Source organism: Flavobacterium sp. N2038, assembly GCF_025947185.1.
GTDB lineage: Bacteria > Bacteroidota > Bacteroidia > Flavobacteriales > Flavobacteriaceae > Flavobacterium.
Window position 1 is genome coordinate 4267681 of sequence record NZ_CP110001.1, and the last position, 57671, is coordinate 4325351.

Below are 57671 nucleotides of genomic sequence, written 5' to 3' on the forward strand. Positions count from 1 at the left end.
AAATCGTTCCCTCATTAAAAATGATTTTTTCTTTTCCTGTTTTAAAATAAGAATTAAGCTGTGTGACTCTAAAACCGGCATCATTAAAGTTTAATTCGCCATTAACTTTTGGAGCCGAAGTATTTCCAGTAATTTTGAAATTTCCTGATAAAAAACCTTTCCCTTCGGTAATATTTCCCATACTAAAACCCTGAATACTTTTAATATTCAGTTTGTTGATAGCAACATCCAAATCAAAATTGCTTTCCTCTATTTTATATTCGCCAGTAAGCTTTACATCATTTCCTTCATCACTCAAAACTACATTAGCAAAAAGCGTATCAGCTGTTTTATTGTCTACTTTTATTTCTAAATCTCCAACTTTTTCTCCTTTAAAAGTAAAATCATCTATTTTTAAATCAGAAGTAAAAATCGGATTTGTCATTACATTTTCGACCAAAGCATTTCCGTTTACCAAACCTTGAATCAGCGATTGATCTTTGGAAATCATATTCATGATAGTCCCAATTTTGAAATTCACAAAATCAACTTGCAAAGGCGCATTACTTTGTGTTCCCTGAGACTGAATCTTCAATCCGTCGCCTTCATGATTCAAATAAAATTTATTGATATAAAGTTTCTTATCTCCAAATTCGATTGCATTTTCCGGATCAACATTCCATTTTTCATAATTCAAAACGAAGTTTTCCGCATCAATTTTAAAAATATTTTTAGAATCTTCAGCTTTAAATTCTCCTCCAACAAAATACTGCTGTTTGTCTTTTGCATCTTTTACCTCAAGTGCATAATCCAAGATATTATTTTCTACTTTACCTGATAAACTGGTAAATGGAATTTTGAGAGAACCGCTTTCGATCGTGGCTACAGAAACCAAATATTCTAAAGCGTTCTCTTTTGTTTCTATATTTATTTTCCCATCCGAAATTGTATTGCCATCGTAAACAATTCGCGGAATTGCCCCTTTTATTTCTAAAGAATCGACTACATTATTATATTTTCCGGCGATTTTAATTGGCTCCAAACCTGTAAGTTTCGGAATCAATTTAAATAAAATCGGGTCGTTATCAACCGTTAACGTAAAAGCCAATCTTTGTTCATCAGATTCTCCATTTACTTTCGGGTTTTTCAGATCAATATATTTTGAAAGTGATTTTTTGACTGCAGCAGCTAATGTTGTCAATTTATATTTTCCGTCAACTTCTGCTTTTAAAAACTGTGACGAAATTTTGATATTATTTCGGGTATTATCTGAAAAAGCAATTACATGCACCGAATCTAAAACAATTGGTTCTTTGTCCTGCAAAATCTGAATGTTTGAAAGAAACACTTTTCCGTTTAAAAAATCAGGATTGCTGTTGGCAATATCGGCATCAATATTCCCGCGAAGTTTCATTGGTCCGGCGTGAAGATTCAGTTTTTCTAAATCGGCTATATCCAGATTCAGCTTTAATTTTATTGCCGGATATTTCTCTTTTGTATTTCCGCTGGCAACCAAATCAAAATTCAAATTTGGATCTTTCATTCCAGATTTTACAGCAAAAGATCCATTTTCGATATTTCCTTTTAATGCTAAATCTTTATATGTATATTTATTAAAAACAGCTTTTTGAACCAGTCCATCCACTACTGCATTTGCCGTTTTTGGGTCTAAACCAATTCCTTTGACTTTCGCTTTAAGCGTAATTTTTCCGACAGAATCATTTTTGATTAATCTTCCTAAATTAAAATCCAATAAATAAACCGTTGCATCGTATTTCTCTCTTTTTTTAACACGCTGATCAAATAAAGCATCCACTTTTGCATTTCCGAAACTACTGTTCAACGCCAGATTTGTTTTAAAATTCTGAACTGTACCTTGAAAATTTCCCTGTAAACTTAATTGCGAAGGAATTTGAATATTCTTCGGAATTGTTCCAGCCGGCACAAACATATTAATGTCTTTTGCCGTGCTCGAAATCTTTTTAATATTTAAATCGTAATACGCTTTTTGCGCATCTGGCAATCCAGCAATTTTTCCCGAAAGAGAAACTTTTGTAGAACCAATTCCACTCATTTCAAATTTCGAAATAGTCAAATCTTTTACTTTTCCGCTTACACGGCTATCTACATACAAAATGGCATTCGGATTGCTTTTGAACGGATTGGTATTTTGAAGATCTGGAACAAACAAAAGAATGTCTTTGAAACCAATTTTAGATTGTTTTAAATTGGCATCGATAGCCAGATTTCCTAAATCTTTTTGGAGTGATTCAAGTGATTTATATTGCGCTCTAATTTTATCTTGAACAAGCGTTTGCGGTGTTTTTAAATACAGATTTTCCAGTGAAGCATTTTTTGGTCCGTAAAAGAAATCGGTTTTAAAAGCCTGAATCTCTAAACCGCTTTTTTCGTTTACTGTCACTCTTTTAATGCTTCCTGAAATGGTATCGTTTCCATAATACAATTTCTCCGCTTTAAAATTGAATTTACTCAGATCAAGATGCGCATAATCAATTCCTTTTGAGAGCGGTTTTGACTGCATATCATCAAATTTGAAAGCAATATTTTCCAGATTGGTTTCCTTCAATTTTACTTTCCAGCCTGCTTGTTTTATGGCTGTTGAATCTAAATCTGGAGTTTGAATTTGTTTGTCTTTTGCACCTAATCTTAAATTTCCGCTAAGATTTTTTAGTTCGAAAGTATCAAAATCCAAGAGCTGTTTATTCAAATCGATTTTATTTACTGCTAAATTCAGATTCCCTAAACGTATCCCCGAATTGAGTTTTGAATCCTTATTATCATATAAAATATCAATTTTTGAAAGACTTATTTTGCCCAGATTCAAATTGAAATCTTGTCGCTTCGAAATGGTATCGACGGTTTTCACCGAAACTTCCGCAATTTTTTCTACAATATCCTGATTCAGGACTACTTTTAAGCCATTCAAATTGATGTTTGGAATATTGAAATCCATTTTATCTAAATCAAATCTCTTAAATTTTGTATCAAAATGTGTCAGATTCACCCGAATATCATTTTTCGAAAAATCATCTTTAAAATTGAATTTAACCTGATCCAGATTTACTTTTACAACTGATATTTTGAAAGGTTTACTATCCGGGTCTTCTACTTTTGGCTCCTTGGATTCGAATGCTTTTATGATATAATCAAAATTGAATACACCATCTTTGTTTCGGGAAATATTGACTTTGGTATTTTCTAAAGAAATCGAATTAATTTCAAGTTCACTGCTGACCAGTTTAAAAAGATCAACATCAAGTTCTAATCTTTTACCTGCCAGCAAAATGTCTTTTTTTTGATCTTCAAAATAAAAACCTTCCAGCACTACGTCTTTTGGAAATTTTATAGCAATATAATCTAAAGAAACTTTGGTTTTAATTTTATCCTGAAGATAAGTTACCGCTTTGTCCTTTACAAAATTCTGAACCGAAGGAACCTGAATTAAAATGATGACAAGTAATAACAGCGTAACCACAGAAACCATGCACCAAAGCAGTACACGCAGTGTTTTTTTTAGAAAATGAACGGATTTTTTATTCATACGTCAAGAAAACACATTAGATTAAAATTGAACCTTTGGCAAAGCCAAAACATCGTTTTTACAAAATTGGAAAAATTAATACCCCAACAATTTACATAATTATGTGCAATTATTCTAAAATTCTGCGGTGAAATAGTTAAATTCTTACTTTTAGATTTTAAGTCATAAAGGTGCAAAAACACAAAGTTTTCTTATTCTATGCTGTTGAGAATCGCAATTGGTTAAAATAAATAATTATGATTGTGCTAATTAGAATTTAATATGTGGCAATTTTTCTCCCAAAAGACCAATTTTCTTCTGAAGCTTTTCTAAGAATTTTATATGTTGATCTGAATCTGGGTTAAAACTGCGATGACGAAGACTTTTCTGAATTTCATCAACTTCTTTCATAACAGAAAAACTATTTTCAGAAACGTAATTTTCGCTAAAAAGCTTCCAGATATAATCAATAGCAATTTGGTTGGGATGCAACATATCTTCATTATAAAAACGATAATCACGAAGTTCATCCATCATAATCTCATAGGAAGGGAAATAGTTGAAAGTCGAAAGTCGAAAGTCAAAAGTTTTATGCAAAGCTGTAAATAAATGGGATTTGCTTAGTTGATTTTCGACAAATCCGTCTTTTATGTGACGCACTGGCGAAACAGTAAAAATGAAGTTTATTTCTGGATTTATATGCTGAATTAAGTCAATTGTATTTTGAATACTCTCTTCAATAATTTCAACTGGTAACAATTCTTTTGAGAATTGTTTTTGTGGTACTTTATGACAATTGGCTACAATTTCTTCGCTTTCATTATTTCTGTAAATCCATGAAGTTCCAAGCGTGATAATAATATGTGTGGCTTCTTTAATTTGTTTATTAGTTTCTGTAATGGCTTTATTAAGTGTTTCCAGTAATTCTTGTCTGTCGGCATTACTTAAATCAGAATGAACCTCAAAACTATGCCAGCGTTCATTATGGAAGAAAACGTCTTTTTCCTGAAAGAAATTCTTTTCACAAACTCTTCGAAACAAATTCTCAATTGAAACCGGATTAAAAATAATTCCAAACGGATTGGTTTCATTTTGAAATTTAAAATAATCAAATTTCTCCGCCATATTCTCTGCAAAACAGGAACCAATAGAAAGTATCTTCGAATTATAATCGATTGGATTATTACTTTTTGAAATTGGAATTTGGGTTCTGAATTGCATGAAATTATTTTCTGTAAATTTCGGTTATTTTTTACAAACAAAAAAGCCAGCTGTATTAACAACTGGCTTTTAGTACCGAAAAAAATATTAGTATGTGTAAATTATATCATACTCAGATTCATCTGATTTTTTAGTTAGCGGGTATCCATTTTTATCATAAGTATAAATATAATTTTCTGAATAATTTGTGGTACCGCTATTATCTCTTACATGAGTAATTTTTTTTATAATATTATTTAATCCAAAATCATTTATTCCGAAATCTCCATTTGCCATATCGTGACCATTATATAAATTTCCATCAAACAATATTAAATTAAGTCCTACAATATTCTTTAGAGGATTATTTTTACTGTCGTAATTAAATTCACAATCATTCGTGTACGGTGCTTGACTAGAATATTCGGTGCTTATTTTGGCAAGATTACCGTTTTTAAACGTCAAAATTTGTTTCCCGTCTTCTGCAGTATCTGGTGCATCATGGCGAAATGTTTCATACGAAATAGTACCATCTGCATTATGAGAATAAACTTTCTTAACATAAAATTCATTAGTTGAACTACCATTTGGGAGCGTTAAAACAGCTTCTTTCAGTTTATCTTTACTATATAAATAATGAGTCGTACTGACTATTTCATTGTTTACAAATCCTTCAGTTTTAGTAATAAGATTTCCGTTGTAAGTAAAAACAGTTTTCATAATTTTATCATAAGCTAAACGTGATACGCTTACAATCTTATTACCACTATAAACAAAAGTATTTGTTTGTATTTCATTATTAACTTTTGACTGAAATGTTATTGTTTTTGGTAAAACTTGAGGAATTTCTGTTGGTTTCTTGATTTCGATATCGTTAGAACAGGAAGCAAACACAAAAAAGGAAGCTGTTAGGCAATAAAATAATTTCTTTTTCATAACAATTGTTTTAATGATTAAAAACAAAAAAAATCATTTACAACTAAAACAAAGACATGTAAAAGTTTATTTTATAATAGTTTAAGCTATTTAAACTTAAATTCTATCCATAAAAAAGAGACTATATCAGAGATCCAAATAAGGTATATGAATATTACAGTAACTTACAGGGGTGGCCTAAGGATGAAATAGATAATTTTATTATTAATAAAAGGAATTTGGAGTGTAGGACATCCATTCTATAGAAATGCATCATGTTATTTGCAATCAAATAGAAATATCGTAATTAAAGGAATGGGGCCAGATTTTTCTCTAGATGAAAGTATGGTCTGGACAAGCAATACGGCTGAATATCCCGGATCAACACTACAGTTACAAGATGATGGCAATCTCGCACTAATTTATAATGAAACCATTACATGGTCTTCTAAAAATGGCAAATCAAAAATAGCATTCTAGCTAATTTTTAATTATACAAAAAAACCAAATACCGAAGTATTTGGTTTTGATAATTAATATAAATATTTTGTAATATTTGTTATTTGTCCTCCTTCTCCTTTATAATAAGTCTCTAAATTTGGATAACCATTAGGATCGTACTCGTACTTTTTTATATCAAAATAAGTACCTGAATCAGCAGAAGAACGACTTAAACGGTTATTAAGAGATGATTTTTCATCATTTATCAATAAACTCATTCCTATAATATTTTTAAAAGGAGAATTCATATTATCATAAACATATCTAAGTCCATAAGAAGGGATATTAGTTTTTGTATTTACAACAACTTCTTTAATCCGATTTCCATTTTTTACTGTAAGTAAAGAAAAATAATCTTCTTCTGTTTCAATCTTTGTTAAATAGTCAGTACTAAATCTTTGTTCTTTAATTAATGTATCTGCTAAATAGGTGTAAACTGATCTTATATTAATTTTTTTAGGATATGTTGATGTAAAAATGTCAAGATATTTAATTGATGCTAGTTTCCCTTTTGTGTAAGCATAGGTTTCTTCATTAACTTTAACTTCTTTACCTTCTACAATGTTATAATAAGCTTTTCTATTAATCAAATTTTCCTCATAATAGTAGTAAACTTTATACTTTTTATAGGCTATGCTTTTAATTTTCATATCATCATAAGAAACTAAAGCAGTATCAGAACTAAATCCGGGGTAAATAGATATTATGGTTTTAGGTAGTGTAGAATCTTTTGGTTCTAAAGGCGGATTTTCATCACTTGAACAAGAACTCACTATTAAAGATAATACCGTAAACAGTAATAAAAGTTTTTTCATTTTTATCGATTAAGCTTTGAGATTCAAAAATACAAAACTCATTCTGAAAATCAATAAATTCTTACATTAATTAATATTTAAAATGTAAAATTAAGATGAGTAATTAATATGTCAAGCAAAATATCAGATACAAGTTTAAAATAAAAAATTACACTTTTAATAACAGAAATCAACTATACAAACTAAAACAATTCCTTACTTTTGTATCCTGCACTTTTCTAAAAATCTTATATGAAATTACTATATTCTTATATAATCAAACATAAAATGCTTTTGTTTTTTGCTTTGATTATGGCCTCTATAAACATTTGTTTCAGTTTGTCAGACTCTATTATTACGGGTAAATTAATGCAGGACTGTGGTGTTGGACTGCATAAATATGACGGAAATGCAGCCGGATTTATCAAATCGTTGTCTTTCTGGCTTGGTCTTTCACTTGGAGCGGCAATGATTTCCAGAATTACCAAAAACTTTCAGGATTATTTTACCAATATTGTAATTCAGAGAACGGGTGCCCAAATGTATACAGATGGTATTAAAAAATCGCTCGATTTGCCTTATGCTGAATTTGAAGATCAGCGAAGTGGTGAAACTTTAAGCAAACTAACCAAAGTACGATCTGATTCTGAAAAATTAATCACACTTTCTATTTCACTAATTTTCCAAACCATTATCGGATTCATCTTCGTGATTCTTTATGTGGCGAGAATTGATTTTCGGATTTCACTTATCTTTTTAATTACGGCGCCAATTATTGCTTTGGTAAGTTCTTATTTAGGTAAAAAAATTAAAGTGGTTTCTAAAAAAATTGTAAATCAAACGAATGCTTTGGCAGGCTCAACAACCGAAAGTTTGCGAAATATTGAACTTGTAAAAAGCCTTGGTTTAACCTATCAGGAAGAAAAGCGTCTGAACTTAAATACGTTTAAAATTTTACATCTTGAACTGGAAAAAGTTCGCTACATACGAAGTTTAAGTTTTATTCAGGGAACAACGGTTCACTTTTTAAGAACCTGCGTAGTTTTTACTTTATATTATTTCTTGTTTGGAGGAAAAATTATAGTAGGTGATTTATTGACGATGGTATTCTTTACTTTCTTCATTTTTGGCCCATTGCAGGAACTTGGAAACTTTATCATTACAGTAAATGAAACCAAAGTTTCAATGGAAAATTTCAGAGTACTTCTGAATGCTCCGAAAGAATTTCGTCCTAAAAATCCAAAACATGTTGGAGCAATTCAGTCTTTATTGTTTTCAAATGTGAGTTTCAAGCATAAAACGGCCAAATTTAAAGCTGTTGAGAACATCAATTTCGAAATCAAGCAAGGACAGACTGTTGCCTTTGTTGGTCCGTCTGGTTCAGGAAAAACTACTTTGGTAAAACTATTAGTTGGCTTGTATACCCCGGCCGAAGGTCAGGTTCTTTATAATGACATTGATTCGACCGAAATTGATTTACTGGATCTTAGAAAACAATTGGGTTTTGTAACTCAGGATGCTCAATTATTTTCGGGAACAATTCGTGAAAATCTGTTATTTGTAAAACCAAATGCAACCGATGAAGATATTTATGACGCTCTGAAAAGAGCCAGTTGCGAAAAACTCCTAAAACGAGCCGAAGATGGTTTAAACACAACAATTGGCGAAGGCGGAATTAAGGTTTCCGGTGGAGAGAAACAACGATTATCTATTGCGAGAGCAATTTTAAGAAATCCAAATTTATTGATTTTCGATGAGGCAACATCCGCTTTGGATTCTATTACCGAAGAAGAAATCAACGCTACAATCCGAAATATCTCAGATAAAAACCGAATCACAGTTTTAATCGCACACCGTTTATCAACTGTTATGCACGCTGACAGAATTTTTGTTTTAGAACAAGGTAAAATCATCGAGCAAGGTAAACACGAGGACTTAATCGTGGAGAAAGGACTATATTATGCTATGTGGCGCCAGCAGATTGGGGAGCGTAAGTAGATGCGCGTAAAGAATCTCGCAAAGACGCAGAGTCGCAAAGTTTTTTTTAAGCTTTGCGACTCTGCTTTTTTATTTAAGTTTTTTAAAGGCTTTATTAAAGATTTGAAACTACTCTTTTAATTCCAAATTTGATAATTGGCACGTTAAAGTTAATCAGTAAGCCTAACTTCATTTTTGTGATTTTAAGATACGTTAAAACTTGTTTTGCATGTATATCTGTCAATTGTTCAATGGATTTAATTTCTAGAATTACTTTATTCTCAACTATTAAATCTGCTCGAAATCCAATATCCAGATTTATTTGGTCCCAAATTACAGGTAACGTTTTTTGCCTTTCTACATTTAATCCTCTTTTAGTTAATTCATGAAACAAAATTGCTTCATAAACAGATTCTAATAATCCAGGACCTAATTTTACATGTATTTTATAACAAACATCAACCACAACAGCTGAAATTTCATTCTCACTCATTTTTACAAAATTAAAGTATAAACTTACAAAAATAAAATTTAAAAGCTTTGCACCTCTGCGACTTTGCTAGATTAAAACGTCTTCAAATTAACTTAAAAAAAAAAGTCGCAAAGCTTAAAAAAAACTTTGCGACTCTGCGTCTTTGCGAGATTAAAAAATTACTTCACGAAATCTACAGCCTTAGCCAAAGCCTCAGCAATTCCGTCAACGTTTTTACCTCCTGCAGTTGCGAAGAAAGGCTGTCCGCCTCCTCCACCTTGGATATATTTTCCTAATTCGCGAACAACTTGTCCAGCATTTAAGTTTTTCCCTGCTACAATTTCTTTAGAGATATAGCACGTTAACATTGGTTTTCCTTCGTGAGCTGTAGCAAAAACTACAAACAGATTATGATAAGCATTACCCAATTCGTAAGCTAAATCTTTTGCTCCATCTGGATTTAAATCCACTTGTTTTGCTAAAAACTGAACTCCATTGATTTCCTGTAACTCTTTAGCTAAATCACCTTTCATATTTTTAGCTTTATCTTTCAATAAAACTTCCAATTGTTTTTTCAATTGTGCATTTTCATCTTGCAATGCCTGAATTGCTTTTACAGGATCCTGAGCATTTTTAAGTGCTTCTTTAATTTCGGTAAAAGCAACTGCCTGTGATTCAAAATATTCTTTAGCCGCTTCACTTGTAATTGCTTCAATTCTTCTAATTCCAGATGCAACCGCACCCTCTGAAACAATTTTAAAGTGCCAGATATCAGAAGTATTAGCAACGTGAGTTCCTCCACATAATTCGACAGAATCACCAAATTTGATTGTACGGACTAAATCTCCATATTTCTCTCCAAATAAAGCTATTGCTCCATCTTCAAGCGCCTGATCTTTTGGGATTGCTCTTTTTTCGATTAGTGGTAAACTCTCACGAATTCTCGCATTTACAAAGTTTTCTACTTCCAGTAATTCCTCATCAGAAACTTTAGAGAAATGAGAAAAATCAAAACGCAATGAAGCATTACGAACCATAGATCCTTTTTGCTCAATATGTGTTCCTAAGATTTTACGTAAGCCCTGGTGCAATAAATGCGTAGCCGAGTGATTTGACGACGTTTTAGCTCTTTGCAAAGCATCTACAACAGCATTAAAAGTTCCAGTAAGATTTTCTGGTAACGATTTTGCTAAATGTATCGTTTGATTGTTTTCTTTTTTAGTATCAATAATATAAATGATATCTCCGTTTTGAGCTTCTAAGTATCCTTTATCTCCAGTTTGTCCTCCGCTTTCTCCGTAAAATGGAGTTGCATTGAAAACTAACTGAAAAATTTCTCCATCTTTTGCGCTTTCAACTCTTCTGTACTTCGTAATTTTTACCTGTTGTGATAATCTGTCGTAACCAACAAATTCCTGAATATCATCTTCTATAATAACATTCCAGTCTCCAGCCGTTACTTTTGATGCAGCACGAGATCTTTCTTTTTGTAATTGCAGTTGTTCCTGAAATCCTTTTTCATCCAATTTCAATCCTTTTTCAGAAAGAATCAAAGCAGTTAAATCGATTGGGAATCCATAAGTATCATACAGTTCAAATGCTTTTTTACCATCGATTGTATCTCCTGCATTATTTAAAATTACAGCATCTAAAAGAATTAATCCCTGATCTAATGTTCTCAAGAATGAATTTTCTTCTTCACGAATAACATTTGAACAAAGTGCTTTCTGAGTTCTGATTTCCGGGAAAGAATCTCCCATTTGCTCACTTAAAGTTTCTACCAATTTATAGATAAAAGCTTCTTTGGTACCTAAGAAAGTAAATCCGTAACGAATAGCACGACGTAAAATTCTACGAATTACATATCCTGCTCCTGTATTAGATGGCAATTGTCCGTCAGCAATAGCAAAAGCTACAGCACGAACGTGATCTGCAACTACACGAATCGCGATATTCATTTTATTTTGTTCATCACTAATGTTTGTTACTTCATTAGGTGTATACTTTGCTCCGGTAATCGTTTCAATTTCTCTAATTAAAGGCATGAAAACATCCGTATCATAGTTTGATGTTTTTCCTTGTAATGCCATGCACAAACGCTCAAATCCCATTCCGGTATCAACGTGCTGTGCAGGAAGTTTCTCAAGTGACCCATCTGCTTTACGGTTGAATTCCATAAATACGTTATTCCAGATTTCAACAACCTGAGCATTATCACCATTAACTTCTCCTTTTCCAGGTTTCAGCGCTTTTTCTTCTTCAGAACGTAAATCAACGTGAATTTCAGAACAAGGTCCGCAAGGCCCCTGATCTCCCATTTCCCAGAAATTATCTTTTTTATTTCCTAAAACAATTCGGTCTTCGTCGATTAACGTTTTCCAGATATCCCAAGCTTCCTGGTCAAAAGGAACATTATCTTCTTTGCTTCCTTCAAAAACAGAAACGTAAAGATTTTCTTTTGGAATTTTATAAACTTCTGTCAATAATTCCCAAGCCCAGTTGATTGCTTCTTTTTTGAAGTAATCACCAAAAGACCAGTTTCCTAACATCTCAAACATAGTATGGTGGTACGTATCAATACCAACCTCCTCAAGATCATTATGTTTACCTGAAACACGAAGACATTTTTGCGTATCGGCTATCCTTTTACTTTTTGGAGTTCCGTTTCCTAAGAAAAATTCTTTAAACTGGGCCATACCCGAGTTATTGAACATTAAGGTTGGGTCATCTTTAAGTACAATAGGAGCCGAAGGAACAATAGTATGCCCTTTACTCTCAAAAAAATCTAAAAATTGTTTACGTACGTCTTGTGATTTCATGTTTTATAATGAGATAATTTGATAATGTGGCAATTAGATAGTTCATCAATCTGAAAATGTGATCATTAGCTTTTTTTATTAAAAAATTCAAAATTCAAAACAATAAATTTCGTTTTTAATGCATTATCTAATTATCAAATTGACACATTATCTAATTATTTTAATTCTTGAAAAAAAGTCCCGAACAACTGAAACATTTACTAATTTTGTTCGACTAACTTATTTTACAAGCTGCAAAAATAGGGTATTTTAAAATATGGCGAAAGTAAAATATTATTACGACTCAGAAAATCTGGCTTATACGAAAATAAAAACCAGAAAAAGGGCAAAATTTGGCTATGCATTGTTGTTTTTAGTAGCCTCAGCATTATTTGGTTTTTTAGTTTTTATACTTTTAATCAATACTTCTTACTTTGAAACTCCAAAAGATCGTTTGCAGGCTCGCGAAATTGAAAATTTAAAACTGCAATATGCAATTTTGAATAAAAAAATGGACGAAATTGATGCTGCAGCGGAAGCTCTTGAAGACCGTGATAATAATATTTACAGAGTTTATTTTAATAAAACCGAAATTCCAGATTCAATTAGAAAAGCTGGTTTTAGAAATCCGGAGAGATACAAAATATTAGAAGGATACAATAATTCACAATTAGTATTAAACACTACTAAAAGAGTTGACAAACTTTCTAAGGAGCTGGCTATTCAGTCCAAATCTTTGGATGAAATTTTAAAACTGGCAAGTTCTAAAGGAAATTTATTATTGGCGATTCCGGCTATTCAGCCCGTGCGAAATGAAAATTTAAAACGTGTTGCTTCCGGTTTTGGATACAGAATTGATCCTTTCACGAAAGTGAGAAAAATGCATAACGGAATGGATTTTACAGCTAACACCGGTGCCCCGGTTTATGCCACAGGAGATGGCGTAGTAGACAGAGCTGACGATAATGCATCCGGGTACGGAAACCACGTCGTTATCAGACATGGATTTGGATACGAAAGTTTGTATGCGCATTTAAGCAAATACAATTGCAGACCCGGACAGCATGTAAAACGTGGCGATGTTATTGGGTATGTTGGAAGTACTGGCAGGTCTGAAGGCCCGCATTGTCATTATGAAGTTCATAAAGACGGAAAAGTCGTCAATCCGTTGAATTTTTATTACGGAAATATTTCGGCTGTAGAATATGTGGCAATTTCGCAAATGGCAAATCAGGAAAACCAGTCATTAGATTAATAGTACAAAAAGTATTATTTTTGAAATAAATATAGAAAATTAAGAAACATGCATATTGAACTTTCAAAAGATAAAAGATATTACAGCATTGGCGAAGTAGCCAAAGCTTTTAATGTCAATGCATCATTGATACGTTTTTGGGACAGCGAATTTGATATTCTGAAACCAAAAAAGAATGCAAAAGGCAATAGAATGTTTACTCCTGATGATATTACAAACCTGCAATTAATCTATCATTTGGTTAAAGAAAGAGGTTTTACACTTGAAGGAGCCAAAACACATTTAAAAGAAGGACAAAAGAAAACATTAGATAAATTCGAAATAATACGTAAATTAGAGTCCATAAAAACACAATTAAACGACATCAAAAACGAATTGTAATTAAATAAAAATAGAAATAAACTTAAATTAAATACACATGAAAAGATTTTTGCCTTGGATTATTGGAGCTGTCTTAATTATTGGAATTTACAGCTGGGTTAAAGGAATTAACAATACTGCGGTTACATTAAATCAAAATGTAGAGCAATCTTGGGGAAATGTTCAAACGGCTTACCAAAGACGTAATGACCTTATTGGAAATTTAGTAAACACTGTAAAAGGTGCTGCAGATTTCGAGAAATCAACTTTGACCGCTGTAATCGAAGCTCGTGCAAAAGCAACAAGTGTAACTGTAGATCCGTCTAACATTACTCCGGAACAACTTGCTGAATTTAATAAAGCGCAAAGTGGCGTATCTTCTTCTTTATCAAGATTATTGGTTTCTGTTGAGCAATATCCAACATTGAAAGCAAACGAAAACTTCCTAAAATTACAGGATGAATTAGCAAGTACTGAAAATCAAATTTTAACGGCAAGAACTCGTTTTAACGAAGCTGTTGCTCCATACAACAACCACATTAAAACATTCCCAAATAGTTTATTTGCAGGTATGTTTGGCTTCAAAGAAAAAGCTTATTTTAATGCAGTTGAAGGCGCTGACAAACCAGTTGAAGTAAAATTCTAAAATCAACAATCTTAACTCTAAAATTATTTCAATGTCAAAAGTAGAAGATTTTTTATCCAAGGAAGAAGAACAAGAAATTGTTGAAGCTATACGTGTGGCTGAAAAAAACACTTCTGGCGAAATTAGAGTTCATATAGAAAAAACAACTTCTAAAGTTCCTTTTGAAAGGGCTTTAGAAGTTTTTCAAGAATTAAAAATGAATGAAACCCAACAGCAAAATGGGGTTTTATTCTACTTTGCTGTCGAAGATAAAAGTTTTGCCATTTGTGGAGACAAAGGTATTAATGACCTTGTAGCCAATGATTTTTGGGATTGTACCAAAGATAAAATGGTAGAACAATTTAAAGCTAAAAACTTTAAGCAAGGTATTGTTGATGGTATTCTAAATGCCGGTGAACAATTAAAAAAATATTTTCCGTGGTCGGAAGACGACACTAATGAATTATCTAACGAAATCTCAAAAGGATAACTAATGAAAATTTCCACAAACAAAACCTCAAATTCAAAAGGATTTTTTCAATCTGTCTTTTTACTAATTGCGCTTTTAATTTGTAATGGCATCTTTGCTCAATTTACAATTCCGGAAAAACCAACTTTACAGACATCTGTTTACGATTATGCTAATATTCTAAGTGCTACTGAAAAAGCACAATTAGAAGAAAAACTGATTCATTATGCAGATTCTACAACGACTCAAATTGTGGTAATCACAATTGAAAGTCTAAAAGGCGAAGACGTAAGTCAGTTGGCTACAAAGTGGGGACAAACCTGGGGGATTGGAGGAACAGCAAAAGACGACAATGGTGTTGTAATTTTACTGGCTAAAAACGAAAAGAAAATTGCCATAAATCCAGGATACGGTGTTGAGGATCGTTTGACTGCAGGAATTGGCGGAACCATAATTAGAAATATTATTATTCCCGAATTCAAAGCCGGAAGTTTTTACAACGGTCTTGATAAAGGTACTGATGCTATAATTGACGTTTTTAAAGGAAAATTTAAAGGCGAAAGAAAGCAAAGCAAGCAAAAAGACTTCCCAATATTACCATTCATAGTTATTGTTGTTATCATATTAATTCTGATTTCAAGAAATAAAAGAGGCGGAGGAGGAAATTCAGGTAACAATGGCGGCGGCGGCCCTAGCCTGCTCGATGTTATTATTCTAAGTAATCTTGGAAGAAGTGGCGGAGGTGGCTTTGGAGGTTTCGGCGGAGGATCATCCGGTGGTGGTTTTGGCGGAGGCGGTGGCTTCGGCGGAGGATTTGGTGGCGGAGGTTTCTCTGGTGGAGGTTCTAGCGGAGGCTGGTAAATCTTTATTCTTTAAGGTTACTTTTGTTTCAGTTTTCAAGTTTAGAAAAACTTTAATTTATTTTCATACTTTTACAATTCATAATTAAAAATATTAGATGTTATCACATAAAGCAAAATACGCCCTTAAGGCCTTACTTTATTTAGCTGAACAAGACGAGAATCACATTTCCAGAACTGTGGAAATTGCTGATGGTGCTAATATTCCTAAAAAGTTTCTGGAACAAATTTTATTGGACCTAAAAAGAGGACGTTTTGTGAGCAGCAAGCAGGGAAAATTTGGCGGTTATTATCTGATAAAATCCAAAAATGAGATTACTTTGGCAGAAATTCACCGATTATTTGACGGTGCAATTGCACTTTTGCCATGCGCTTCTTTAAATTTTTATGAGCCTTGCTCTGATTGTAAAACCGAGTCTGAATGCAGTCTGCGTCACGGTTTGATGCTTATTAGAGACAAAACTTTAAAGGCCATGGAAGGCATTACAATCGCTTCATTGGTTAAGAAATAAAAAAATATTTTTTAATTCCTAGTAAATCTATAGAATTAATACATATATTTGCCAAAAATAATTAACAAACCATTTACAAAATTTTAACCCATGAAAGAACATTCTAGTCCATCAGGTGTAACAAATCTTTTGCAAAGAAATTTAAATAAGCAATTCACAAACGTGAAAAACATTTCATTTGGAATGTGTATGTGTTGGTAAAAAAAATTTATTTTTAAACTCTACTAATCACATATACTTAATATAAAAATGAAAAATTCTATAAAAAATATACTTACAATACTAGCCTTTTTAACATTCTCAATCTCATTTGCACAGAACATCGAAGGTGTAGTTAAAACCAGTGAAAATATCCCATTAGAAGCTGCTAATATTGTTATAAAAGGAACTACTTCTAATACCACATCTGATGCGAATGGAAAGTTTAGCATCGATTCTAAAGGAAAACTTCCCATAACACTTCTGGTACAATATGTTGGCTACAAAACGACAGAGTTAGAAATCGACAATTTACCAACTGCACCACTACAAGTAACACTTAATGAAGAGAATGCACTTGTTGAAGTAGTAGTATCTTCACGACGCAGAATCGAAAAAGTTCAGGATGTACCTATTGCAATTTCGGTGATTACAGGTAAGCAGGCAGAACAAACAGGCGCTTTCAACGTAAACCGTATTAAAGAACTTGTTCCTTCGGTTCAATTATATTCATCAAATCCAAGAAATACCGGAATCAACATTCGTAGTCTTGGTTCTCCATTCGGGTTAACAAATGACGGAATTGATCCAGGTGTTGGTTTCTATGTTGATGGTGTTTATTATGCACGTCCGGCAGCAACAACTTTAGATTTTATTGATGTTGAACAAATCGAAGTTTTACGTGGACCACAAGGTTCTCTATTTGGAAAAAACACCACTTCCGGAGCTTTCAATATCACGACAAGAAAACCAAGTTTCAGTACAGGAGCAGATTTTGAGGTGAGCTACGGAAACTATAATTTTCTACAGGCTAAAGCATCTGTTACCGGAGCTTTAGGCAAAAAAGTAGCAGGTCGTATATCCTTTTCAGGAACTCAGAGAGATGGTTTAATTGATAATATTGTAACAGGAAAACCAACTAATACATTAAACAATCAGGGAATTAGAGGACAATTACTTTGGACTCCAACTGTAAATACTAATGTTATTTTAGCGGCAGATATCACTACACAACGTCCTGACGGATACGCGCAGGTTGTGGCAGGTGTAGCACCAACGCAAAGAGCTGCTTATCGCCAGTTTGATGCTATTATTAAAGATTTAAATTATCAGTTGCCAAGTCTAAATGCTTTTGATCGCAAAATCGATCATGATACACCGTGGCGTTCTGGACAAGACATGGGAGGTATCTCTCTGAATGTTGACACAAAAATTGGAGGAGGAACGCTTACCTCAACAACAGCTTGGCGCTTTTGGAACTGGGATCCGTCAAATGACAGAGATTTTACAGGATTACAGGTTTTGGCTAAATCACAAAATCCAACAAGACAAACACAAATAACACAAGAGGTTCGTTATGCGGGTCAGATTACTTCAAAAATAAGCGGAGTTGCTGGTGTATTCTTTATTGACCAGACATCGCAAACAGACGGTACAGAAGAATCTGGAGACGCACAATGGAGATTCTCGCAAAGCTCAACGAGTCCATTATGGAAAACTCCGGGACTTTTTGAAGGATACGGAATTCATACCGATGCAAACATCAGAGCTTCAAGCGCTGCGGTTTTTGGACAAATTGACTGGGCAATTACAGAACGTTTTCACGTTTTACCAGGTTTAAGATATAATTTCGACAAAAAAGACGCTCATTATAGCCGTAAAACTTACGGAGGTCTTCAAACAAATGATCCTGCTTTGCTAGCTTTAAAAAAATCAGTTTACTCAGATCAGGCATTTGATTCGGATACTGACAACACAGACTTTTCAGGAAATATTACACTTACATACAAAGCATCAGACAGAATTAATGCCTATGCTACTTTTGCAAAAAGCTACAAACCGGTTGGGGTAAATGTTGCGGGACTTCCGTCTGATTCTAAAGGACAGCCACTACTTGATCTTGCCGTAATTAAACCAGAAAAAGTATATCATTATGAGGTTGGAGTAAAAACATCTCCTTTTAAAAATTCGATTTTGAATTTAACGTTCTTTAATACTGATATAAAAGATTTCCAAACCAACGTTCAGGCTGCTGAATTGGGTGTAAACCGTGGTTATCTTGCTAATGCAGATAAAGTACGCGTAAGAGGTGCTGAACTAGATGCCAGTTTTGTGGTTAATACACATTTAACTGTAAATGCAGCTGCAACTTATACAGATGGTAAATATGTGAAATTCACAAATGCGCCACTTCCATTAGAAGAAACTGGAGCTCCGGTAGCTTTCAAAGATGTTTCCGGAACTGAATTACCTGGTGCATCAAGATGGGCAGGATCGTTAGGAGGAGAACTTTCTAACAGAGCAAATTTCTTCGGAAATTCAGGAAAAGTATTCCTTGCAATTGATTCGTATGCCCGTTCTGAATTCTCATCAAGCCCTTCGGCTTCAAAATATTTAGTGGTTCCTGGTTATGCAATTTTCAATGCACGTCTAGGTTTCCGCGCTTCACAAGGGTTATCAGTTCACTTCTGGGGACGTAACTTATTAAATAAAGATTATTACGAGCAATTATTGCCTGCAGGTGGTAACTCAGGACAATATGCTGGTGTTATTGGTGATCAGAGAACTTACGGAGTTACTTTAAAGTATTCGCTGTAAGCGGTTAAATTAGTTAGTTTAAGTCATGAAACGAGGTTCATTTTTAAGAATGGATCTCGTTTTTATGTTTAACTGAAATCACAAATTAGTTTTTAAAACCTATTTTATTTTTCTTAAACCCCACAGCATTTGTATAAATTCGCAGCTTGAATTTATAAGGGTTAAATGAAAATTCTCAAATTATTTTTTTTACTAGGTTTAATAAGTCCTTTTTTATCGGCTCAAAATGTCAAGACAACAGATCATCAAACCCTGACCTGGATTCGTTATTACAACATTCTGCCTTTATCCGAGAAATGGGCACTGCATTCAGAATTTGACAATCGTAGTTTTTTAAATCCTGTTCACGAAAATTTATTTGTAATTAGAGTTCAGGGCAGATATCGCGCCACTAAACTTGTAGACTTAGGCGGAGGTCTTGCTTTTTTTAATGTTAATACCCAAAAACCAGATATTGATCCTGATTATTCGATTCCGGAATATCGGGCTCAGCAGGATATTACTTTGATAAATGATATCGCTAAAATTACTTTCCACAATCGGTTTCAGTTTGAAGAACGTTTTATTCAGAAAGCCAATAAAGTTGAATTGCTCGATGATTTTTCCTTTGCTTTCCGATTCCGTTATCGATTGCAGTCAACTTTTGATCTTTGGAAAAAAGAAAACAGAAGCCTGAAAGGAACCATTTCTGATGAAGTTATGCTCAATTTCGGAAAAGACAACAAACGAAATACCTTCGATCAGAATAGATTTTACATAGCACTTCGTTATCATTTCAATCCCAATTTAGGTATTGAATTAGGATATCTAAAAAACTTCCAGAAACGCGCCAGCGGAATTGATTTTTATGATCGTGATATTATCAGGTTAACAGTCTACCACAGAATAAATCGGAAGTTTTGAGTTGTTGATGGTTAATGGTTGATAGTTAAAAATCAAATGAAATTTGATTTTTAAACTTTGAATCTTTTACATCTCAAAACCTTTGAACCTTTGTAACTTTGAGCCTCAGTACCTCAGCATCTTAGAGCCTTAGAACCTTAGAAGCTTAAAACTCTCTTTGCCTCTTCTTAGCCCCTTTTTCATTTCCTGCAAAATTTCCAATTTTATAGGCAAGCGAAAACATCACATAACGTTTTAAAACTGTATTTTCTTCATCGCGAATTGAGGTTGCTGAGATTGTTCTTGTTGCACTCTGGTTTTGATTCAGAACATCGTAAACTTTTATTTTTGCGTAGAGTTTCTTATCCAAAAAGCCATAAGACAAACTGGTATTCCAGAGATAAAAATCCTTTTTAAAATCGCTCGAAATATTCGAATTATAAGTATATCCAAAATCATTTCCGAAAATAAATTTGTCTGGCCAGTAACTAGTGGTTTGTAAATTAATTCTATGCACAACGTTTGAAGTCGCATCGCGGGTGTAGTTTTCATACTTTGTTTCATTGTATGATAAACTGTACGATGGTGCAATTACAAGTAAGTCTCCATATTCATAAGACAAATATACTTTGGGTGTTACAGCTGTAGATTTGGCATTATACAAAACTGCATTTGTATAGCCCTTATCAAAGTTATAAGATCCGTTTAAAGCCAAACCATATCGAAGCGTATGTGCATCTTTTTTAACCGACTGATTCCAGTTTCCTCCCACAGAAAAAGTATAAGTCCCGGATAAATTTACATACGTCGTGGTTCTTTTTCCACTATCATCATAAAATGATGTAGAGAAAATATCATTACCATAATAATCTCCTCTAACAAATAAACTATATCCTGAGCGGGTACGGAAATCAAAATTTCTAAAATTAAAGCTGGCAGAATTCTTCTCGATTGGCGTTAAATTAGGATTTCCGATAATGGTATTCAGCGGATTACTCAAATTGGCAACCGGCAATAAAAAACTCGACGCCGGAAGTGAATTCGAATAATCGTATTTGAAAGACATATTTTTCGAGCGGCTAAATTTATACCTAAACTGAGCACTGGCAAAAGGCAATGCATATTTCTTATTCAAATCGGTTACTTTATCAAGATACAAAGCATGATTATCATAATCAATAATCGAAGTTTTAGTATCCAGATTTACTGTAAATTTATTCTTCTGCAATGTAATCCCTACTTTCGGACTAACCGAATTTTGTTTTGAAGTTGTATAGGTAGTCAAAGATTCATTGATATCGCTGTACGACTGATTTCCGGCATCAAAATCATACGTTTTTTGATCTTTAATCTCTCTTTGCCAGTCAAAATCAGAACCAAATCTAATACGCAAAGAATCTGTTATAGGCTCAGTATATTCGATATCTAAAGAATAAGCATCATTGGTGTTATCATTTTTACTCTTTTGATTTCGTTCGTCATTTGGTTTATTATCCTGATAAAAAATAGTTTCCGAAATATTCAAAGCATCTGTAACAGCATTTGAATTATTGTTATCAAAAACAAAACTCAGATTACGGTTCTTTTTTTCAAAAGCCCGGTTAAAGTTCAGTGTATTGGCAAAATTTGTAGTCGAATTTTCTTTGCGGGATGCGGCTGTACTTTCGTTTAAAGACTGCCCGTTTTCATCTTCTGAAAAGCTTGATGAAGCAGAATCACCGTTTACACGAGTCTGATTGAATTTGGGCGTAAAAACAATTCGAGTGTTGGGATCCAGTTTGTATTCGAACTCAAAATTGGCTTTATTTCCTGTATTCTCATTTCTTGTTTTAGAATCAGATGATGTCAGGATATTACCCGTTGGTAAAAAACTTAACTGATCTGCTTTACTGTCGTTATTAGTTATAGTGTTCGAAAAATTATAACTCCCGGACGCAGAAAAATCTTTAAACCATTCATCAGAATAATTAATTCCAGCCAAATTAGATTGTGTAATACCTTTACCGCTAGTAGAAATATCACGGTTAGTATTGTTATTTCTTCCTCCGCCCATATTATCAAAAACATCATCCATAGAAAAACCGGTCGAATTGATGTTATTTGAAGAAGCCAAAACACTAATTTTTTGATTGTTATTAAAGAAATTCATCATCAGACTGCTTTCGTAGCGATCATCAGAACCGTAACCACCAAGCATTTTACCAAAGAACCCTTTATTCTTCTTTTCGTCGATCGTAAGGTTTATAGTCGAATTGTCTGAACTGGATTCTTGTTTTGCCAGTTCCTCTTTTTTGGTTTTAAAATCAGAAACCTGAACTTTTTTTATAATATCGGCAGGAAGATTTTTCAGCAACAAAGCGCCGTCTTTATCAAAAAATGCTTTCCCATTTACCAAAAACTGCGTCACTTCCCTCCCATTTACAGTTACTTTTCCGTCGTTATCAACATCTACTCCCGGTAATTGTTTTAACAAAGCCTCTACATTGGCATCAGGACGGACTTTATAAGCCGAAGCATTAAATTCTAATGTATCTTTTTTAACTGTAATTGGAGCCACTTCGGTTTTTATAACTACATTTTCTAATGCATTTACATTTTCGAGCATATAGAGTTTTCCAAAATCCTTGCTTTCCAGAATCTCTTTATTTTCCTCAACCAAGGGCTGGTAACCCATATAGTTGATTTTTAGAAAAACAGGCTTTTCAATCTTTTTGGTATTAATTCTGAAGGTTCCGTTTTTATCTGTCGTTGCATATTCTATTACAGCAGAATCTTTTACAGTTGTAAAATAAACCGTTGCCATTTCAAGTGGCAATTGTGTATTAATATCAATAACAGTTCCCTTAATAACAATATCATTTTGAGCATTTGCTGCAAAGCAAAAAAGAAAAAACAGTAAAAACGAGAAATATTTGGTCATAAAAAAAGGTTGGTTAGAAAATATTAGACCAATAAAAAAGTCAAAGGTTTAATTGTAAGTCAAATATTAAAAAATATTTAGTACAAAGCCAAAAAAAATCCCCGACTTAGCGGGGATCTTAGTTTTATTTCTCTCTAATATAAATATCGATTGGTACTCCGGAGAAGTCCCAGTTTTCTCTAATTTTATTTTCAAGATATCTTTTATATGGTTCTTTTACATATTGTGGCATATTAGCAAAAAACACAAACTGAGGCGTTTGAGTTGGCAACTGCATACAATATTTAATTTTTACATATTTCCCTTTTGTTGCCGGTGGCGGATAAGCTTCGATTACCTTCAACATATATTCATTGAATTTTGAAGTAGCAATTCTTTGTTTTCTGCTTTCAAAAACCTGAACTGTAGCTTCTAGTGCTTTCAATAAACGTTGTTTTGTTAAAGCCGAAACGAATAAAATTGGCACATCTGTAAATGGCATTAATTCTTTTTTGATTTTCTCTTCGTAATCACGAGAAGACATCGTGTCTTTTTCTACCAAATCCCATTTGTTTACCAGGATTACAACACCTTTACGGTTTTTCTCTGCCAGCCAGAAAATACTCTGATCCTGACCTTCAAATCCTCGGGTTGCGTCAATTACCAATATACAAATATCTGCATGCTCAATTGCTCTAACCGAACGCATTACAGAATAAAATTCTAAATCTTCTTTAACTTTTGCTTTACGACGAATACCTGCGGTATCTACCAAATTAAATTCAAAACCAAAACGGTCAAATTTTGTATCGATTGCATCACGCGTTGTTCCCGCGATATCAGTTACAATATAGCGATCCTGACCAATCAAAGCATTGATAAAACTTGATTTTCCAGCATTCGGACGACCAACAACAGCAAAACGAGGTAAATCTTCTTTTACCTCAACTTCTGGTTTCTCAGGAAATGCATCAATTAAAGCATCTAACAAATCTCCTGTTCCGCTTCCCGAGATACTTGCAAAAGTATAATAATCCCCTAAACCAAGATTATAAAACTCAATCGCATCTTTCTCACGCATTGCGTTATCAACCTTATTTACAGCCAACAAAACCGGTTTTGTTACTTTACGCAACAATTTAGCAACCGTTTCATCCATTGGTGTAATACCTTCTTCTACATCAACAACAAAAATAATAACATCGGCTTCGTCGATAGCAAGCTCTACTTGTTTACGGATTTCACCTTCAAATACGTCATCAGACCCTCGAACGTATCCACCTGTATCAATGACAGAAAACTCTTTTCCGTTCCACTCGCTTTTACCATAGTTTCTATCACGGGTAACCCCAGATACAGAATCTACAATAGCTTCTCTTCTTTGTATCAGCCTATTAAAAAGGGTTGATTTCCCTACATTAGGTCTTCCTACTATCGCAACAATGTTATTCATTTTTTTGAATTTTAGATTCCGGATTTACAATTTCAGATTTCGCTTTTGACTAAATCACAATAAATTATAAATACAAAATGCCTTATTTAAATTTTTTGCAAAGGTAGTTAAAAAAGTGGCTAAGTCACTATCCCGATAGCTATCGGGACTAAATACCTAAGATTTTTATTGTTTTTCCTGTTATTTCAGGCTATTTTTCAGGAGCTATTCCTGCTATTCGTTTCAATCTTTTGTTTCGCTAAAGAAGCGTCACAAAAGGATTTCCACTTCTATCAGGGCTAGGGCTTCAGTTTTCAGTATCAGTTTTGAGTTTTACACTAAACGTTTCATATCACACAATAAACATTAAACAATAAGAAACTTTAAACAAATCAACGATTAAACAATTAACCGATTAAACCCTTACTGGTTATACCCAAAACGTTTCAACATATTGGCATTACTTCTCCAGTTTTTATTCACTTTTACGTAAAGTTCAATGTGAATTTGTTTTCCGAAGAATTTCTCCAAATCAGCACGGGCATCGGTTCCAACTTTCTTCAAAGCAGCACCTTTGTGTCCAATAATGATTCCTTTTTGAGTATCGCGTTCTACCATAATTACCGAACGGATCCTGATAATCTTTTCGTCTTCAAGAAATTCTTCTGTTACGATTTCTACTGCGTATGGAATCTCTTTCGCGTAATTCAATAAGATTTTCTCACGGATTGTTTCGTTAACAAAGAAACGTTCTGGTTTATCTGTTAATTGGTCTTTAGGGTAATAAGGTGGTGATTCTGGAAGTAACTCGATGATTCTGCCAAAAACTTCCGGTACATTGAAATTCTGCAAAGCAGAGATTGGGAAGATTTCTGCATTTGGCACTTTTTCTTTCCAGAAAGCCACCTGAGTTTCTAATTGTTCCTGGTTTGAATTGTCTATTTTATTTAAAAGCAATAAAACCGGAATTTTAGCGTGAATGATTTTATTAAAGAAAGCTTCATCTTTAAGATCCTGCTCCCCTATTTCGACCATATAAACTAAAATGTCTGCATCTTCAAAAGCCGATTTTACGAAGTTCATCATCGATTCCTGCATTTCATATGCTGGTTTGATGATTCCGGGAGTATCCGACAAAACTAACTGAAAGTCTTCTCCGTTTACAATTCCTAAAATTCTATGACGTGTAGTTTGTGCTTTTGATGTAATGATCGACAATCGCTCTCCAACGAAAGCGTTCATTAATGTTGATTTTCCAACATTTGGATTTCCGATGATGTTTACGAAACCTGCTTTATGTGACATTTTTGTTTTATTTATTCTGCAAAGGTAGTCATATCAAGTTAATACAGAAAATAAAACATTTTTTAAAGTTTTCGTTGGATTTCTCGAAAATCGGCGTATCTTTGCACCCTAAACATCGCGGGATAGAGCAGTAGGCAGCTCGTCGGGCTCATAACCCGAAGGTCACAGGTTCGAGTCCTGTTCCCGCTACTAAAGAAAAACACCACTTGAAAAAGATGGTGTTTTTTTTTATTCAAAATTTTAACAGCTAGTCGGGCTCATATCCGCCGCGGCGGACACAGGTTCGAGTCCTGTTCCCGCTACTAAAGAAAAACACCACTTGAAAAAGATGGTGTTTTTTTTTATTCAAAATTTTAACAGCTAGTCGGGCTCATATCCGCCGCGGCGGACACAGGTTCGAGTCCTGTTCCCGCTACTAAGAAAAACACCACTTGAAAAAGCTGGTGTTTTTTTTTTATTCAAAATTTTAACAGCTCGTCGGGCTCATATCCGCCGCCGCGGACACAGGTTCGAGTCCTGTTCCCGCTACTAAGAAAAACACCACTTGAAAAAGCTGGTGTTTTTTTTTATTCAAAATTTTAACAGCTCGTCGGGCTCATATCCGCCGCCGCGGACACAGGTTCGAGTCCTGTTCCCGCTACTAAGAAAAACACCACTTGAAAAAGCTGGTGTTTTTTTATTCAAAATTTTAACAGCTCGTCGGGCTCATATCCGCCGCCGCGGACACAGGTTCGAGTCCTGTTCCCGCTACTAAGAAAAACACCACTTGAAAAAGCTCGTGTTTTTTTTATTCAAAATTTTAACAGCTCGTCGGGCTCATATCCGCCGCGGCGGACACAGGTTCGAGTCCTGTTCCCGCTACTAAGAAAAACACCACTTGAAAAAGCTCGTGTTTTTTTTATTCAAAATTTTAACAGCTCGTCGGGCTCATATCCGCCGCCGCGGACACAGGTTCGAGTCCTGTTCCCGCTACTAAGAAAAACACCACTTGAAAAAGCTGGTGTTTTTTTTTATTCAAAATTTTAACAGCTTGTCGGACTCATATCCGCCGCGGCGGACACAGGTTCGAGTCCTGTTCCCGCTACTAAGACAAAAAGCTTCAGAGAAATCTGAAGCTTTTTTTGTTTTTATCTTTCTGATTCTCTTTGCGGGCACAGATTGCAAATCTACGCTATCGTTGTCTACATATCGGAGCAATCGGGTACACCTAGTCAGATTTGGGCTCATTTTTTCGTTTTAAGACAATATAAAGTAAAAAAAACAACCCGAAGGTTGTCTTAATTTGTATGTGATATTAATATAAATAATTGATAATCTGTTTTTTTCATCTAATAATTAACCACCCACACATCTGATACATTACCAGAAAATAATTAGTAAAACACAGAATATCCATTTTAATGCATTCATTTTTAATAAATTTCAAATTCTGTTTTTCCTTTAGATATATAAAAAACAACTATTCAAAAATAGAGGTCTTAAACCGCCATCGTGATTTACTTTGGCTCAAAGAGAACTATTTCCTCTTAATCTATTGTCAGTAGTTGATTGCATTAGTGTAACTAATTTTCCATCGTCAAAAACACCATTTTATAATTTTCAATAGGCCGCATTTCCAGACTCAAATATAATTATTTGTAGATAACTTTATCATTTATCAAATCACCTTTATAGTTATATGTTTTATTCATTATGAAATATCTTTTATCTTTATCGTTCAATTTATCACCTACCCAAGAATTGCTATTTTTTTTACCTTTCATTACAAAATTTCCTTGTGTATCAATTAACCCATAATTAAAATCATCAATGATTACAAATGCATAACCTGAATTGAATTCATTACATTTTGCAAATTTTGGTTGGGCAATTATATTTCCCTGAGCATTTATATAACCTACTTTATCATTTACTCTAATTATCGCATGATTATTTACAAAATTGGTTACCCCATCATATTTTGGATAAATTAATATATTTCCTTGAGTGTTTATAAAACCCCATTTGTTATTTTTGCAAATCCTTATTAAATTTTCACTTTCCACATCATCAATATAAGAAAAATCTAAAGGCTGTACAATTTCTCCTTTGTCATTCATTAAACCATAAAACTGTACATTATCTGGTTGGGTAATAACTATAAATAAATTTTCGCTGTTAGGAAGTTCTGATATTGCATAATCATATATAAATGGAACAATTAATTCTAGTTTGTCATTTATTATTCCCCATTTATAGTTCTTTTCAACAGTAATTAATTTCTTGTTTGAAAGCAAGATATAGTCTTCAATACCTTGATTAGATATTTTTTTTAAATTCTCATCAAAAACTTCCACACTTTTGAAATCAAATTTATGAGCTAAAAAATATTTCCCTAATTTGTCAAAACTTCCATATTGAAATGGCAGAATCATTTCTTCTCTATTTTTGAATACTGCTAGTTTGTATTCTTTATTGTAAAAAACATCCGTTTCATTATTTATTGAAGAATGAAAGTCAGAAAAATTTCTCAATGGTACGAGTCTCCTATTTTTTACATCTAACCAATTTAAAACAATTTCACCATTGGATTCTATTTTTTCCATATAGTAATAATTTGCTCTTTTTGCTAAATCAAAGCGTTGTGCAGGTATAATTGTATCCCCTTTTTCATCAGTAATGCCATAATTATAATCATCATCATGAAAAACATTGAAATGTCTTTCTATACTATTTTCGCTTTTCTTTTCTTGACCACAAGATGACAAAGAGATTGTTAATACGAATAAAAATAGATTCTTTAGTGTTTTTTTTATCATTTCCACAATTTATCTCAATATTTTCAATTCACTCTCATTATCAGGAATATATAGATAATATTTTCTAAATTTAGCTCTCAATCCTTCTCTCTCAAATTTACCCCATAAAGCTGACTTTCCTCTTAACTTTCCGTCAAGACTTGTAAGTTCTAAACAAACAATTCTGCCATCTCCATAAAATACCATTTTATAGTTCTCTAATGGTTCCAGTTTAAAATTTTCTATTGTAAAAGGGTCAAGATAGGCTTGTAAATTTTCTTCTAAATCAACTCTAGTATCATACACGCTTTGTGAACATTCTTTTTCCTTCAATTCCAAAAAAGAAAAAAAGTCATCAACCTTTTTACTATTTATAATTTCCCATTGATTTTTATAAAAAGCAATTACTTTTTTCTCAAGTGTATGTGGGTCCTGTTTTCTCAAGTCCATTCCTTTGCTTAAACTATCAAATTGATAAGGTACAGTAGCGTTAAACGTAAAACTTGCTTCATAGTATGTTTTTCCAGTTGCTTCAAATTTGCTTATAGAATAACCATATGGGTTTATTGTTGTGGTGATAGGTGTTGTATAAGACATTGTTTTTTTTCCTTCTTGCTCTTTCTTATCATTGTCAGATTCTGTTATTTCGATATTCATTTCGGTATCAGAAACAAATTTTGAAAGATCAAAATTACCAACTTTTCCTGCGGGATATAACCTAAAAGTTACTTTTTGAATGCCACTTTTAAAAATATAATTATTTATATCTAAAGTTCCTTCGTCAGATTGTTCTTTAAAATTTTTATTTACGGGAATATCATTTACCAATATTTCTGAAAAACAAGAGTTTTGCCTGAAAGTTAAATAATACATAGGTTCATAATTAAAATGCTTTATGTTATTAAGCATTCTTTCTACATAATTTTTACTCGTTAAATCGCTCATTTTACTATTATTTGAATTGTTCTGTTGTTTGCAAGAGGGAAAAATTAAAAGTGCTGTTAAAATGAAAATTGCATTTTTCATAAATATTTATTTTTGTGTTGCAGTATTAAAAAAATATATTCTACCCAAATTATACGTGTCACCATCGAATAAGGTAAAGGGTATTGGTTTTCCTTCGTTTGGAGAATAATCAAGTAATTCTTCATCTTGAGCTCTCACTTTCACATTCCCAGTAAAAGCACCTTTGAGTCCTGAAAAGATTAATTTTTTTTCCATGAATAACCCTTTTCCTCCTTTTTGATCATAACCGTATTCAGTTTTGACAACAGCTTCACAGTTAAGGTCTAGTTTGATATTTGCGTCTACTTGTATTGGATAAAACTTAAAGAATTTTTTGGATACATCACCCTCTAAAAACATTTTACCTTTTATTTTTTCACTGTAGGTAACCGTCTGGGTTTGTACTAGATTTGCTATCTTATCAGTAACAGTATGGGTATTAGTTAGTAGGTTATATTGTATCCTATGGTTAATTGCAATTTCACCTACTATACTTAAAGTTGCCGTTAGATTTGTTTTTATAGTTTTTAAAAAGGCATTTATTTCTCCTTGTTTTTTCTGATTATCTTTATGAGTTAGTTTTTGTTTAATGAGATCTTTTAAATCAAATTTTTTCTCAAAATTTATCGCTACCAATGGATCAGCTTTTATGTTAGCTTCAAAAATTAATGCCAATCTGTTGTCTAATTGCGTTTTATAATACATACCCGTATTTATTGCAATAGACGGAGGTACTAACTCAGCTCCCGAATCATTTAAATATTTAGAGACCTTTTTTACTTTGCTTGCAATCTTAGCCAATCTTCCTTCTAAGTTTTTGCCTCTGGTTAAATATATCATCAATAAATCTATGATAATACCTATCGCTACCAACTCATAAACTACAAATGCAGCGATATATCGGGTAGTATTATCTTCTTTTATAAAATCTACTTCTGTACCTTTTAAGCTTAGAGCTTCTTCCTTTTTTTCGAGAGTTCTGTCGTAAATGGCATGCAATCCTACATCGTAAAATTCAGCCTGTTTTTCTACATAGGGAAAAAGTACATCTCTGGTAACCCACCCGCCAGGAATGAGCACCATTAAACTACCAAACACAGATTCTGTTAGCTCTTTAATTTCCTGTTTGATACCTCTTTTTAGAGAAAGCTCTTTTTGATGAAAATAAAAAGGGCTTTTATCTTGATAGTTAAACTGAAAATGTCCCATCCAAACTACATCAGGATAGGTTTTGATGTGTATTGTAGGTTTGGTCTTGTCCGAATAGTAGGCGCAGGAATTGATATAAAAATAATAATCGTTTGTTATATCACCGTAGTTAATCGTTTCTTTGGGAAATAAAAACTTACGCAAATATTTTACATAATGATTTTTAAAATCAGCATTGATAATTGAAAAAACAGGGTGCTCAATTGTATCACCGTTGTAAGGTGTTGTTTTATTTAATGAATACTGCGTATTTTCGATTACATTTTTGTCAAGACTATGTTTATTTTTTCCTTCTTTAAAACAAGCCTTAAACTGCTGATCGGGTATTTTTAGTTTTACTTTTTTTCGTGGATTATAACTATAACTTGGTGCAATTATATCAATATTTATAGGATTGGCATTGTTACCATAAACTTTAAATAATAATGTTGTCCTGCGATTCTGTTCGTGCAAAGTATCTGGTATATTTTCGCCAAGGTGTAAGAGTCTTGATTTACCATATCCTTTTGCTGAAATTCTTCCTGCATCAATTCCACTTTTAACAAGCGAATCTACAATTGTCTGCGCTCTTTTATGTGAAAGTTTATCGTTATACTCATCTGTCCCTCTACAATCTGTATGAGATCCTATTTCTACCGGCAAATAAGGTGATGCTAATAAAAATTTTGTTATCTCATCAATGGTTTTTTTTGCATCTGGTCGAATATTGAATTTATCAAAATCATAATGAATTTTCTTTACTGTAATAAATCGATCTTTACCCGAAACTTGTTGGCTAAATTTTCCTTCATCAAAAATGGATACAGGTTCGTTATCTTCGTATAGAATGATTTTTTTAAAGTTGCAATGCCCGGCATTTTTCATGTATTTTTCCTGCTCACCAACTTTAAAAGCAGTAACATTTGTTGGCGGCTTAGGAAAACTCGGCTCAATTTTCTTTTTTATCTTGAGAAAACGTGCATGTATAGTCTCGTTATTACTATTGGGAATGTATTTTTTTGTTATTGGGTTTTTGACTTTTATATAAAATTGTTCGACATCTTTAATTCCCTTTATTTTACCAAACCATGTAAAAGTATCTGTGATTGCAATATTTATTTCTCCGTCATTTACATCTACACTAGTGTATACATTTATGAGTTCTCCTTCTGCGTTATTTCGATAAATATCAACAATCAGATTTTTGTGTCCGTTAAGTCCTTCCGTTTCCACGTTTAAATAAATAGTTTCTCCATAGGAGAAAACTTTTGAATTACGAACATCAGGACCATCAATACTGGTACTCCATTTACTCTTGATAATTTTTGATTCGCACCATCCCCCTACAACCAATCCTGCTTTTTGGGAATATTTTAAACCTGAAATACTTGCTTCTAAATAATAGGCATATGGACCACAAAGCTTTTTGGGTAGCTTTATTCCATATTTCTGATTTGCTTTTCGAGTACTTTCAAGTAAACTCTTACGAGGTTTGTTTGTTAGAAGATTCCAATAAATATTCTTTTCTTTTTCTTCTTTTGTAGTATCATCAGCCCATTCACTTACTTGAAAATATACAAATTGGTCTGCTTTTATAGTAATTTTCACATTAGGAATGGAGTGATTTGCGGCAACTTGTCCCTCACCAGTCCACTTTATTCTTTCAATACCTTTTTCCATGTTTTTCTTTATAATAACAAACTATTTAAATACTTTCAATGTCTAAATGTTTCAGTTTTGGATTAGTCATCCCTTTTAAATCCAACAATGGATTGATTTGATTCTGTACATCAGAATTTGAATTCTTGAAATTCTGTTGACTTGGTTCAATAACTTGTCCATGTTTATCTATTTCTATACAATCAGGTCCGCCCATTGGACAGGTAGCTTTACTGTCTTCAAGTAATAATTTTCCTTGATTAGACAGGGTTACTTTTTCATAAAAGCCACTCCATTTTGTAATTGTTGCCTGACATGGCAGATAATCTCCACTTCCGTTGGGTTGCTTTTTGCATTTACCAAAAGTATTTTTCTCCAAAGTCTGCCCAATCTCTTTATCGGTTGCTATTAATTTATCTTTACTTTCTTTATCATTAGCGTAATGCTTTGTTTGGGTTTTTACTTTAAGTATATCTGTTTTGGGCTCCACACTAAATTTACACTTACACGTAGCACCCTGCACTACAATATGTTTTTCACTCATAATAAAATATGCTATTTTATTTTAAAAATATCTGCGACTGTGTCTAAAAAACGCTCAGGTTTCTCTGTCTCTCCCGCATAAAGAGAGACTCTGGGTTTGGGTTTTAAATCCTCCTTATCTTCGAGATTGGAAATCGTAATTGTTGTTCTTACTGGAATAGCAAGGTCAATACTGCATTCTAAAAATAAACACTCTACTAGATATGTGCGAGGATTTAAAAAATAACAGGAATTATATTGTCCTTGTGCTCTTTCAGGATTATCTTCTAACAAAGTATCATAAGGAAAATCAGTATCATTTTCAAAGTCTAGTTTTGTCCTGGGATCACTAAGAATTCCTTTCTGGGTTATATTTACCAGATTGTATTTGTCTAGTGTTGGTAAAATTTCTTGTTGTACCGAAAATCGAGTTTCTCCTAAAGTATTATTAATTGGAAAATAAATATTTTTTTCAAGAACTAATTGGTCTTTATATTCAATATTTAGCCCATTAAAAAAGGCTCTTAAGAACCAGTTGAAATTAAATAATTCTAAAAAAGCATCTTTATCTTCTATTCTTTGTTCGAAACGAGCTAAACATTCCTCAATTTCCTCTCCTTTATATTCTTCTAAAATTTTAGGTTTTGTTTTATACCAGCGATCTTCAATAGCATCATAATTGTGGATATCAATCCATTTTCCTTTTTCATTGACAACAATTTGAAGAGGATAAAAAACACTACTTGTTTTTTCTGCTATTTCATCAGCAATAGTGTCTGCTTCCTTTTCATCAATATAAACTTTAGAAATTCTGTTTATTTCAAAGAAAGAATATTTGTTTACATCAGTAGCTAACCATTTTACACTGATTTCTTCTTTTACAGATTGTTTGATATCCCCGTTTTCAATAGTGTAAACTCCTAAATAGCTATTTTTACCAGAAGGATTAAAAGGTAATTGATAGGACTTAGTGCTAAAACGAATATACTCCAGAGGCTCGTCCTGAAGTTCTCCGTTTGCTTTAAATTTTACAGGTTTTAGAAGAATAAATTTGAGATGATTAGGTAAATAAGCATTTATTACATCACGATCTTCTTTGCAATTAAAGTTGTGATACCTTCTCAGATCATCTAATTCTATTTCAAGTTTATTGGCAACCGATTGAGGCGTATCACCATCTTGTATTTTGTAGGTCTTATGTTTAACCTCTCCTAATTCGTCTAAAATTTCACCAATAATCATACTAAAAACCAAGATTAATTCTGATTTTAAAGATACATCTTTTTCTTACATATCAAAATAAGACAATAAGTAATTAAGTATTTATTGAAGAAAATAAAATTCAGTCATTTCTTATTAATTATAGTTTTCTTATTATTAGTGTTTTACGATTTTTTTAAATGTTTTATTTAAAAAAAAGGAGGCTATTCTTAATAATATTAAAATTAATACTTAAAGAGATATTATGTTTGCAGATGATTTAAAATTTTTAAATCATCCGTAAAATGATTCGAGAATTGTCCCGTTAGGGCTACTAAGTAAAGCTTCAGAGAAATCTGAAGCTTTTTTTGTTTTTTAGCAATATCATTGGCCATTTTCAGTGATTCTTTCACCCAATGAGGTCATATAATTAATTGGCGAATGTGGTCTAGTTTTGAAATGTTTATTTTTATGGTAAGCGCACTCAAATGAAGATATAGGATGTGCCCAATTATGCTTTCTTTGAATAAATATCTCATCAATCGTTCCCAGTCCAATTTCAGCGTCAATTTTTCCTCGAACTATAAAGTAAAACTCATCTATTTCGTCAAGCATATTTAATGAAATGACACTTCCAGTGTTTATCACATATCTTCTGTAAAAGTATTCCTGTAGTTTAATTAGCATTGATTCATAAGTTGTTAAATCCAGGTCTGGATATTGAGATTTTACATTTGCTATTAATTTGTGAACATCATGCCCTAATTTCTTACCCTTAGTGTCTATTTTATTATGTAGATCATCTAAATCCCCTGAAACATTCGAAAGAATGCTAATGTCTTTTTGGAGTAAAAGTATTTTAATAATTTGTTCAGCAGATAACCAAAGTAGATTACAGGCACCATCTATAAAGTCGTTTAACCACAAAAGTCTTCCTTCCATATAGTTTTGATCTGCCTTCTGAAGCCAAGCATTTAATGCAAGATAAGGTTCTGAATTCATAGTAGTCGATTTAAATTACTTATAACTTGTTTTGTCCTATATAGCCAAAGTTAAGATAAATAATCAACACACAATTTCATAATAACCCTCAAAAAACTGGTTAGATATTTGAATGCTTCCCGCTACTAAGACAAAAAGCTTCAGAGAAATCTGAAGCTTTTTTTGTTTTCTAAACTTTTGTTTAAAATTGAATCGTTGTGTTCACGAGCGAGACGCTCGCACCAGCATGTGGCAGTTTTTATTTCGTCCGTTTTGCTTCTATCTTTTTTCCATTCTGTAATAAAAACAAATTTGAAATTTCTCCTTTTTCGTTCTTTTCAAACTGAATTTGTGCATCTACTACTTTATAGAAAAATAACATTTCACTTTCTGCAAATATTTGGAACGCATTTTGTCCTGTTAATTGTGAAAATAGTTGGTCTTTATCTAATGAAATTTTGATTTCATAATCTTTTTCAACTTCATAAGTCCCAACAAACTTTTGAAGTTCTTCAGTAGTAATACTAATTTCTTTTCTGACTTTTTGCACAGGCAATGGTTTATTATATAGAATATTTCTAATTGCTTTAGAAGGAATTGAAACGTTGCTGTGATTTTGAAGTATTATTATTGTTTTATCATTTGTAATATGCCTATCGATAAAAGTTACATAACCTGGCCAGCCCCCATCATGGTTTACAATTTTTCCAAAATCAGCATTGTCTTCAATTCCCCAACCAAAACCATAATTCCTTCTAGCTCCGTCTTTCAAAGTTGCTACTTCAAAAACTGTTTTCATATCCTCTTTTGTGAGTAATTTATCGGTGTACAATGCTCTATCCCAAATCAATAAATCGTTTACAGTTGAATTAACTGTTCCGTCTCCAACAATACCATCAAGCCAAATAACCATTTTCGTTTCTTTCAATTCGTCTGGCAAAACATATTTTTTCAAACTATCGGAGTAAACATAACCAAAAGCATAATTGTCAATTTTCTTTGGCGATAATCTACGAGTGTACACAAAGGTATTTTTCATTTTCAACGGTTGAAAAATAGCTGTGTTTAGATAATCAGCGTATGTCATACCCGATGCTTTCTCAATTATTGAAGCCAATAGTGCATAGCCGGTATTGCTATATTCCCATTTAGTGTTTGGCTCAAATACTATTTTTGGCTGATGTTTACTAAATATATCAATTATGTCTTTGTTAGTGGCAATTTTAGATTTGTCAAATAAACTATCCATAAGCTGCATATAGTCTGGTAGACCTCCGGTATGATTCAATAAGTTTCTTACAGTTACACCTTTATAAAAAGAAAGTTCGGGTAAGTATTTTTTGATGTCATCGTCCAAATTCAACTTCCCTTTTTCTTTAAGTATCATTATCCCCATAGCTGTGAACTGCTTTGAACAAGATGCCAATTCAAAAATCGAATTTTCGTTCAATTTTTCTTTTGTTGTTTCGTTTGCAAGTCCAAAACTACGGCTATAAATAACTTTCCCTTTTTCTGCAATTAGAACATTTCCATTGATTTTTTCTTGTGAATAAAGAGAATTGAGTAAACTGTCAATTTTTTGAATTCTGTCTTGTCCAAATGTAAGATGTCCAATTAAAAGAAGTCCAATTGTAATTGTTAATTTCATTTTTTATTTCTGGTTAATTAATATCGGTGAGATGTCTCGCAAAATTGCCATCAACTTATTTATATGTGTGACAAAACCATACAAAGTCATCCAAATTTTGGCAGATATGTGTGATAAATTTCATACACTATTATTTTCAAATATATATTTTTTATCTTTGAAAGTCAAAATTTTTAGTCTGAATGGCTTTATCTTTGAACTTCAGAAAATTAAACCTTATTTATGGAACAGAAAATACATCAGGGAAGAAACGTAAAACGTTTCAGAGAAATGCTTAACATAAAGCAAGAAGCACTGGCTTATGATCTGGGAGAAGATTGGACCCAAAAGAAAATTTCTATGCTGGAGCAGAAAGATGTAATTGAAGATAATCTACTGAAACAGATCTCTACTGTATTGAAAATTCCTGTTGAAGCTTTTCAGAATTTTGATGAGGAACAGGCGATTAATATTATTTCAAATACTTTTCATGATACTCAAGGCTTAATTAATTATAATCCAACTTTCAATAATGATCCAATCGATAAATTAATCAAACTTCACGAAGAAAAAATCGCGTTATACGAGCGTATGTTGAAAGAGAAAGATGAAATGATGGCAAGGCTTGAAAAACTAATCAATAAATAATCATTTATAAAAGATATATTAATTCAAACAGAGATACCCGCTGCTATAACAAAAAGCTTCAGAGAAATCTGGAGCTTTTTTGTTTATATAAGATTTTCAAAAACAATGTTTGATTTTAGATTGCGGGTGCGAAGTCAGAGAAATTCGCAAAGCTTTCCATAAAAAACTATTCGAAGAATTTAGAAAAGTATTTCGAATCAAAAAAATATACTGAAAATGATGCTCATACAATACAACGATACAAATTATGGCCAATAAAGATTCAAAGGTAAAATATGAACAATTTATAGAACGACTAGATTTTTTTATACTCTTTGTTTTTTCTGGTTTACTAATTCTCACTATAGTAATGGCCTGCCTAATAGGTAATGAAATACTAAAAAGCACAAATATCGATGGTTCAATACATATTGATAGCTCATTGTGTACAGTCTTTTTTATATCCTGCTTTTTCTTTTTCCTTGCTTTATATAGAATTACAATAGTATTTAAAGAAGCTATTTTTTTCATCAACGAAGTTCAAATCAATCATAATGCGATAATACTTACAGGATACTACTGTAATACTAAATGGCAAGAAACTCTAGATATTAAAAACACCCAAGTTGATATAGTAACGCAGAAAAGAGGCAGAGCTCCAGAGATACATTATTTACAATTCATCGATGAATTAAACTTAAAATACAACATAAACACTTCTTTTTATTGGAGTTATGCCGAAATTTTGATTCTGTATCGTGATATAAAAAATTTACAAAAAGAAAAAATAGGAACCGTCAAACGGACACCGAAGAACTAAAATTTCTTTTTTTTATAAATGTAAGACACAAATGCACTATAATAATAATCAAAAATATAGTTAGATATTTGAAAGCGTCCTGCCACTAAAACAAAGCTTCAAAGAAATCTTAAGCTTTTTTGTTACTTGATTTCTTACTCAGGCTTTATTAAATTATCTTTTATTTTAGCATAAATATCAAGACTTATAGACTTACCATCTTTAATTTCACAGTCTTTCATAGTTCCTTCGTATTGAAAGTCAAGTTTAGCCATTACGCTTTTACAATTCTTATTTTCCGACTCCACAAATCCTTCAATTCTGTGAAGTTCTAAATTGCTAAATCCATAATTACAAATTAACGGTATTGCTTCTTTGATAATTCCATGTCCCCAAAAATCTGAAAGTAACCAAAAACCGATTTCTGCTTTTTTATGTTCTTTACTTAAATTATTTAATCCACCCGCTCCGTAGAATGTTCTGTTATCGGCCGAGCAAATAGCAAACCAAATTCCTGTCTCGTTTTTTTCTAGGTCAGCAAAAAAAAGCATTTGTTCTTTAGTTGCTTCTAAGGTTTGAAAACTCACTCCATAATATTTAATAACTTCCGGATGTGAAAGTCCTTTGAAAACATTTTCAAGATCACTATCTGCAAATTGTCGCAGCAAAAGTCTTTCGGTTTTTAGAGTTGGAAATTCTTTCTTCATGATTTTTTATTCGTTTCTGATTATCCGTTTTAGTTATTATGGGTTGATCGCTAACTTATTTATATGTGTTGTTTTATTCCCCCTAACGCGAGCGTCTCGCTCGTGAACGCAAAATATGTCCACAAGCGAGACGCTCACGCTAGCAGAGAAGATTTATCAAGATTACTACCAAATTGTTATTCTGTCTTTCTTCGGCAAAAACATTTTATCTCCTTGTTTTACATTAAATGCATCGTAAAAAGGTGTCGTATTCATTAGAGGGCCATTTACACGCCAATTTGGTGGAGAATGCGGGTTATTGTTAATCCACAAACGCAGGAATTCGTCTTTCATTTTTACTCTCCATATTTTGGCTATAGAAATAAAGAAACGTTGATCAGGAGTAAAACCGTCGATTTTTGTATTTCCTTTTCCTTGTTCGGTCATTTTAAAAGCATCATAAGCAACTGCTATTCCGGCAATATCTGCTGTATTTTCGCCAACTGTCATTGCACCATTAATATGCAAATCATCTAAAACCGTATAGGTACTGTACAAATTAATAACCTGTTGGATTCTAGACTTAAACTGAGCATAATCCTCTTTTGTCCACCAGTTTTTCAGGTTTCCATCCTTGTCATATTGAGCGCCCTGATCATCAAACGTATGGGTTATCTCGTGACCTATAACCATTCCGATACCTCCATAATTTAGGGCATCATCTGCATTATTATCAAAATATGGGGCTTGTAAAATACCTGCAGGAAAAACAATTTCATTTGCAGTAGGATTATTATATGCTGTAACTGTCGGAACTGTAGTATACCACTCTGATTTATCGACTGGTTTACCCAATTTTGCCAATTGAAATTGATATGCGGCAGTAGAAGCCGAAATCATATTCTCAAAATAGGTATTTCTGGCTATGTGTACATTGCTATAATCTCTCCATTTATCCGGATATCCAATTTTCTTAGTAATAGCAAACAATTTTTCTTTGGCCTTTTGTTTTGTAACTGGACTCATCCATTCCAATTTATCAATTCTTTTGCCATATGCTTTTTGTAAATTATTCACGAGGGTTAACATCCGTTTTTTGGCATCTTCAGGAAAATATTTCTTTACATACAATTCACCTAGTGCATCGCCCAGGTAATTATCAACAACATTAGCCATTTTTTCGCCACGTGATTTTTGAACCGCCTGACCAGAAAGCACTTTGGTATATTCAAATGAGGCATCTACAAAAGGTTTACTTAAATCATCGGCATATCTTTCTATAGAATTTGCTTTCAGGTAAATTTTCCAATTATTAATAGGAATCGTTTTTAAGAGCTTATTAAGGGCATCATAATAAGCAGGCTGACTCACATTAATAAAATCGGTTTTAGCACCTAATTTCTCTAAAAATGTAGTCCAGTCTATATTTGGATGTCTTTTTACAAGATCTGTCACGGCCGTTTTATTATAATTTGCCTGCACATCTCGAAGTTCAACTTTTGTTTTATGCGAAACAGCGATTTGTTTGTCAATATCGTAAACCAAATTAGCATTCTTTTTAGCCTCTATCGCATTGCTGCCTGTTTGCTGAAATAATGCAGTAAGGTATTTTTTGTATGATTCCTGTATAGCAACAGTCGATGAATCTGATTTGAAATAATAGTCCCTGTCCGGCAATCCGATACCCGTTTGATAAAGTTGAGCAATATTCATACTGCTGTTTTTATCATCGGTTGACACTCCAAAAGCTATAATAGAAGAGTTACCAACTTTTACTTCGTTAACTACAAAGTTCATTAAAGACGGTAAATCACTAATGGCTTCAATTTTGGCCAGCAAAGGTTTGATCGGCGTAAAACCACGTTTATCAATGGTTACTGTATCCATTCCTGATGCATAAAAGTCCCCTACCTTTTGCGCTATACTTCCTGCCGGATTCTCGTTTTTCGAAATACTGTCTAATATTCGCTGCAAGCGCATTCGTTGTGGGAAATTCATAAACATATAGGCACCTACTCCGGCTTGAGATGCCGGTATTGATACAGAATCGTACCATTTGCCATTTACATATTTAAAAAAATCATTACCAGGAGTTAATGTAGAATCTATTCCTGTGATGGCAACATTTTTTTTCTCCTGATGTTTTGAGCACGCTGTAAAAGCTAAGAATGTAATAAAGAGGGCTAAGGTTTTTTTCATAATCTAGATGATTTCTATTAAAATGAATTGAAAAACGTTTGAAAGAAGCTATTTTTAAAATACATATGCCGGGCATAATTAATTTTAGCAGAACAAGATACAAATTCAGTTTTTAATTCTAAAATTTTTATCAGAATGCTTCCTGTTACAAAAAAAAGATCTTCAGAGAAATCTGAAAATCTTTTTGCCATAGGTAATTTTTAGATTTTCTTTACGAACACAAATTACAACACTTTCCTTATTTTCAAACTTATAAGTTTCATAAAAAATGTTTTTTGCATTAAAATATTACATATCTTTATGATATCAATTTAATATCATTATAATATTATTAATTATGAAAACAGAAAAAGTTCTAACACCTTTCAATGGCTATTTGGTTGTTGCCATTCTATTACTATCATTGGCGATAACGTTTTATGGCTTCATCTCAAGCAACATAATACTAGCTGCGATCTCACTTCTAATATCTGTTTTTTTAACAAAGGGTTTTATTGTAATAGGCCCAAACAGCTCAAAAGTTCTATTACTTTTTGGAGATTACAGAGGAAGTATTAAAGAAAGCGGTTTATTTTGGACAAACCCTTTGTATTATAAAACGAGTTTGTCTTTGCGTGCAAGAAACTTTGAAAGCGAAAAAATTAAGGTTAATGATAAAATGGGAAATCCAATTTTAATTAGTGTTATATTAGTCTGGAAAGTTAAGGATACATTTAAGTCTACATTTGAAGTTGATAATTATGAGACATTCATTAGAATCCAAACCGATTCGGCTGTTAGAAAACTTGCAGGTTCTTTTCCATATGACCATTTTGAAGACGAGAGAGCAACCGTAACATTAAGTACAAATTTTGATGATGTTAACAAGGCCCTTGAACACGAAGTTACACAACGATTAGAAATTGCAGGAATAGAAGTAATAGAGTCAAGAATTGGATACTTAGCTTATGCTCCTGAAATTGCTCATTCGATGTTACGACGACAACAAGCGTCGGCTGTTGTTGCCGCACGTCATAAAATTGTAGAAGGTGCTGTTGGTATGGTTGAAAGCGCCTTAAACCTATTAGCAGATAAAGAAATTATACAATTTGATGAAGATAAGAAAGCAACAATGGTAAGCAATTTAATGGTAGTACTTTGTGGCGATAGCGAAACCAAACCCGTAATAAATACCGGTACTTTAAATCAATAAAAAGATGTCTGAAAAAAAGTCATTTGCATTAAGAATAGATTCAGAAACGATGAAAGCAATTGAAAAATGGGCTAATGATGAATTTCGTAGTGTCAATGGTCAGATTGAATGGATGCTTAATAATAGCCTAAAGAATGCAAAAAGATTAAAGGTAAAAAATGAACCAAAAAAATAAAGCATTATAACGATTCTGCAAACTAAAGCTGTAGTTAAACTATTTTTAATAATCATTTACCAAATATTTCATTTTTCTAATCATCAATAAAATGATTCAAGAATTGTCCCGTTAGGATTACAACGATAAAAGCTTCAGAGAAATCTGGGGCTTTTTTTTTAGATTTTCCCTGAAGCTTTTATATTCTTGCATTTACGAGCGTGACGACCACGCCGGTCAGAAATAACGCTATTTATACTGAACTTTTACTTTTAAGTATACCTTTTGAAATAGATCAGATTACTGATTTTTTTCGAGTTCTGTTTCGGTATGCAGTACACACGCCCACTTGTTATTTTCTTTAACCCAGGTAGAAGTACAAGCACATTTTATAGGTCCTTTTTGACTGTGATCTACTATCTCAAAATCGAGACGATATCCTATTACGGCAGTATTTTCGGCAATTAGTTTTTCTTTTACATCATAGATGTTCAGCACTTTTATTTTATTGGTCTGCCCAGAGTCGAACATATTTTTGAAATCAGTCTCGCTGATACTCTGAACACCATTTTTTCCTGCAACTATGCAAGGGAACAACGTCAGATTTTTGACCGTGTCATAATCATTATTTTCAACTCCGTGCCAGTATTTTTTTTCCAGTTCTATGATTTGTCCTTCCATATTATCTCATTGTTAATTAGACATTTCACAAATTTCAAATTAATATTGAAATAAAGCCGCTCTTTTAACATAGATTTAATTTTCTTATAGAAAGCTTCTTAATGATTATCTTCTTCAAAAAAGCTCTTAATCCTCATTTGAACTCTTTTCTATTTCAGCAATATTCCCATAAATTTCATCTAACAATTCCATTTCATCGCTAGGAAGCATCTGCAAAGCCATTTCAAGTAAAAGCATTACATCTATCCCTGTTGAAGACGAATCATCTTTTAATACACAAATACTTGTTTTTAACAAAGCGGCAATTGTAAGATTTAATTCGCTATATGAAGCAATTTTTAGAGACAACTTAAACTTGTTATCATTTTTTGAATCTGGTTCTAGTTTTTTGAAGTAATTTATTTTGTTTAGTAATTCTACAAAATCCTTTGCTATTTCTCTTTGTTCTAATTCCATCATTTTACTTTTAGTTATTAAACTTTTGATTCTAATTATTGATTAGCCAAATTTATACGGATATAAATAAAAAAAGAGGAACGTATTTATCCAGTCAAATACGTCTGTTAAAATAAAAGTGCATTTTTCTTCAATTTGTAACTCACTAAATTCAAATTTCATTTTAAACCAAAGAAGAATATTCTTTCAAAAATAAAATTAATCATTATTTTTAAAAATTATTTTACTCTTAAAAAAGCAAACATTTTCTTCGCACACACACAAAACAACCAATTATTAATCAAACAAATACAACTTCATTAACTCAGGCGATCAGCAAATATTGACTGTATAAAATGATTTTCGATCAAAAAAAAACAAAAAGTTTTTTCCAAAATCCTTTGTACATCTCAAAAATAGTTGCACTTTTGCACCCGCAATAGCAAAGCAGGTCCGTTCGTCTATCGGTTAGGACGCCAGGTTTTCATCCTGGTAAGGGGGGTTCGATTCCCCCACGGACTACTTACTAAGACAAAAGCTTCAGAGAAATCTGGAGCTTTTTTTATTTGATATAATTTCAAAACTGCTCCAAAACAAAAAAAGACCGTCTAAAAAAGACGGTCTTTATTATTTTTGGTTAAACTTATCACTTAAGCTCTAAACAAGGCATATTTATTATAGTTGAATAAAACTCTGTCATAAGGCACATAAAGAGACGTAATATTCTCTGAGGTTTCATTAAACTTGATTCCATTATGCTTTATAAACAAATAAATTTCTTTTAAGCAATTAGAAAGACTTTGATGTATTTCGGTGGTAAAAGTTGGCACTTTTTTATCTCCAACCAAAAGGTCTATTTGATAATTAGAACTGCTTTTTGACAAGTTATTACCAATAATTCGTAATGTAAATATGGTTGCTTTTCCGTGTTGCTCACCTTGATATTGTATTACCATGATCTTATTTTATTAAAAAGGTTTGACTATTTTCTAATGGCTTCAATTTTCCAATTGAATACTAATTTAAAGTTATAAAAAAAAAGTAGAAGTGATTAAACTACACTTAAAATATTTTCTGTAAAATTAAACAATACCTCCAAATTAGGCGTAAAAAAACCGCAACGAATTGCGGTTTTTAAACAATTAACTAAATATATTTAATCAACTTTTTTCAACGAGTAAAATTCATTCATAAGCACGATTAATTTACGGTAATATTTGCAGGTTCTTTTTCTTCGTTTACCTCCAGTAAAAACGGATTTCCATTCTCGTCAAACATGGTCATATTTAACGAATCTAATATGGTAAGGCTTTTTGAAACTGAACCTTTAAATCTATTATAAGACAAATTCATCTCGGATAAATTCTGTAATTTTTCAAGCTCTACGGGAATCTCACCTTCAAAACTATTATCAAACAAACTAAAATTTTGCAAGGCCCTGAAATTCTCAACTTCATTACTCAGATTACCTGATAATTTATTACTGTTTAAAAGCAAAACCTTTAGTGTAGTAATATTGTAAAACGAAATTGGCAGCTGACCTTCTATTTCATTATTAAACAATGAAAGAATTTCTAATCGTTTTAGTTTTCCTATTTCAGTTGGTAACTGACCTGATATTTTATTCTTAAAAAGCTGCAAATCTTTCAACTTTGGCAACTCGCAAATTCCTTCGGGAATACTTCCTGACAATTTATTATTAGAAAGATCCAGAACTTCCAGCTCTTTAAGATTATAAATTGTATCGGGCAACTGCCCTTGCAGTTTGTTTTTATGCAAATCGACTGCAATTAAATACACTAAATCGCAAAATGTGGCTGGTAACTCCCCTTCCAGGTTGTTATCTGCCAAATTTAATGCAACTACTTTTCCATTTTCGGCACGAACACCATACCAGGTTGAAACTGATTGGGATAAATCCCATTTTATTTTCCAGTTTGCACCATTGGTTGTGTAATATAATTTTATGAGAGCTTCTTTTTCTTTATCTGAAACTGCATCAGCAAAACAATTGCAGGAAAATGCAAAAACTAAAAAAAATGTGATAACGCTTTTCATAACAGATTTGGGATTTGTTATTACTCCCAAAAGTAAGAAATTCTTAGCTATAATGCATATTATGTCGACAAAGTGTTAATAAATATATTTTTAACACGATTTAACCTACTTAAAAGAAAAATTACAAGTTGCTGGTTTTTTGCCTAAATTTGATTAACTAATTATAAAAACCTCATATTATGGAAATTAACTTCGTCGCGCTATTATTAGCCGCTATTACCACATTAGTAACCGGTTTTATTTGGTATCATCCAAAAGTGTTTGGAACAATCTGGATGAGAGAAAATAATTTTACTCCTGAACAATTAAAAACAGGAAATATGCTAAAAATCTTCGGATTAACGTATGTATTTTCTTTAATGATTACTGTAATATTAATGGCTTTAACAATTCACCAGTCCGGAGCTGTAGGAATGGTTGGCGGACCACCAATGTTAGCAAATGCAAAACCATCGTTTGCAGCATTTATGGCCGATTATGGAACTGCGTACAGAACTTTTAAACACGGAGCGCTTCACGGTTTTATGTCTGGTTTATTTTTTGCTTTACCAATTGTTGGAATCAACGGTTTATTCGAAAGAAAATCCTGGAAATATATATTCATCCATGCAGGTTACTGGATGCTGACTCTTATGCTAATGGGCGGAATTATCTGCGCATATGCATAAACAACAAAATACAAAAACCCGTTTGAACTAAAACTCAGACGGGTTTTTCTAAATAATAACTTAAAGAAAGTGAGTTATTATAAACTATTATCTAATTTTGAAAAAATTAGCTCAGACTCTTGAATACAACTTATTCTTTCGAAATATACAATAGCGCATCATCTCTTCCTTCAGAATGGAACTCGCTAAGTTCTGAAAATATTTTTTTAACCAAAGAATATCTTCAAATTCTGGAAATCTCTTGTCCTGTAAATATGATTTGTCATTTTATTGGAATATTTGAAACCAAAAAACTTGTTGGTCTTGTTGTAACCCAATTTTTATTTGCTGAGAAATTAGAATCTTTTGGCGAACGCGATAAATGTTTAAAAACTTCGGTTCGAAATTTTGCCTTTAAGAATTTTGCTTCACATGTATTATTTGTAGGAAACAATATGCTTACCGGGCAAAATGCTTTTGTTTTTAACACAAACACAAATCAGCAAAAAGCTATCAAAACACTTCACAAAGCCATTAATCAACTAAAAAAGGACTTAAAAGCCAGTGGAAAGAAAGTTCATATTACCAGTATAAAAGATTTCACAAAAGCTGAAATAGAACCTTTGCAGGCCGAATTTAAAAACAATTATACTTTTTCGACACAGCCAAATATGATTTTTGACATCAATGAAAGCTGGAAAACGGAGCAGGACTACATTGATGCTCTTTCTAAAAAATATCGGGATCAGTACAAGCGCGCACGTAAAAAATCAGAAGGAATCGAAAAACAAAAAATGTCTTTGTCTGACATTTTAAAATATGAGGATATTATTTATGATTTATATTTTCATGTGGCTAAAAATGCTCCTTTTAACACTTTCTTTTTAGCCAGAAATCATTTTAGCACTTTTAAAGAAGTCATGAAAGATAAATTCCTGTTCTATGGTTATTTTCTAGACGGAAAATTGATTGGCTTTAATACACTTATTAAAAATGGAGATGTGATGGATACCTACTTTCTTGGTTATAATGAGAGTATTCAACGTGAAAAAATGTTATATCTAAACATGCTTTACGACATGATTGCTTATTCGATCAATCAAGGTTTTAAGGAAATCGTTTTTGCAAGAACTGCACTCGAAATTAAAAGCTCTGTTGGCGCAAAACCTGTAAAAATGTACGGCTTAATCACACATAGCAATACACTTATTAATCATAATATTTCTAAATTTTTCAATTATCTGGAGCCCAAAACGGAATGGCAGGAACGAAACCCTTTTAAGTAAAACTAAGGGACCGCAATTTTCATTTGCTTATGCAGGATATAAATACTAAGATCTGTTTGTGCTCCGCAATATTCCCCATCAATTTGAAAGTTTACCGGATAATCAGTTGTTATCCTTGCTTTGTCTGTCGAAATAATAACAATATCATCAGAATCAATTGGCATATTGCCCGTAATAATTTTTCCGATTAACAATAAGTCAAGACTTTTTAGAATTACCAATTCAAATTTACCATCATTCATTGCTCCGTTAGGATTGATAACTACTCCTGTTCCATATTTCTGAGAATTTGCAATTACAATCATTCTGGCTGTATGCTCAACATTTTTGTTATTGGCCGAAATAGTGGCAACAAATGGCTCTTCAGATTCTGTTAATGTTGTAAATGCCTGTAATGCATAACCCCAAAAACCGCGTACATCGCTTTGCTCATAATTTTTAACCAGATTAGCATTTAACCCTAAATCGCTTAAATGAATACTTTTTTTTCCGTTGATACAAATCATATCCATTTCAATATAATGATGCAGAAAAGCAATTCTAAGATTTGCTTCTACATCTTCAGGCAAATTTAAATCAACCGAAAGTCCATTTGCAGAGCCTGCCGGCAAAATCCCAATAATTACATCGTATTCTTCCACGGCTTCAGCGACCATTTTTATGGTTCCATCGCCACCAGCAACAATAATTCGTTCCGGCGCATATTTATTGTACAAAAACTGAATCTTCCGCAAATCATCTTCACCGGTAGTTTCATATACTTTTAAATCAAAATTATTTACAGACGCAAACTCTTCCACAGCTCCGATTAAATCACTTTTATCGAGATCTCCAGAAATAGGATTAACAACGAAGAGAATATTCTTTTTCAAAATTTTCTTTTTAAACCAATTAAATTAAGTAAATTACAGTTACATAAATATACGTAATTAATGAACCCAATTTTACAATTATATAGAGGTTATGCCAATGAAGAAGAATTAATTGTAATGGGACATGTCTTTAAAAGAACGTATGACTACGATTTTCAAAAGAAAAACTTTAAAAATGCCAGCTCAATTATCAACCAATTTCGAATAAAAACAATTCAGAATTTTGATGTCTATCTGAAATTTGGCGAAAAAGAAATTCATACTAAAACCCTTGATGACGGTTATTTTAATTTTTGCATCCCACTAGAAAAAGAAACTCATTTTGGATGGATTGAATACGAGGTTTTTATTAAAGATGATGCAAACACAATTACCTCAAAAGGCACCTTTATACGCCCCCATAAAGGTCAATTAGGAATTATTTCTGATATTGATGACACTTTTTTGATCTCACATACTCCTAACATTTTTAAGAAAATATACATTCTCCTTTTCAAAAATGTAAATGACCGTCGGGTTTTCAAAGATGTTGTTCAGCATTATCAGGCATTAAGTTCTGCCGGAAGAAATAAGAAGGAAGAGGAAAATGCTTTTTTTTATGTCTCAAGCAGCGAATGGAATTTATATCGTTTTATCGTAAAATTTACCCGAATTCATCATTTACCGAGAGCAGTTATTTTATTAAAAGATATCAAAAGAGGCATTACTGATTTTTTTATGAGCGGGCGCGGAAATCACGATCATAAATTTGATAAAATAAAACATGTTCTGGAATTTTATCCTAATTTAAAATATGTTTTGTTAGGGGATGATTCACAACATGACCCCGCCTTGTATGAAAGAATCTGCAAAATATTCCCTGTTACTGTAATTGCAGTTTACATTAGACAAACCGGTAAAAGCAAAAAAAATGAGGTAAAAAAGATTATGACGAACTTAGAATCACTTAATGTTTCTGTTTGTTACTTTAAAGATAGCAGCGAAGCGATTGCGCATTCTAAATCAATTGGAGTTATTAAGTAGTTTTGTTTCAGGTTTCAGGTTTCAGGTTTGAACTGAATGAATATTTAACCGCAAAGCATGCTAAGTTTTTTGATCTGCTATATTTCGTAAAAACGCAAAGTTCGCAAAGCTATTTATTGATAAAGCTTTGCGAACTTTGCGTATTAGAAATGCAAACTATAAAAAACTTAGCATGCTTTGCAGTTAAATTACTCGTCAAGATTACAACTTGAAACCTGAAACTTTAAACCTGAAACTTTTCTTAAGCATTAAAATTGTCAATCTCTTCCTGAACGATTTCCCAGTCTAACAGCAATTGCTCCAGGGCTTCTTTCTTTTTATTGTAAGCAGTAAAAAATGAAGCATCTTCGATATGTTTATCATAATTAGAAGCCAGCATTTTATCGTCGTGCTGTATATCTTTTTCTAATTGTTTGATTTGACTTTCAACTTTACTTAATCGGTTTTGAAGTGCTTTTCCTTTTTTCTGATCTTCATAAGAGGTTTTATTATTCTCTTTTGGAGCTGCAGTTTTTACAACATCTTTTTTCTCTACTTCACGCATGTTTTCAAGATTACGCTGCTCTAAGAAGTAATTGATATCTCCAAGATATTCTCTGATTTTTTGATCTTTGAATTCATAAACGATATTCGACATTCCCTGCAGAAAATCCCTGTCGTGAGAAACCAATAATAAAGTTCCTCCGAATTTTTGAAGTGCCGCCTTTAAAACGTTCTTAGACTTAATATCTAAGTGGTTTGTAGGCTCATCCATAAGCAACACGTTTATTGGCTGTAGCAATAGTTTACAAAGCGCCAAACGGTTACGCTCACCTCCTGAAAGTACTTTAACTTTTTTCTCTACATCGTCTCCACGAAATAAGAAAGATCCAAGCATATCACGAACTTTAGAACGGTTTGTATCTGTTGCCGCATCTTCCATTGTCTGAAGCAAAGTAATCTCTCCATCAAGATATTCTGCCTGATTTTGAGCAAAATAACCTAATTGTACGTTGTGTCCTAATTTGATATTTCCCTGATATTCAAACTCGTTTACAATAGCTTTTATAAAAGTCGATTTTCCTTGCCCGTTTTGTCCCACAAAAGCGATTTTGCTTCCACGTTCTACTAGCAAATCAATATCTTTTAAAATTGTTTTATCACCGTAAGCTTTCGTCACATTTTCGGCTTCTATAACCACTTTCCCTGGTTCTTTTGAAACCGGAAACGAAATATTCATTACCGAATTATCATCTTCATCAACTTCAATTCTTTCAACCTTATCTAATTTTTTAATTAAAGATTGCGCCATTGAAGCCTTAGAAGCTTTTGCACGGAATTTCTCAATTAGTTTTTCTGTTTCTTCAATTTTTTTAGCCTGGTTTTTTTGAGTCGCCAATTGCTTTTCGCGAATTTCATGACGCAGCTCTAAATATTGAGAATATGGCTTATTAAAGTCGTATGCTTTTCCTAAAGAGATTTCGATAGTACGGTTTGTAACATTATCAAGGAACATTTTATCGTGCGAAACGATTACAACTACTCCGGGATAATTACGCAGGAAACTTTCTAACCAAATGATACTTTCGATATCTAAGTGATTCGTTGGCTCATCCAGAAGCAGTACATCATTTGATTGCAAAAGCAATTTGGCTAATTCGATACGCATTCTCCAACCTCCTGAAAATGTTTCGGTTTGATTATTAAATACTTCTCTTTTAAAACCAAGTCCTAAAAGAATTTTCTCTGTATCTCCAACATAATTGTAACCCCCCAGAAGCTCAAAACGATGTGTATAATCAGATAAATCTTCAATGATCTGACCATATTCTTCACTTTCGTAATCGGTTCTGGTAACCAATTGATGATTGATTTCTTCTAATTTTTTCTCTACAATTTTAATATCCGTAAAAGCTTCATACGCTTCTTCTAATACTGTTCTTCCGCGTTCAAAATCAATATCCTGACGTAAAAAACCCATTCGAATATCTTTTTCCTGAGAAATAACTCCAGAATCCGGAGCAAAATCTCTTGCCAACATTTTTAGCATCGTCGATTTACCCGCACCGTTTTTACCAACAAGACCAACCCGGTCTCCGGCACCAAGACGAAAAGTAACTTCTTCAAATAAATATGTTCCTCCAAAAGAAACCGAAAGATTGTGTATATTAAGCATAATGTATTGCTGAAAAATCAAGAAATTAAAAACATTGTAAAACGGCCAAATGCTGCCTACAATTTTGAAAGTGCAAAAGTATAACTTTTAATTGAAAGTTTTGGAACTGAAAGGTCTGCTTAACCAATATTTCTGAAATCCAGTTATTTTATCTACCGTTAATTAAAAACGCATTGAAAATTAATCCATAACATTTTAAAGAAGATGTCCTGTGTTTTCAACAGTAAAATCTTATATTTGCAGAAGAATCTGATCACTTCGACAGTTCCTTTACAAATCAATCTCTTTGATTTTAGAATTAAAAATTACACCATAAAATGTTCAAAAAAGGGTCAAAAATAAATAGTATTTTCACTGGAAGCTGTCCGAGATGTCAAAACGAAAGCATGTATGAAGACCAAAATCCGCTTCATTTGACTAAAGTTCTCAAAATGAACGAAAACTGCAGCCATTGTGGCTTAAAATATCAAATCGAGCCTTCGTTTTTTTATGGAGCAATGTATGTAAGTTACGGGTTAAATGTTGCTGTGGGAATAGCCGCCTTTATCGTTTCGTTTGTCTTTTTCAAAACTACAATAGAACAATCATTCATCGCAATAGTCATTACTTTAATTGTCTTATTTCCTTTTGTTCTGAGACTTTCGAGAAACTTATATATCAATATGTTTGTTTCTTACGATCCTAAAGCTGGCCAGAAATAAAAAACTTATTTTCTTTTTTTATAAAAACGTTGGATATCAATTGTAGAATCCAGCGGTTTTTCATTTTCTATGTAATCGAATAGATCTTTAGCCATGGCAGGTCCCAGCATAACACCACGTGTTCCTAAACCATTTAGTAAATGAAGTAATTGATGCTCATGATGTGTTCCAATTATTGGTCTGCGATCTCGTACTGTCGGACGAACTCCACCAAAATGAGATACAATTTCAAAATCACAATTGATAATTTCTTTAATTCTTTCTGTTAATTCAGCCTTTCCTTCTTCAGTTGGTTGATCCGTTTTATCTTTCCAATTGTATGTTGCTCCAACTTTAAACAAATGATTCCCTAACGGCAGAATAAAAACACTTGTATTTACAATTACATCCAAATCTAATTCCGGAGCTTTTATAATAAAAAGTTCACCCTTTGTTCCATCAAGGGGCAAATCCTGAAAAAATGGATTCGAATGTAAACCAAACCCTTCTGCAAAAATTATGTCTTTTGCCTGGATTCCTTTATATTCAACAAAATTTTCATTGATAATTAAAGCATCATACTCAAATCTCTCTTGTAACAATAAATTGTTTTCGATTAAATATTTCTGATACTTATCCAGCAAAAGTGCTGTATCAACATAACCAGTATGCAAAACTTCACCATAATCAAATGGAGAATCAATTCCGAAATACTTTTTAAAAATTAATTTATTCGAAAGAAATGGTGCCAATAAAGGCTTATCTGAAGCGGCAAACCAATTATTTTGTTCTTCTATAGAGAAAAATTTTCGCAGGATAGGGAGTTTAAAATTGACTTTTGTCTGAAGTTTAGTTTCAATTTGAGCATAAAACTCTTCCATTAAAACTAATTGCTCTTCTGCCTTCCAGACTTCACTAAAACGCTTTAAAATAACAGGATTATACAATCCTCCGGCAACTCTGGATGATACCTGAGATTTATCATCGATCACCAAAACAGACTTATTGTTTTTAAGGGCAATTTCGGCAAATGAAATTCCGGCTAATCCAGATCCAATAATAATATAATCTAACATACTGTCTACGTCTAATAATAAAAAACTCCTGCTGCAAAGGTAGCAAGAGTTTTGTTTATAATATTAATATAAGAACTTAGTAGTTCCACATATCTTCTTCAAAATTTCGAATCTTTTCTTTAACCCTTTCAGATTCCAATAATTGAGCCTGTGCATTATCCTTCATATATTCTTTAATTTCACGATCACCATACATGTTTTCTTCCTTATAAATAACTGCATTAAAGCGTCTCGAATTTAAAATCTGGTCAAATGAAATTGGGATGGCAGAATTTTTATCATTAAAAGCTTTTCCTTCATGTAATACCTCCCGGGCATTTGGAAAGAAAACCCAAAACAGTTCAATATAATCCTTTTCGTCACTGTTCATCGTATAAACATCAGGAGTTACCGGGCAGATTCCCAGTAATCGATATTTCAGATCACTCTGACGTTTGTCAAAATACCAATATCCTTTTATCTTATATTGCGTTACATCCTGAGCAGTCAGATCTTGCTTAAGAATATACTCAGCAGGAACTGTTCTTTTAGGCCCTACAGTTTCATCTACATAAGTAACCGATTTCTTTTTACCAGTACCAGTAACTACCTTTTTCTTTATAACTCGTGTTCTGTAATCATCCGGATATTGGTTAATAAGTTCACGACCGGCATCTGTAGTATCAACCCGTGACAAAGAACCCTGAATATCTTTCATCGTCTTCTTTGTATTGAAATAACTGTCTGTATAAACTTCGGTAATTTTGCCCTGTCTGATCGCTTTGGTCAGTATATCATAAAGTGAACGCCTGTCAGGACCAATATTGGCAGTATCAACAGGGAAATATAAAGGAAAATTAATTTTTTCATTTAAATCAATAATCTCCCAGGTAGTCTTACCCATTAAGACATCACGATCGTCTATATAACCATAAGCTAACGGTTTATCGTTATCTGAAATGCGCTGAGCGGGCGTCTTCTGTCCAATTTCTCCAGCGGTTTTAGCGTTAAGCAGATTAGATTGAGCACTGGAACTAAAACTTACACCTATTAAAAAGGCAATTATTAAAAAAAATCTTGTTTTCATCATGATAAATATTATAAGAAATTAAACGCAATATTTAAATGTTTATTGTAATTTTTCTTACATAAATTAAAATCACTAAAGTAATTAAAATTTAGAATATTCCTATGATTTTTCAAAGATGGGCTTTCTCCAAAAAAAAACTCTTACTACAAAGGTAGTAAGAGTTTTCTAATAAAAATTTAGAAGTTTAGTAATTCCACATATCTTGTTCAAAATTACGGATCTTCTCTTTCACTCTTTCAGATTCTAACAACTGATTTTGTGCATTATCTTTCATGTATTCTTTGATCTCACGATCTCCGTACAAGTTTTCTTCTTTGTAAAGTACAGCATTAAAACGTCTTGAATTTAAGATCTGATCAAATGATATTGGAAGAGCAGAGTTACTATCATTAAAAGCTTTAGCTTCATGTAATGCCTCTCTTGCATTTGGGAAGAAAACCCAAAACAATTCAATATAATCTTTCTCGTCACTATTCATTGTATAAACGTCCGGAGTTACAGGACAAATACCTAGTAAACGGTATTTTAATTCACTTTGACGTTTATCAAAGTACCAGTACCCTTTTATTTTGTATTGTGTAACATCCTGAGCAGTCAAATCTTGCTTCAAGATATACTCTGAAGGAACTGTTCTTGTTGCTCCAACTGTTTCATCAACATAAGTAACAACTTTCTTTTTACCAGTACCTGTAACTACTTTTTTCTTCACAACGTGAGTTTTGTAGTCATCAGGATATTGATTAATAAGTTCTCTACCAGCATCAGTAGTATCTATACGAGATAATGATCCTTCGATGTCTTTCATAGATTTTTTAGTATTGAAGTAGCTATCGGTATAAACTTCTGTAATTTTACCTTTTTTGATAGCTTTCGTCAAAACGTCATAAAGTGAACGTCTATCAGGACCAATATTAGCTGTATCTATTGGAAAATACATTGGAAAGTTGATTTTTTCATTCAAATCAATAATTTCCCAAGTTGTTTTTCCCATCAAAACATCTCTATCATCAACATAACCGTAAGCTAAAGGCTTATCATTATCTGAGATAAGTTGTGCAGGAGTTTTAAGTCCAATCTGTGCAGGTGTTTTCGCATTAAGCAAATTAGATTGCGCATTAGAAGTTAGACCTCCAGCGATAGAAACAATAGCTATTAAAAAATTTCTTACTTTCATCGTGGTATTATTATAAGATATTGAACGTAGTGTTACCTACTTTATTATTGTATTTCATAAATTACCGGAGCAGTTCTAGGCAATAAATAACTACCAGCTCCAACAAGTTTTGTTTTAATTTCAGAAATAGTAACCTGATCTCCTCTTCCTGCTCTAGAAAGAACTGATTTACATTGTGCATTTAATCTGTTACCAGTAACAACAACTGTAGGTTGTCCAGCGATTTTCAAGTTAAATCCAACAACATCTAAACCAACTTCGAAATCAAAATCAAGTAATTTAGCACCAATAGTAGCAATTTCTAAGTTAGATTTAGGTCCTTTAACAACACCCATCTCACCTCTAATTGTTCCTGTTGGTCCAGGAATACCTTTAATTCTGAATGTTTTCTTATCTGTAACTTTATCTCCGTTTGGTAATGTACCAGTAACAGCAATTGTAGTTTCAGTACCTGAACCTGGGTTCATGTTATATTTTCCAGGCTTACCAGCAGAAGCTAATCCCGGAGCACTAGCAACAATTTTGTTTGCATCAACACCAGCAAATGAAACAGAGATTGGGTTAACAACACCTCTATAAACAACATTCATTTTATCAGCAGAAATAGTAGCTGAATTTGGTTTTGGTACTACAACGTAAGTTCCTTTAAATTTTAATGGGATATTTTTTCCATCCTCTAAGAATGTAAATTGTCCGTTGATATCTTGCTCTCCTACACCACCAGCAGTTAATGAGATAACAGCTTGTCCGTTAACGATTTGTCCAGGACCTTGGAAAGATGTTGGTTTAGTATTTTCGTCATAACGTCCTAAAACTACCTTACCAGTAACTTTTTCTCCCTGGAAGTAAGCATTTTTATCTAAAACAACGATAGCTTGATAGTTACTATAAGAAGCAGCAGCAACAGCAGCTTTTCCTAAAGCAGCACTGTAGACATCAGATTCTGCTTTTTGAACGTCATTTTGCCAAGCTGAAAGTTTAGCTAATGAAGCAACAGCTGGAAACCCTTTAAAGTGGTAAGCTAAATATTTATCTTTTAAACCTTCTTTATTCTTAACATCTGAAACATCAAATTTCTTTTCTACTTCAGCTAAAATTGCAGCATATTTTTTGTCAGCCAAAGCTGCTTTCATTGCTGCTTTATAGTTTTCGATTTTAGTAATAATTTCGTTTCCTTTAGCAGTATATCCTTCACCTGTAAACCAGTTGTCGATATTATCACCTTTGTCCATAGACTCGTAAGGCAATTTTCCTGTTTCTTTATCACTTTCAAATCCTTTTAAAACATCACCTTTTAAAGAACCGATGTATGCATAAAATTCTTTCGATGCAGTTTCAACTTTGTGAGCTGTTACAGCTGCAGTTGCGAATTCTCCTTTTGCCTCAGATGCTTTTTGATCTAAAGACATCAATAAACCAGCATTACTTTGTACTGAAGAAGTATTAGCGCTTTCAAATTTTTCATTCATTAATCCAAAAGCAGATAAAACTTCTTTGGACATATTCATTGCTAACATTGCGATGAAAACCAGATACATCAGGTTAATCATCTTCTGTCTAGGGGTTAATTTTCCTCCTGCCATTTTTTTCTAATTAGTTCTTATTAATAATTTTAATATAATAGTTAAAAACTAATTATCCTTTGTTACTCATTGCAGAAAGCATACCACCGTAAACGCTGTTTAAAGAAGCGATATTAGCAGTCATAGATTGCATTTGTTCTTTTAATTTAGAAGCATTTTCAGCGATTTCACTGTTTGCTTGTGCATTTCTAGAAGCACTTTCTAATTGAACTTTATATAAACTGTTTAATGATTCCATTTGTGCAGCAGCCATAGACATTTCTTCAGCATATTTCTTTTGTCCTGCAATAGAATCAACTGTTGGAGAAATTGCTTTTGCAGCTCCTTCGAAGTTTTTGATTGAATTTCCTAAGCTTGCCATTAATTCACCATCAATTTTAGCTTCTTTTAACATTGTGTCTAATTTTTGAGACAATAAACCTTGGGCATCAGTTGGAGTTTCAACTTTCTCAGTTTTTTTTCTAGCTTGTCCGTTAGCTAATTCTGGGTAAACAAGAGTCCAGTCTAATTCTTCATCAACTGGTTCAAAAGCAGAAAGTGCAAAAATTAACGCTTCTGTTACCAATCCAATAGAAAGCATCAATGTTCCTGTTAATGGTCCAATTTCAAAGTGAGTAATTTTGAATAATGCTCCAATAATTACTACTGCCGCTCCCATACCATAAGCGAAATTCATTGCTTTTTTACTTAATAATGCCATAATACTTTTTTTTAGGTTTTAATTTTAAAATAGATTCGATTTGG

The 57671-nt window shown here is 32.7% G+C and carries 47 protein-coding genes and 2 tRNA genes (1 of these 49 running past the window's edge); 20 read left to right on the forward strand and 29 right to left on the reverse strand.

Annotated features, from left to right (window positions below; translation table 11 throughout):
• The 3 genes from OLM51_RS18635 to OLM51_RS18645 form a co-directional block, all read right to left on the reverse strand.
• Window positions 1-3541 carry the 5' portion of a translocation/assembly module TamB gene (locus tag OLM51_RS18635; protein WP_264552083.1) on the reverse strand. 1559 nt of this gene lie to the left of the window's left edge, so only the first 3541 of its 5100 coding nucleotides appear in the window; the start codon lies at window positions 3539-3541; its stop codon lies beyond the left edge, outside the window.
• Window positions 3542-3790: 249 nt separating this feature from the next.
• Window positions 3791-4741 (reverse strand): GSCFA domain-containing protein, encoded by a 951-nt coding sequence (locus tag OLM51_RS18640; protein ID WP_264552084.1) that lies wholly within the window; start codon window positions 4739-4741, stop codon window positions 3791-3793.
• 87 nt (window positions 4742-4828) lie between these two features.
• Complete coding sequence (locus OLM51_RS18645; protein ID WP_264552085.1) at window positions 4829-5656, reverse strand: hypothetical protein; 828 nt, start codon at window positions 5654-5656, stop codon at window positions 4829-4831.
• 261 nt (window positions 5657-5917) lie between these two features.
• Between OLM51_RS18645 and OLM51_RS18650 the strand changes: the two genes are divergently transcribed.
• On the forward strand, window positions 5918-6115 hold the full coding sequence (locus OLM51_RS18650) for a hypothetical protein (protein WP_264552086.1): 198 nt from the start codon (window positions 5918-5920) through the stop codon (window positions 6113-6115).
• A gap of 53 nt (window positions 6116-6168) precedes the next feature.
• Here OLM51_RS18650 and OLM51_RS18655 read toward each other — a convergent pair whose 3' ends face one another.
• Entirely contained in the window at window positions 6169-6951 is a 783-nt protein-coding gene (locus tag OLM51_RS18655) for a hypothetical protein (protein ID WP_264552087.1), read from the reverse strand.
• Between the two features lie 231 nt (window positions 6952-7182).
• Here OLM51_RS18655 and OLM51_RS18660 point away from each other — a divergent pair, with 231 nt between their 5' ends.
• Entirely contained in the window at window positions 7183-8928 is a 1746-nt protein-coding gene (locus tag OLM51_RS18660) for an ABC transporter ATP-binding protein (protein WP_264552088.1), read from the forward strand.
• A 94-nt stretch (window positions 8929-9022) separates the two neighbouring features.
• On the opposite strand, the gene OLM51_RS18665 is transcribed toward OLM51_RS18660, so the two are convergent.
• Both OLM51_RS18665 and alaS read right to left on the reverse strand, forming a co-directional pair.
• Window positions 9023-9400, reverse strand: coding sequence for a GxxExxY protein (locus OLM51_RS18665; RefSeq protein WP_264552089.1), 378 nt, complete (start codon window positions 9398-9400; stop codon window positions 9023-9025).
• A 158-nt stretch (window positions 9401-9558) separates the two neighbouring features.
• On the reverse strand, window positions 9559-12198 hold the full coding sequence (alaS, locus tag OLM51_RS18670) for an alanine--tRNA ligase (RefSeq protein ID WP_264552090.1): 2640 nt from the start codon (window positions 12196-12198) through the stop codon (window positions 9559-9561).
• A gap of 256 nt (window positions 12199-12454) precedes the next feature.
• Between alaS and OLM51_RS18675 the strand changes: the two genes are divergently transcribed.
• The 8 genes from OLM51_RS18675 (at window position 12455) to OLM51_RS18710 (ending at window position 19957) form a co-directional block, all read left to right on the forward strand.
• On the forward strand, window positions 12455-13432 hold the full coding sequence (locus tag OLM51_RS18675) for a peptidoglycan DD-metalloendopeptidase family protein (RefSeq protein ID WP_264552091.1): 978 nt from the start codon (window positions 12455-12457) through the stop codon (window positions 13430-13432).
• Window positions 13433-13480: 48 nt separating this feature from the next.
• Entirely contained in the window at window positions 13481-13813 is a 333-nt protein-coding gene (locus tag OLM51_RS18680; protein WP_111364203.1) for a MerR family transcriptional regulator, read from the forward strand.
• 37 nt (window positions 13814-13850) lie between these two features.
• Window positions 13851-14438 carry a LemA family protein gene (locus tag OLM51_RS18685; RefSeq protein ID WP_264552092.1) on the forward strand — a complete coding sequence of 196 codons (588 nt, stop codon included), beginning with the start codon at window positions 13851-13853 and terminating at the stop codon, window positions 14436-14438.
• A gap of 31 nt (window positions 14439-14469) precedes the next feature.
• Window positions 14470-14907 carry a TPM domain-containing protein gene (locus tag OLM51_RS18690; RefSeq protein ID WP_264552093.1) on the forward strand — a complete coding sequence of 146 codons (438 nt, stop codon included), beginning with the start codon at window positions 14470-14472 and terminating at the stop codon, window positions 14905-14907.
• Between the two features lie 3 nt (window positions 14908-14910).
• Window positions 14911-15747, forward strand: a complete 837-nt coding sequence (locus OLM51_RS18695) for a TPM domain-containing protein (protein WP_264552094.1) — start codon at window positions 14911-14913, stop codon at window positions 15745-15747.
• Window positions 15748-15844: 97 nt separating this feature from the next.
• The gene (locus OLM51_RS18700; RefSeq protein WP_213254306.1) at window positions 15845-16258 is read left to right on the forward strand and encodes an RrF2 family transcriptional regulator; all 414 of its coding nucleotides are present in this window, start codon (window positions 15845-15847) and stop codon (window positions 16256-16258) included.
• Between the two features lie 249 nt (window positions 16259-16507).
• Window positions 16508-19054 (forward strand): TonB-dependent receptor, encoded by a 2547-nt coding sequence (locus OLM51_RS18705; protein WP_264552095.1) that lies wholly within the window; start codon window positions 16508-16510, stop codon window positions 19052-19054.
• A gap of 165 nt (window positions 19055-19219) precedes the next feature.
• Window positions 19220-19957 (forward strand): DUF2490 domain-containing protein, encoded by a 738-nt coding sequence (locus tag OLM51_RS18710; protein ID WP_264552096.1) that lies wholly within the window; start codon window positions 19220-19222, stop codon window positions 19955-19957.
• Window positions 19958-20102: 145 nt separating this feature from the next.
• Here OLM51_RS18710 and OLM51_RS18715 read toward each other — a convergent pair whose 3' ends face one another.
• The 3 genes from OLM51_RS18715 to era form a co-directional block, all read right to left on the reverse strand.
• A complete protein-coding gene (locus OLM51_RS18715) occupies window positions 20103-22856 on the reverse strand; it encodes an outer membrane beta-barrel protein (protein ID WP_264552097.1) in 2754 nt (917 codons plus the stop codon).
• A gap of 124 nt (window positions 22857-22980) precedes the next feature.
• Window positions 22981-24288: a ribosome biogenesis GTPase Der gene (gene der / locus OLM51_RS18720; protein ID WP_264552098.1), complete on the reverse strand. Its 1308-nt coding sequence runs from the start codon at window positions 24286-24288 to the stop codon at window positions 22981-22983.
• Between the two features lie 402 nt (window positions 24289-24690).
• Window positions 24691-25572 carry a GTPase Era gene (era, locus tag OLM51_RS18725; RefSeq protein WP_264552099.1) on the reverse strand — a complete coding sequence of 294 codons (882 nt, stop codon included), beginning with the start codon at window positions 25570-25572 and terminating at the stop codon, window positions 24691-24693.
• A 116-nt stretch (window positions 25573-25688) separates the two neighbouring features.
• On the opposite strand from era, the gene OLM51_RS18730 reads away from it, so the two are divergent.
• Window positions 25689-25761: transfer RNA gene (locus OLM51_RS18730), tRNA-Met, on the forward strand.
• Window positions 25762-27203: 1442 nt separating this feature from the next.
• Here the strand turns inward: OLM51_RS18730 and OLM51_RS18735 are convergent.
• The 7 genes from OLM51_RS18735 to OLM51_RS18765 form a co-directional block, all read right to left on the reverse strand.
• Window positions 27204-28370 (reverse strand): WG repeat-containing protein, encoded by a 1167-nt coding sequence (locus OLM51_RS18735; protein WP_264552100.1) that lies wholly within the window; start codon window positions 28368-28370, stop codon window positions 27204-27206.
• Window positions 28371-28379: 9 nt separating this feature from the next.
• Complete coding sequence (locus tag OLM51_RS18740; RefSeq protein WP_264552101.1) at window positions 28380-29375, reverse strand: hypothetical protein; 996 nt, start codon at window positions 29373-29375, stop codon at window positions 28380-28382.
• 6 nt (window positions 29376-29381) lie between these two features.
• Entirely contained in the window at window positions 29382-32222 is a 2841-nt protein-coding gene (locus tag OLM51_RS18745) for an OmpA family protein (protein ID WP_264552102.1), read from the reverse strand.
• Window positions 32223-32247: 25 nt separating this feature from the next.
• On the reverse strand, window positions 32248-32745 hold the full coding sequence (locus tag OLM51_RS18750; protein ID WP_264552103.1) for a DUF4280 domain-containing protein: 498 nt from the start codon (window positions 32743-32745) through the stop codon (window positions 32248-32250).
• Between the two features lie 11 nt (window positions 32746-32756).
• Window positions 32757-33965 (reverse strand): hypothetical protein, encoded by a 1209-nt coding sequence (locus OLM51_RS18755; RefSeq protein WP_264552104.1) that lies wholly within the window; start codon window positions 33963-33965, stop codon window positions 32757-32759.
• Between the two features lie 342 nt (window positions 33966-34307).
• On the reverse strand, window positions 34308-34925 hold the full coding sequence (locus OLM51_RS18760; protein ID WP_264552105.1) for a HEPN domain-containing protein: 618 nt from the start codon (window positions 34923-34925) through the stop codon (window positions 34308-34310).
• A 238-nt stretch (window positions 34926-35163) separates the two neighbouring features.
• Window positions 35164-36552 (reverse strand): serine hydrolase, encoded by a 1389-nt coding sequence (locus OLM51_RS18765; RefSeq protein WP_264552106.1) that lies wholly within the window; start codon window positions 36550-36552, stop codon window positions 35164-35166.
• A 222-nt stretch (window positions 36553-36774) separates the two neighbouring features.
• On the opposite strand from OLM51_RS18765, the gene OLM51_RS18770 reads away from it, so the two are divergent.
• Together OLM51_RS18770 and OLM51_RS18775 are read left to right on the forward strand one after the other, a co-directional pair.
• Window positions 36775-37179, forward strand: a complete 405-nt coding sequence (locus tag OLM51_RS18770) for a helix-turn-helix domain-containing protein (protein WP_264552107.1) — start codon at window positions 36775-36777, stop codon at window positions 37177-37179.
• 247 nt (window positions 37180-37426) lie between these two features.
• Complete coding sequence (locus OLM51_RS18775) at window positions 37427-37978, forward strand: hypothetical protein (RefSeq protein ID WP_264552108.1); 552 nt, start codon at window positions 37427-37429, stop codon at window positions 37976-37978.
• A gap of 134 nt (window positions 37979-38112) precedes the next feature.
• Here OLM51_RS18775 and OLM51_RS18780 read toward each other — a convergent pair whose 3' ends face one another.
• Together OLM51_RS18780 and OLM51_RS18785 are read right to left on the reverse strand one after the other, a co-directional pair.
• Window positions 38113-38664, reverse strand: a complete 552-nt coding sequence (locus tag OLM51_RS18780) for a GNAT family N-acetyltransferase (RefSeq protein WP_264552109.1) — start codon at window positions 38662-38664, stop codon at window positions 38113-38115.
• Between the two features lie 165 nt (window positions 38665-38829).
• Window positions 38830-40842, reverse strand: coding sequence for a M13 family metallopeptidase (locus OLM51_RS18785; RefSeq protein WP_264552110.1), 2013 nt, complete (start codon window positions 40840-40842; stop codon window positions 38830-38832).
• A gap of 337 nt (window positions 40843-41179) precedes the next feature.
• On the opposite strand from OLM51_RS18785, the gene OLM51_RS18790 reads away from it, so the two are divergent.
• Both OLM51_RS18790 and OLM51_RS18795 read left to right on the forward strand, forming a co-directional pair.
• Window positions 41180-42034 carry an SPFH domain-containing protein gene (locus tag OLM51_RS18790; protein WP_264552111.1) on the forward strand — a complete coding sequence of 285 codons (855 nt, stop codon included), beginning with the start codon at window positions 41180-41182 and terminating at the stop codon, window positions 42032-42034.
• Between the two features lie 4 nt (window positions 42035-42038).
• Window positions 42039-42209: an Arc family DNA binding domain-containing protein gene (locus tag OLM51_RS18795; protein ID WP_264552112.1), complete on the forward strand. Its 171-nt coding sequence runs from the start codon at window positions 42039-42041 to the stop codon at window positions 42207-42209.
• A 279-nt stretch (window positions 42210-42488) separates the two neighbouring features.
• Here the strand turns inward: OLM51_RS18795 and OLM51_RS18800 are convergent, their stop codons facing one another.
• Complete coding sequence (locus OLM51_RS18800) at window positions 42489-42869, reverse strand: nuclear transport factor 2 family protein (protein ID WP_264552113.1); 381 nt, start codon at window positions 42867-42869, stop codon at window positions 42489-42491.
• A 126-nt stretch (window positions 42870-42995) separates the two neighbouring features.
• Window positions 42996-43325 (reverse strand): hypothetical protein, encoded by a 330-nt coding sequence (locus OLM51_RS18805; RefSeq protein WP_264552114.1) that lies wholly within the window; start codon window positions 43323-43325, stop codon window positions 42996-42998.
• A 429-nt stretch (window positions 43326-43754) separates the two neighbouring features.
• Here OLM51_RS18805 and OLM51_RS18810 point away from each other — a divergent pair.
• Window positions 43755-43826 (forward strand) — tRNA-Glu (locus tag OLM51_RS18810).
• A 128-nt stretch (window positions 43827-43954) separates the two neighbouring features.
• Here the strand turns inward: OLM51_RS18810 and OLM51_RS18815 are convergent.
• Together OLM51_RS18815 and OLM51_RS18820 are read right to left on the reverse strand one after the other, a co-directional pair.
• Entirely contained in the window at window positions 43955-44260 is a 306-nt protein-coding gene (locus OLM51_RS18815; RefSeq protein WP_264552115.1) for a hypothetical protein, read from the reverse strand.
• A gap of 244 nt (window positions 44261-44504) precedes the next feature.
• Window positions 44505-45362, reverse strand: a complete 858-nt coding sequence (locus tag OLM51_RS18820) for a Two component regulator three Y domain protein (RefSeq protein WP_264552116.1) — start codon at window positions 45360-45362, stop codon at window positions 44505-44507.
• A 179-nt stretch (window positions 45363-45541) separates the two neighbouring features.
• On the opposite strand from OLM51_RS18820, the gene OLM51_RS18825 reads away from it, so the two are divergent.
• The gene (locus OLM51_RS18825; protein ID WP_264552117.1) at window positions 45542-46030 is read left to right on the forward strand and encodes a DUF1761 domain-containing protein; all 489 of its coding nucleotides are present in this window, start codon (window positions 45542-45544) and stop codon (window positions 46028-46030) included.
• Window positions 46031-46149: 119 nt separating this feature from the next.
• Entirely contained in the window at window positions 46150-47295 is a 1146-nt protein-coding gene (locus OLM51_RS18830; RefSeq protein WP_264552118.1) for a peptidogalycan biosysnthesis protein, read from the forward strand.
• Between the two features lie 2 nt (window positions 47296-47297).
• On the opposite strand, the gene OLM51_RS18835 is transcribed toward OLM51_RS18830, so the two are convergent.
• Window positions 47298-48167 carry a diacylglycerol/lipid kinase family protein gene (locus OLM51_RS18835; RefSeq protein ID WP_264552119.1) on the reverse strand — a complete coding sequence of 290 codons (870 nt, stop codon included), beginning with the start codon at window positions 48165-48167 and terminating at the stop codon, window positions 47298-47300.
• A gap of 60 nt (window positions 48168-48227) precedes the next feature.
• Between OLM51_RS18835 and OLM51_RS18840 the strand changes: the two genes are divergently transcribed.
• On the forward strand, window positions 48228-49190 hold the full coding sequence (locus tag OLM51_RS18840; protein ID WP_264552120.1) for an App1 family protein: 963 nt from the start codon (window positions 48228-48230) through the stop codon (window positions 49188-49190).
• A 241-nt stretch (window positions 49191-49431) separates the two neighbouring features.
• On the opposite strand, the gene OLM51_RS18845 is transcribed toward OLM51_RS18840, so the two are convergent.
• On the reverse strand, window positions 49432-51345 hold the full coding sequence (locus tag OLM51_RS18845; protein WP_264552121.1) for an ABC-F family ATP-binding cassette domain-containing protein: 1914 nt from the start codon (window positions 51343-51345) through the stop codon (window positions 49432-49434).
• Between the two features lie 317 nt (window positions 51346-51662).
• On the opposite strand from OLM51_RS18845, the gene OLM51_RS18850 reads away from it, so the two are divergent.
• Window positions 51663-52046, forward strand: coding sequence for a DUF983 domain-containing protein (locus OLM51_RS18850; protein WP_264552122.1), 384 nt, complete (start codon window positions 51663-51665; stop codon window positions 52044-52046).
• Window positions 52047-52051: 5 nt separating this feature from the next.
• Here OLM51_RS18850 and OLM51_RS18855 read toward each other — a convergent pair whose 3' ends face one another.
• From OLM51_RS18855 to gldL, 5 genes are all read right to left on the reverse strand, one after another.
• Window positions 52052-53101: an NAD(P)/FAD-dependent oxidoreductase gene (locus OLM51_RS18855; protein ID WP_264552123.1), complete on the reverse strand. Its 1050-nt coding sequence runs from the start codon at window positions 53099-53101 to the stop codon at window positions 52052-52054.
• A 76-nt stretch (window positions 53102-53177) separates the two neighbouring features.
• Window positions 53178-54167 carry a gliding motility protein GldN gene (gldN, locus tag OLM51_RS18860; protein WP_264552124.1) on the reverse strand — a complete coding sequence of 330 codons (990 nt, stop codon included), beginning with the start codon at window positions 54165-54167 and terminating at the stop codon, window positions 53178-53180.
• 187 nt (window positions 54168-54354) lie between these two features.
• A complete protein-coding gene (gene gldN / locus OLM51_RS18865; protein WP_264552125.1) occupies window positions 54355-55344 on the reverse strand; it encodes a gliding motility protein GldN in 990 nt (329 codons plus the stop codon).
• A gap of 44 nt (window positions 55345-55388) precedes the next feature.
• Entirely contained in the window at window positions 55389-56927 is a 1539-nt protein-coding gene (gene gldM, locus OLM51_RS18870; protein ID WP_264552126.1) for a gliding motility protein GldM, read from the reverse strand.
• Window positions 56928-56979: 52 nt separating this feature from the next.
• Window positions 56980-57627, reverse strand: coding sequence for a gliding motility protein GldL (gene gldL, locus OLM51_RS18875; RefSeq protein WP_213254353.1), 648 nt, complete (start codon window positions 57625-57627; stop codon window positions 56980-56982).
• Between the last annotated feature and the right edge of the window lie 44 nt (window positions 57628-57671).

Coding starts and splice junctions, on each gene's coding strand:
- OLM51_RS18775 (WP_264552108.1), top strand. CDS start 37,427: ATGGCCAATAAAGATTCAAAGGTAAAATATGAACAATTTATAGAACGA.
- OLM51_RS18850 (WP_264552122.1), top strand. CDS start 51,663: ATGTTCAAAAAAGGGTCAAAAATAAATAGTATTTTCACTGGAAGCTGT.
- OLM51_RS18710 (WP_264552096.1), top strand. CDS start 19,220: ATGAAAATTCTCAAATTATTTTTTTTACTAGGTTTAATAAGTCCTTTT.
- OLM51_RS18715 (WP_264552097.1), bottom strand. CDS start 22,856: ATGACCAAATATTTCTCGTTTTTACTGTTTTTTCTTTTTTGCTTTGCA.
- gldN (WP_264552124.1), bottom strand. CDS start 54,167: ATGAAAACAAGATTTTTTTTAATAATTGCCTTTTTAATAGGTGTAAGT.
- OLM51_RS18685 (WP_264552092.1), top strand. CDS start 13,851: ATGAAAAGATTTTTGCCTTGGATTATTGGAGCTGTCTTAATTATTGGA.
- gldN (WP_264552125.1), bottom strand. CDS start 55,344: ATGAAAGTAAGAAATTTTTTAATAGCTATTGTTTCTATCGCTGGAGGT.
- OLM51_RS18765 (WP_264552106.1), bottom strand. CDS start 36,552: ATGAAATTAACAATTACAATTGGACTTCTTTTAATTGGACATCTTACA.
- OLM51_RS18820 (WP_264552116.1), bottom strand. CDS start 45,362: ATGAAAAGCGTTATCACATTTTTTTTAGTTTTTGCATTTTCCTGCAAT.
- OLM51_RS18655 (WP_264552087.1), bottom strand. CDS start 6,951: ATGAAAAAACTTTTATTACTGTTTACGGTATTATCTTTAATAGTGAGT.
- OLM51_RS18760 (WP_264552105.1), bottom strand. CDS start 34,925: ATGAATTCAGAACCTTATCTTGCATTAAATGCTTGGCTTCAGAAGGCA.
- OLM51_RS18660 (WP_264552088.1), top strand. CDS start 7,183: ATGAAATTACTATATTCTTATATAATCAAACATAAAATGCTTTTGTTT.
- OLM51_RS18665 (WP_264552089.1), bottom strand. CDS start 9,400: ATGAGTGAGAATGAAATTTCAGCTGTTGTGGTTGATGTTTGTTATAAA.
- OLM51_RS18690 (WP_264552093.1), top strand. CDS start 14,470: ATGTCAAAAGTAGAAGATTTTTTATCCAAGGAAGAAGAACAAGAAATT.
- OLM51_RS18740 (WP_264552101.1), bottom strand. CDS start 29,375: ATGAAAAATGCAATTTTCATTTTAACAGCACTTTTAATTTTTCCCTCT.
- OLM51_RS18700 (WP_213254306.1), top strand. CDS start 15,845: ATGTTATCACATAAAGCAAAATACGCCCTTAAGGCCTTACTTTATTTA.
- OLM51_RS18750 (WP_264552103.1), bottom strand. CDS start 32,745: ATGAGTGAAAAACATATTGTAGTGCAGGGTGCTACGTGTAAGTGTAAA.
- OLM51_RS18680 (WP_111364203.1), top strand. CDS start 13,481: ATGCATATTGAACTTTCAAAAGATAAAAGATATTACAGCATTGGCGAA.
- der (WP_264552098.1), bottom strand. CDS start 24,288: ATGAATAACATTGTTGCGATAGTAGGAAGACCTAATGTAGGGAAATCA.
- gldM (WP_264552126.1), bottom strand. CDS start 56,927: ATGGCAGGAGGAAAATTAACCCCTAGACAGAAGATGATTAACCTGATG.
- OLM51_RS18805 (WP_264552114.1), bottom strand. CDS start 43,325: ATGGAATTAGAACAAAGAGAAATAGCAAAGGATTTTGTAGAATTACTA.
- OLM51_RS18795 (WP_264552112.1), top strand. CDS start 42,039: ATGTCTGAAAAAAAGTCATTTGCATTAAGAATAGATTCAGAAACGATG.
- OLM51_RS18785 (WP_264552110.1), bottom strand. CDS start 40,842: ATGAAAAAAACCTTAGCCCTCTTTATTACATTCTTAGCTTTTACAGCG.
- OLM51_RS18640 (WP_264552084.1), bottom strand. CDS start 4,741: ATGCAATTCAGAACCCAAATTCCAATTTCAAAAAGTAATAATCCAATC.
- OLM51_RS18705 (WP_264552095.1), top strand. CDS start 16,508: ATGAAAAATTCTATAAAAAATATACTTACAATACTAGCCTTTTTAACA.
- OLM51_RS18800 (WP_264552113.1), bottom strand. CDS start 42,869: ATGGAAGGACAAATCATAGAACTGGAAAAAAAATACTGGCACGGAGTT.
- OLM51_RS18815 (WP_264552115.1), bottom strand. CDS start 44,260: ATGGTAATACAATATCAAGGTGAGCAACACGGAAAAGCAACCATATTT.
- era (WP_264552099.1), bottom strand. CDS start 25,572: ATGTCACATAAAGCAGGTTTCGTAAACATCATCGGAAATCCAAATGTT.
- OLM51_RS18790 (WP_264552111.1), top strand. CDS start 41,180: ATGAAAACAGAAAAAGTTCTAACACCTTTCAATGGCTATTTGGTTGTT.
- gldL (WP_213254353.1), bottom strand. CDS start 57,627: ATGGCATTATTAAGTAAAAAAGCAATGAATTTCGCTTATGGTATGGGA.
- OLM51_RS18845 (WP_264552121.1), bottom strand. CDS start 51,345: ATGCTTAATATACACAATCTTTCGGTTTCTTTTGGAGGAACATATTTA.
- OLM51_RS18695 (WP_264552094.1), top strand. CDS start 14,911: ATGAAAATTTCCACAAACAAAACCTCAAATTCAAAAGGATTTTTTCAA.
- OLM51_RS18840 (WP_264552120.1), top strand. CDS start 48,228: ATGAACCCAATTTTACAATTATATAGAGGTTATGCCAATGAAGAAGAA.
- OLM51_RS18780 (WP_264552109.1), bottom strand. CDS start 38,664: ATGAAGAAAGAATTTCCAACTCTAAAAACCGAAAGACTTTTGCTGCGA.
- OLM51_RS18855 (WP_264552123.1), bottom strand. CDS start 53,101: ATGTTAGATTATATTATTATTGGATCTGGATTAGCCGGAATTTCATTT.
- OLM51_RS18755 (WP_264552104.1), bottom strand. CDS start 33,965: ATGATTATTGGTGAAATTTTAGACGAATTAGGAGAGGTTAAACATAAG.
- OLM51_RS18745 (WP_264552102.1), bottom strand. CDS start 32,222: ATGGAAAAAGGTATTGAAAGAATAAAGTGGACTGGTGAGGGACAAGTT.
- OLM51_RS18770 (WP_264552107.1), top strand. CDS start 36,775: ATGGAACAGAAAATACATCAGGGAAGAAACGTAAAACGTTTCAGAGAA.
- OLM51_RS18735 (WP_264552100.1), bottom strand. CDS start 28,370: ATGATAAAAAAAACACTAAAGAATCTATTTTTATTCGTATTAACAATC.
- OLM51_RS18645 (WP_264552085.1), bottom strand. CDS start 5,656: ATGAAAAAGAAATTATTTTATTGCCTAACAGCTTCCTTTTTTGTGTTT.
- alaS (WP_264552090.1), bottom strand. CDS start 12,198: ATGAAATCACAAGACGTACGTAAACAATTTTTAGATTTTTTTGAGAGT.
- OLM51_RS18825 (WP_264552117.1), top strand. CDS start 45,542: ATGGAAATTAACTTCGTCGCGCTATTATTAGCCGCTATTACCACATTA.
- OLM51_RS18675 (WP_264552091.1), top strand. CDS start 12,455: ATGGCGAAAGTAAAATATTATTACGACTCAGAAAATCTGGCTTATACG.